Origin of the sequence: Brevibacillus halotolerans (assembly GCF_026891775.1) — a bacterium.
GTDB classification, from domain to species: domain Bacteria; phylum Bacillota; class Bacilli; order Brevibacillales; family Brevibacillaceae; genus Brevibacillus_B; species Brevibacillus_B halotolerans.
The window spans coordinates 1-57,671 of the sequence record NZ_JAPTNK010000011.1 but is presented as its reverse complement, the minus strand read 5'-3'; the positions used below and the strand labels follow the sequence as shown (position 1 = coordinate 57,671).

At 39.7% G+C, this 57,671-nt stretch carries 44 protein-coding genes and 3 other annotated features; of the genes, 14 read left to right on the top strand and 30 right to left on the bottom strand.

Annotated features, from left to right (window positions below):
• The first annotated feature begins 82 nt into the window (after nt 1-82).
• Nucleotides 83-841 (top strand): PIG-L deacetylase family protein, encoded by a 759-nt coding sequence (locus O0550_RS14755; RefSeq protein ID WP_258426717.1) that lies wholly within the window; start codon nt 83-85, stop codon nt 839-841.
• Between the two features lie 65 nt (nt 842-906).
• On the opposite strand, the gene O0550_RS14750 is transcribed toward O0550_RS14755, so the two are convergent.
• The 6 genes from O0550_RS14750 to O0550_RS14725 all read right to left on the bottom strand — a co-directional run bounded on the left by O0550_RS14750 (nt 907) and on the right by O0550_RS14725 (nt 7,218).
• Nucleotides 907-1,497: a genetic competence negative regulator gene (locus tag O0550_RS14750; RefSeq protein ID WP_003338497.1), complete on the bottom strand. Its 591-nt coding sequence runs from the start codon at nt 1,495-1,497 to the stop codon at nt 907-909.
• Nucleotides 1,498-2,076: 579 nt separating this feature from the next.
• Nucleotides 2,077-2,988, bottom strand: coding sequence for an NAD(P)/FAD-dependent oxidoreductase (locus tag O0550_RS14745; RefSeq protein WP_258426716.1), 912 nt, complete (start codon nt 2,986-2,988; stop codon nt 2,077-2,079).
• Between the two features lie 66 nt (nt 2,989-3,054).
• Nucleotides 3,055-3,891, bottom strand: coding sequence for a LysM peptidoglycan-binding domain-containing protein (locus O0550_RS14740; RefSeq protein ID WP_258426715.1), 837 nt, complete (start codon nt 3,889-3,891; stop codon nt 3,055-3,057).
• 20 nt (nt 3,892-3,911) lie between these two features.
• Nucleotides 3,912-4,502 (bottom strand): CPBP family intramembrane glutamic endopeptidase, encoded by a 591-nt coding sequence (locus O0550_RS14735; protein WP_258426714.1) that lies wholly within the window; start codon nt 4,500-4,502, stop codon nt 3,912-3,914.
• Nucleotides 4,499-6,121: a RecQ family ATP-dependent DNA helicase gene (locus O0550_RS14730; RefSeq protein ID WP_258426713.1), complete on the bottom strand. Its 1,623-nt coding sequence runs from the start codon at nt 6,119-6,121 to the stop codon at nt 4,499-4,501. Before O0550_RS14730 ends, O0550_RS14735 begins: the two co-directional genes overlap by 4 nt.
• Nucleotides 6,106-7,218 (bottom strand): YpbB family protein, encoded by a 1,113-nt coding sequence (locus tag O0550_RS14725; protein WP_258426712.1) that lies wholly within the window; start codon nt 7,216-7,218, stop codon nt 6,106-6,108. The genes O0550_RS14730 and O0550_RS14725 overlap by 16 nt, the downstream gene beginning before the upstream one ends.
• A 104-nt stretch (nt 7,219-7,322) precedes the next feature.
• Here O0550_RS14725 and O0550_RS14720 point away from each other — a divergent pair, with 104 nt between their 5' ends.
• From O0550_RS14720 to O0550_RS14695, 6 genes are all read left to right on the top strand, one after another.
• Nucleotides 7,323-8,249 carry a hypothetical protein gene (locus O0550_RS14720; protein ID WP_003341858.1) on the top strand — a complete coding sequence of 309 codons (927 nt, stop codon included), beginning with the start codon at nt 7,323-7,325 and terminating at the stop codon, nt 8,247-8,249.
• Nucleotides 8,250-8,363: 114 nt separating this feature from the next.
• Nucleotides 8,364-8,573 carry a ferredoxin gene (locus tag O0550_RS14715; protein ID WP_003338489.1) on the top strand — a complete coding sequence of 70 codons (210 nt, stop codon included), beginning with the start codon at nt 8,364-8,366 and terminating at the stop codon, nt 8,571-8,573.
• A gap of 432 nt (nt 8,574-9,005) precedes the next feature.
• Nucleotides 9,006-9,245: a binding site (T-box leader), on the top strand.
• A gap of 109 nt (nt 9,246-9,354) precedes the next feature.
• On the top strand, nt 9,355-10,509 hold the full coding sequence (locus tag O0550_RS14710; protein ID WP_258426711.1) for a pyridoxal-phosphate-dependent aminotransferase family protein: 1,155 nt from the start codon (nt 9,355-9,357) through the stop codon (nt 10,507-10,509).
• Complete coding sequence (serA, locus tag O0550_RS14705; RefSeq protein WP_003341864.1) at nt 10,502-12,091, top strand: phosphoglycerate dehydrogenase; 1,590 nt, start codon at nt 10,502-10,504, stop codon at nt 12,089-12,091. The genes O0550_RS14710 and serA overlap by 8 nt, the downstream gene beginning before the upstream one ends.
• A 129-nt stretch (nt 12,092-12,220) precedes the next feature.
• Nucleotides 12,221-13,501, top strand: coding sequence for an ArsB/NhaD family transporter (locus O0550_RS14700; RefSeq protein ID WP_003338485.1), 1,281 nt, complete (start codon nt 12,221-12,223; stop codon nt 13,499-13,501).
• A gap of 15 nt (nt 13,502-13,516) precedes the next feature.
• On the top strand, nt 13,517-13,795 hold the full coding sequence (locus O0550_RS14695; RefSeq protein ID WP_258426710.1) for a hypothetical protein: 279 nt from the start codon (nt 13,517-13,519) through the stop codon (nt 13,793-13,795).
• A gap of 145 nt (nt 13,796-13,940) precedes the next feature.
• Here O0550_RS14695 and O0550_RS14690 read toward each other — a convergent pair whose 3' ends face one another.
• The 15 genes from O0550_RS14690 to O0550_RS14620 all read right to left on the bottom strand — a co-directional run bounded on the left by O0550_RS14690 (nt 13,941) and on the right by O0550_RS14620 (nt 29,024).
• Nucleotides 13,941-15,206, bottom strand: coding sequence for an MFS transporter (locus tag O0550_RS14690; protein ID WP_258426709.1), 1,266 nt, complete (start codon nt 15,204-15,206; stop codon nt 13,941-13,943).
• A 209-nt stretch (nt 15,207-15,415) separates the two neighbouring features.
• A complete protein-coding gene (locus O0550_RS14685; protein WP_163244369.1) occupies nt 15,416-16,552 on the bottom strand; it encodes an HAD family hydrolase in 1,137 nt (378 codons plus the stop codon).
• Between the two features lie 42 nt (nt 16,553-16,594).
• Nucleotides 16,595-18,373: an ATP-binding protein gene (locus O0550_RS14680; protein WP_258426708.1), complete on the bottom strand. Its 1,779-nt coding sequence runs from the start codon at nt 18,371-18,373 to the stop codon at nt 16,595-16,597.
• Nucleotides 18,374-19,087 (bottom strand): response regulator transcription factor, encoded by a 714-nt coding sequence (locus tag O0550_RS14675; protein ID WP_003338479.1) that lies wholly within the window; start codon nt 19,085-19,087, stop codon nt 18,374-18,376.
• A gap of 143 nt (nt 19,088-19,230) precedes the next feature.
• Nucleotides 19,231-20,457, bottom strand: coding sequence for a c-type cytochrome biogenesis protein CcsB (gene ccsB, locus O0550_RS14670; RefSeq protein ID WP_258426707.1), 1,227 nt, complete (start codon nt 20,455-20,457; stop codon nt 19,231-19,233).
• A gap of 18 nt (nt 20,458-20,475) precedes the next feature.
• The gene (resB, locus tag O0550_RS14665) at nt 20,476-22,137 is read right to left on the bottom strand and encodes a cytochrome c biogenesis protein ResB (RefSeq protein WP_258426706.1); all 1,662 of its coding nucleotides are present in this window, start codon (nt 22,135-22,137) and stop codon (nt 20,476-20,478) included.
• 21 nt (nt 22,138-22,158) lie between these two features.
• Nucleotides 22,159-22,692, bottom strand: coding sequence for a thiol-disulfide oxidoreductase ResA (gene resA / locus O0550_RS14660; protein WP_258426705.1), 534 nt, complete (start codon nt 22,690-22,692; stop codon nt 22,159-22,161).
• Nucleotides 22,693-22,814: 122 nt separating this feature from the next.
• A complete protein-coding gene (locus O0550_RS14655) occupies nt 22,815-23,567 on the bottom strand; it encodes a pseudouridine synthase (protein WP_022583912.1) in 753 nt (250 codons plus the stop codon).
• 302 nt (nt 23,568-23,869) lie between these two features.
• Nucleotides 23,870-24,403 (bottom strand): spore maturation protein, encoded by a 534-nt coding sequence (locus tag O0550_RS14650; RefSeq protein ID WP_003338473.1) that lies wholly within the window; start codon nt 24,401-24,403, stop codon nt 23,870-23,872.
• Nucleotides 24,404-24,417: 14 nt separating this feature from the next.
• Nucleotides 24,418-25,008 (bottom strand): nucleoside recognition domain-containing protein, encoded by a 591-nt coding sequence (locus tag O0550_RS14645; protein ID WP_022583913.1) that lies wholly within the window; start codon nt 25,006-25,008, stop codon nt 24,418-24,420.
• Nucleotides 25,001-26,173 carry a D-alanyl-D-alanine carboxypeptidase family protein gene (locus O0550_RS14640; protein WP_003341885.1) on the bottom strand — a complete coding sequence of 391 codons (1,173 nt, stop codon included), beginning with the start codon at nt 26,171-26,173 and terminating at the stop codon, nt 25,001-25,003. The genes O0550_RS14645 and O0550_RS14640 overlap by 8 nt, the downstream gene beginning before the upstream one ends.
• Nucleotides 26,174-26,260: 87 nt before the next feature.
• Nucleotides 26,261-26,845 carry an SMC-Scp complex subunit ScpB gene (gene scpB, locus O0550_RS14635; RefSeq protein ID WP_258426704.1) on the bottom strand — a complete coding sequence of 195 codons (585 nt, stop codon included), beginning with the start codon at nt 26,843-26,845 and terminating at the stop codon, nt 26,261-26,263.
• Nucleotides 26,835-27,596 (bottom strand): segregation and condensation protein A, encoded by a 762-nt coding sequence (locus O0550_RS14630; protein ID WP_003338467.1) that lies wholly within the window; start codon nt 27,594-27,596, stop codon nt 26,835-26,837. Before O0550_RS14630 ends, scpB begins: the two co-directional genes overlap by 11 nt.
• 32 nt (nt 27,597-27,628) lie before the next feature.
• Entirely contained in the window at nt 27,629-28,306 is a 678-nt protein-coding gene (locus tag O0550_RS14625; protein ID WP_003338466.1) for a site-2 protease family protein, read from the bottom strand.
• Between the two features lie 139 nt (nt 28,307-28,445).
• Complete coding sequence (locus tag O0550_RS14620; protein WP_096887373.1) at nt 28,446-29,024, bottom strand: HD domain-containing protein; 579 nt, start codon at nt 29,022-29,024, stop codon at nt 28,446-28,448.
• A gap of 605 nt (nt 29,025-29,629) precedes the next feature.
• Here O0550_RS14620 and O0550_RS14615 point away from each other — a divergent pair.
• Nucleotides 29,630-30,280 (top strand): YHYH domain-containing protein, encoded by a 651-nt coding sequence (locus O0550_RS14615; RefSeq protein WP_258426703.1) that lies wholly within the window; start codon nt 29,630-29,632, stop codon nt 30,278-30,280.
• 163 nt (nt 30,281-30,443) lie between these two features.
• On the opposite strand, the gene O0550_RS14610 is transcribed toward O0550_RS14615, so the two are convergent.
• From O0550_RS14610 to brnQ, 5 genes are all read right to left on the bottom strand, one after another.
• The gene (locus tag O0550_RS14610; RefSeq protein ID WP_258426702.1) at nt 30,444-33,536 is read right to left on the bottom strand and encodes a cyclic peptide export ABC transporter; all 3,093 of its coding nucleotides are present in this window, start codon (nt 33,534-33,536) and stop codon (nt 30,444-30,446) included.
• Nucleotides 33,537-33,553: 17 nt separating this feature from the next.
• Complete coding sequence (locus O0550_RS14605; protein ID WP_003341896.1) at nt 33,554-38,056, bottom strand: non-ribosomal peptide synthetase; 4,503 nt, start codon at nt 38,054-38,056, stop codon at nt 33,554-33,556.
• A 135-nt stretch (nt 38,057-38,191) separates the two neighbouring features.
• Nucleotides 38,192-44,665, bottom strand: coding sequence for an amino acid adenylation domain-containing protein (locus O0550_RS14600; RefSeq protein WP_258426701.1), 6,474 nt, complete (start codon nt 44,663-44,665; stop codon nt 38,192-38,194).
• A gap of 32 nt (nt 44,666-44,697) precedes the next feature.
• Nucleotides 44,698-45,204: a GNAT family N-acetyltransferase gene (locus O0550_RS14595; RefSeq protein WP_101668007.1), complete on the bottom strand. Its 507-nt coding sequence runs from the start codon at nt 45,202-45,204 to the stop codon at nt 44,698-44,700.
• 379 nt (nt 45,205-45,583) lie between these two features.
• On the bottom strand, nt 45,584-46,924 hold the full coding sequence (brnQ, locus tag O0550_RS14590) for a branched-chain amino acid transport system II carrier protein (protein ID WP_003341903.1): 1,341 nt from the start codon (nt 46,922-46,924) through the stop codon (nt 45,584-45,586).
• 318 nt (nt 46,925-47,242) lie between these two features.
• Nucleotides 47,243-47,497 (bottom strand) — a binding site (T-box leader).
• A gap of 54 nt (nt 47,498-47,551) precedes the next feature.
• Nucleotides 47,552-47,811: a binding site (T-box leader), on the bottom strand.
• Between the two features lie 173 nt (nt 47,812-47,984).
• On the opposite strand from brnQ, the gene O0550_RS14585 reads away from it, so the two are divergent.
• A complete protein-coding gene (locus tag O0550_RS14585) occupies nt 47,985-49,100 on the top strand; it encodes a YrpD family protein (RefSeq protein ID WP_258426700.1) in 1,116 nt (371 codons plus the stop codon).
• Between the two features lie 381 nt (nt 49,101-49,481).
• Here O0550_RS14585 and O0550_RS14580 read toward each other — a convergent pair whose 3' ends face one another.
• The gene (locus O0550_RS14580) at nt 49,482-49,721 is read right to left on the bottom strand and encodes a hypothetical protein (protein ID WP_138976950.1); all 240 of its coding nucleotides are present in this window, start codon (nt 49,719-49,721) and stop codon (nt 49,482-49,484) included.
• Between the two features lie 449 nt (nt 49,722-50,170).
• Between O0550_RS14580 and O0550_RS14575 the strand changes: the two genes are divergently transcribed.
• Together O0550_RS14575 and O0550_RS14570 are read left to right on the top strand one after the other, a co-directional pair.
• Nucleotides 50,171-50,608: a MarR family winged helix-turn-helix transcriptional regulator gene (locus tag O0550_RS14575; RefSeq protein ID WP_022583927.1), complete on the top strand. Its 438-nt coding sequence runs from the start codon at nt 50,171-50,173 to the stop codon at nt 50,606-50,608.
• Nucleotides 50,609-50,659: 51 nt separating this feature from the next.
• Nucleotides 50,660-51,889: a serine hydrolase domain-containing protein gene (locus O0550_RS14570; protein WP_258426699.1), complete on the top strand. Its 1,230-nt coding sequence runs from the start codon at nt 50,660-50,662 to the stop codon at nt 51,887-51,889.
• A 199-nt stretch (nt 51,890-52,088) separates the two neighbouring features.
• Here the strand turns inward: O0550_RS14570 and O0550_RS14565 are convergent, their stop codons facing one another.
• The 3 genes from O0550_RS14565 to O0550_RS14555 all read right to left on the bottom strand — a co-directional run bounded on the left by O0550_RS14565 (nt 52,089) and on the right by O0550_RS14555 (nt 54,744).
• Entirely contained in the window at nt 52,089-52,508 is a 420-nt protein-coding gene (locus O0550_RS14565) for a DUF3021 domain-containing protein (protein ID WP_258426698.1), read from the bottom strand.
• Nucleotides 52,508-52,957 carry a LytTR family DNA-binding domain-containing protein gene (locus O0550_RS14560; protein WP_022583930.1) on the bottom strand — a complete coding sequence of 150 codons (450 nt, stop codon included), beginning with the start codon at nt 52,955-52,957 and terminating at the stop codon, nt 52,508-52,510. The genes O0550_RS14565 and O0550_RS14560 overlap by 1 nt, the downstream gene beginning before the upstream one ends.
• 1,268 nt (nt 52,958-54,225) lie before the next feature.
• A complete protein-coding gene (locus O0550_RS14555; RefSeq protein ID WP_003341922.1) occupies nt 54,226-54,744 on the bottom strand; it encodes a hypothetical protein in 519 nt (172 codons plus the stop codon).
• Between the two features lie 381 nt (nt 54,745-55,125).
• Between O0550_RS14555 and O0550_RS14550 the strand changes: the two genes are divergently transcribed.
• From O0550_RS14550 to O0550_RS14540, 3 genes are read left to right on the top strand one after another with little or no spacing between them, the layout of a single operon-like run.
• Nucleotides 55,126-55,836, top strand: coding sequence for an ABC transporter ATP-binding protein (locus O0550_RS14550; protein ID WP_258426697.1), 711 nt, complete (start codon nt 55,126-55,128; stop codon nt 55,834-55,836).
• Nucleotides 55,837-55,838: 2 nt separating this feature from the next.
• Entirely contained in the window at nt 55,839-56,573 is a 735-nt protein-coding gene (locus O0550_RS14545) for an ABC transporter permease (protein ID WP_003341926.1), read from the top strand.
• A 9-nt stretch (nt 56,574-56,582) separates the two neighbouring features.
• Complete coding sequence (locus tag O0550_RS14540) at nt 56,583-57,314, top strand: MerR family transcriptional regulator (RefSeq protein ID WP_258426696.1); 732 nt, start codon at nt 56,583-56,585, stop codon at nt 57,312-57,314.
• The last annotated feature ends 357 nt before the right edge of the window (nt 57,315-57,671 follow it).

The window sequence follows — 57,671 nt, the reverse complement described above, 5'->3', positions numbered from 1 at the left end:
TCTGAAATGTGCTTTCTTTTGTATTCGATTGGGAGAACCTATGTCATAATAACAATTAGAAAAGGCTATTAGGAGTGTGAATTTGTTGACAACACAAAAAGGAATTCTACTAATATATGCACATCCAGACGACGAGACATTTGCCTCCGGTGCCACGATTGCATTCTATAAGGACCAAGCGAATGTACGTCAAACTCTTCTGTGTGCTACGAGAGGTCAGGCAGGTAAAGCAGGGACACCACCACTATGCACACCAGAGGAGCTACCCGCCTATAGAGAAGCCGAATTACGCCATGCCTGTGACATCTTAGGTGTAGATCGGGTTGCGGTATTAGATTATCAGGATAAACTGGTAGACAATTCTCCCATACAAGAGCTTGCTGCCCATATAAAAGCAATGATTGATGAGGAGCAACCACAAATTTTAATTACGTTTGCTCCGCATGGGATATCAGGTCATCCTGATCATATCGCGATGTCGAAGGCTACTCAGTATGTTGTGGATCACCTGCTGGACGATTCTTCAAGCGTTCGTAAGCTATATCATGCAACCATCCCGTTAACAGCTCCCTTTACGAGTAAAAACGGGACACCTACCAATGGCGATTCACTGGAGGCTATTACAACTATCATCGATCAAAAGCCCTATAGAGAGCAGATAGCGAAAGCCTTACTAGCACATAAAACCCAGCATTTATCTGTCGAGCGAGTCTTTCCAGGTATAACCTCTCATGATTATAAAAACGTACCAACCACTAATTATTATCTATTGGCATGGCATAACTTGCCCAACTATCAGCCTACAGAAAAAGAAACCGACTTATTTGCCGGTATCCAATAAAAAATGACAGCATAAAAAAGAAGGACACCTTATACCTTACGCACATAGGTGTCCTTCTCTTCTTATTAACGAAAATATCGAGCGATTTCTTTAACAGCGTCATCAGGCATGATCGACTTTCCGTATTCTTCTAACACATATACAGTAATCGGATTTGCCTCACCATATTCCGATAAAATCGCAATGAGATGCTGGTAACGCTCTTGTTCAAGCTCTACATCCTCTAAAACAAGGTAGTATTTATCCTGATAAGAATATAAGCTACCTCCATATGTTAAAAAGGCATTAATTCTGTGAGCTACCTCTACGACATGTTCAAAATCGCGGAAAGCATATATGATTAAGTCACTCTCTTCTAAAGTAACTTCCATTTCGTATACATCATCTTCTTCATCTTTTTCAGCAGTGATTCCTGTTTTGCCACGAGTGACAATGACTACCATTCCTTGGGCAGGTAAAGCAAAGACTTCTACAGCAACTGGACCAGATATTTCAAATCCAAGCTCATCATAAGCCTGCTCCATCATATCATTAAACAGCTCATGAACTTTAGGAATGTCACGCCACATGTCTTCCTTTTCAATACCTCGCTCCGTAAGATCGTCAAAGGTTAAAAAAATTCTTATCTTGTCTTGGCCAAGGCGTTCAACTCGCATGACTGTCCCTCCTCACCATCCAGTCCTATTACAACGTATGTTAAGAAGCCTGTAATAGTTCCGTACATACATCTATAAATAGAATAACCTGGCGTACAAAAATATCTATTTCATTCTTACTAGACAAACTCTCTTTAAGCTATAATCCTGCTGTAAATATAATTCATCCATTCTTGTATAATACCACATTGTGAGACAAGAACATAGATATTGAAGTTTTTCCTACTACTCTCTTTCCGACATAAATCGTCAATCTAGTGGAAAACCAAGGTATTATTGTCAGAAATTTTACTTTCCAAGAAAGAATAACAACTAGGCCAGGCTCAATTATATACCTTATACGTAATATTCTAGCAGTTCGTTTCATGTAAAAAGAATATACCCAACTGATATGTATTTATACAACTCATTGATCCTGTTCAATATGATCTCATAATCCACAATATGCATGGGACAAAAAAAATGACGTTACTGCTTCCAGAAAACTTATGAGCTTTTTCCCGACGCCTGTTCATCATCGTTTCTCATCAAGTGCGGAAGATTATAACGTCATATCATAAGCCCATCTTATGGCGATGTTTATTCTTGTGCCAGCTCCAATAATCGCTTGTGTATCCAAATAGCAGCCTGAGAGCCGTCTCCCATTGAGATCGTAACCTGTTGAGAGTGGGCATTGACGTCTCCAGCTGCCCAGATATTGCGATGATTCGTTTCCTTGGTTCGTGGATCTACCTGAACATGTCCTTGGGGTAAAAGTTGAATTTGAAAAGCTTGTAGTAGGTCTGAATTAACATGTGCTCCGGCAAAAGCTAAAAAACCTCGTTCTACTGAAATTACTTCACCAGAGCGTAAATTTATTGATGACAAATGACCGTTCTGCTGTTCTATAGAGACGATCTCACCCTCTCTATAATAGTTCCCCCATTCATTAGCCCTGATTTGATCCTCCTTATCCAGCGATGTTAGCGAATGATTAATAACCATGATATCTTGTGTGTAGTATTTTAATTCCTGTGCCATTTGCAAGGCTTGCTTGCCGGAACCAATTACGACTGTACGCTTTTGCTGGACTTCATAGCCATCACAATCGGGGCAAATGTAAATGGATTCCCCTAGGCATTCAACCAACCCTGGAATCTCTGGCAATGGGTCAGTAATTCCCGTGGCAATTAGTAAAGTCTTTGCCATAAAGGTTTCCTTATGTTCTCTTGTGGTCACGCAGAAAATATGCTCCTGATTCTGCTCACAAAATGTTGCTTCATCTTGAATAAATGCGGCTCCAAAACGCTTGGCCATTATTTCTCCCTGCGTTCTCAGTTCCATTCCACTGACACCCTCTGGATAACCCAAAATGTTTCGGTATTTGCGGGCTAAGGTCGATCTCCCCGATTTTTTATCAATAACTAAAACCTTATGTAAGCTTCGCGAGAGCTGAATTGCTGCTTGTAAACCAGCAATTCCGCCTCCAATCACGATGGTGTCGTAAATCATGAGTCCCTCCTAACCGTTTCTCTCTCTAGAGTAACCATTTTAGGCGATTAACATGATTATCTTTCACTAATCTACAGGAATGTAAAGTGTTTTTCCCTCTATTAATGGGGCTTCTGTATTAAGACCATTAAAAGTTGCGATTCGTTTTACTCCATTATTATTTCCATAGTAAGCACGGGAAATCTTATGTAAATTATCTCCTCTTTTAACTTTATACAATTTACTTTTTATTTTTTTTGCAGGTTTTTCCTCACTTACCGTTGCTTCAGGCTTGTTTGAAGCTGGAACTGAAGTTGGGCTAGTTTTCTGCTCAGCGGTAGTTTTATTAGTAGTTGGGGTCGAGGTACTAGTAGGTTTAACGGTAGATTTAGCCGTAGAGGCAACAGTAGCCTCTGTACCTAAACCACCTTTATCCCCTTCCTGCCCAAGGACTGCATTATTCGCTGGTTTCTTATCCTCTAAATGTGGCTGCGGGTTCATTTCAGGCTTTGCAGCATTTGCCGGATCTGTACCCTCCCTATTTAGAGGTTCAGATCCTGTAACGGAAACTCCTGTTCCTGAAGCAATCGCATCTGTCCGCGTCTGGTGCCCACTAAAAATGAACGCCGGTTGTGTCGAATTCATCTCCTTCCAGATGAATAAAACACCTGCCACGACTACTGCTCCTGCTAACGGAACAATGATTTTCCATCCACCTCCACTAGCGAGTGTATACGAGGCCTTTACTTGCTCCTTAGATTCTTCGTTCTCACTCTTTGCTGCTTGTTTTTCTTCGCTTATGCGACTTGTTGCTTGCTTTTTTTGTGCTTGTTTTTTATTTTTGATCCTCGTTTTTCTAGGAGGTAAGCCAAGCAGGGTATCCTGCTGCTCTGCTATTTGCTTGTCTCCATCTCTACCTTCCATCTTATTTCCTCCCCTTCGTGTTACATATCTTCCTGTGAATGTATCGAGCTTGCCTTATATTTTAAAAATAAAGCAAGGACGAAATTGATAGTAGCATGAACAAACATAACTGTGATCAGACTATTGGTCCAGGTAAAAAGTATGCCTAGTAAATAGCTTGTTAGAAACACCATTCCAATGAGAATAGGTTTTTGTAGATATCGAAAATGAATCGCTGTGAAGAGTATACTTGTCCACACATTACCTACCAACTCATGAATTACACCGCGAAAAAGCCATTCCTCACTAATCCCTACAGCTACACAGAGTAAAAACGTAGTTGGAATCGAAAGAGAACGAAAAATCCGTTCATTCATTCCACCATCATCTACCCAGCTTGGCGGAACTGTTTTTTCTATAATAATATTACTAGCCACAACAAGGACGATCAAAAGAACTGCATAGCCAAGATAAGAAGGGTGCATCGTTAATAGAAGCTGCCAAAATTCTGTTTTCGTATAAAGAAACCATGACCCTAGTAGGGCAATCAAAAAAACGATACCTTGTGTGAGCCACAGATTGAGTAACAGCGTACGGTCATCTAACTGATCTAGCTTATTGTTTCTATTCACAACGAAGCGGAACCTCCTTCGTTTGGCGATTTACGGGGCAACAATCGTTCCAGGGCTTCCGTAAGATTCCAGACTGCTTCACGAGTAATCCGTTCCTGCTTTGCAGACTCATGATAAAGCTCTCTGTTGATTCCGCAGGTTCTACAGCATGACTCTGGTTTGTCTATCATCCTCTCCCCAAAATAAGCTAGCAACGCTTCGCGCAAACAACCAGAGGTCTGAATCCACTCCTGCATAGTCCCTAATTTCGCAAATTTAGAACACTTTACTAGCTGTATTCGTTGCTTCATCGTACCATGGACGAGCTTGGGGTCATGTGGTTGAATCCAGTAGGTATACCCGTTTTTTCCTAGTTGAACACTATGAACCGCTCCTGCTTCCTGTGCATAGTAAAATAAGAGCCTTGTTACATTTTCGCCAATGCCAATAGCTGCAAAAAGTTCCTCATGTGTGATTTTTTGCTCATACCCCTCTCTGGTGAGAACGTGGGAATCAGCTCGGTGAACTGGGGTACGTAGCAGTCCTAGAAAGGCAACTAATTCTTCGTCTGTTGGATATTCGTTTTGGAAAAGACGGTGATGAATATGCACATCCTCTTCCTGTACATACAAACAAGCATATCCAGGTTGTTGGTCACGTCCAATCCGTCCAACCTCTTGTGTATAAGCCTCTATGCTTGCAGGAAGATGATAGTGAATAACAAAGCGGATATCTGGCTTATCAATTCCCATTCCAAAAGCGTTCGTAGCAATAATCACGTCTAATTGATTTGCAATAAATTGCTCTTGAATCAAAATCCGCTCCATCGGGTTCATTCCACCATGAAAGCCGCTTACCCGCTGAATCCCGCCTTGCTGGCACTGCACTACGAGTTGTTCTACTGCTTGCCTTGTACTGCAGTATACGATGCCCGGCTTTTGGCACTCACGTAATTGAGCAAGCAATCGTGTGTTTTTGTCTGCCTCATCGCTGGCCGGATATAGATCATAGGCAATGTTAGAACGATTCACACTTAAGCGGATTTGATTATCTACAGCAATGTCAAACAGATCAGCAATTTCTTGCGCCACGTTATGTGTAGCAGTAGCCGTCACAGCTAGCACAGGAGGTTCTCCCAGTGCTTTAATCAAAGACGGCAATTTCAAATAATCTGTACGAAAGTCATGGCCCCACTGTGATATGCAATGAGCCTCGTCAATCGCTACCAAAGACACACCTCTTTTTTGGAGGAGCCGGATAATCGAAGGTTGTTGCAATTTTTCTGGGGAAATATAGACAAGTTTGTATTTCCCCGCTTCCAGCTCATCTATGACCAAGCGTATTTCATCACGGTCCAAGGAACTATTTATGTAGGTCGCTAGCCGATGTCCGTTTTTTAACAATTGCTGAACCTGATCGACCATTAAGGAAATTAGCGGGGATACTACAAGTGTGATACCAGGTAGTACATATGCCGGCACCTGATACGTAAGTGATTTCCCACCACCTGTAGACATGATACCAAGCACATTTTCCCCTTTTAAGATTCGACTAATAATCTCCTCTTGTCCAGTGCGAAACGCGGCATGACCAAAGTACCGTTGTAAGATAAGACGAATGTTTTTCATATTTGTTTCCATGCTGACGCTCCTCTAAGGGCCAAAGCCAATCGGATTTGCAAATAACTATAATCATGGCCCAATTCATCCTTTAACAGTCGCAGTCGCTTTGTCTGTAGGCGATCGCTTGCTTCATGTACGAATTGAATCTGCTGATCGCTCACAAAACGACCATACTTACAAGGCAGCCCCTTTAAAGCAGCTTCAATCAGATGATCCTCTACGGTATTTAATTTAATCGTACGCCTAGAAGCAATCTCCTCAAGCGTCATATCTTTTTGAAGCATGTTATATGTTTCCCAAGCACTTATACTGATTGGCGGCTTTTGTGCTGGTTGAAGCAGGCATAGTTTTTGTAATAAGGGGAATCGGCCTGATTTGTTCTCCTTTACCTTAGAATAAAAGCTACTCCAAATCGACAATAGCTTTACCTCCGTAAGTAGAAATGATTCACGAAATTGGTAGGCAATTTGCCGAGCTGTGAGGCCTACCTGTGAAGCTCCCGTCCACTGCAAAAAAAACTGCTGCTGTAGCGTAGGCTCAAGCATATCCATAAACAGATAGAGCTCGTCTACCAATCCATTAAGCCATGCCGCTCGCTCATCCGGCTCTGCCAGCAGTTGCTTGATTCTACGTTGAATCTCTTTGTTTTGCACAATCGGTGAAAAGTGAGAGTTGTCATGTAATAGCTGTGAAATAGTTTGAACCATGAGCAAAGCTTGTAAGCGAAATAACATTGCTTGCTCTGTTATCGACATCCCATTAATTCCAGATAACCACCGCTCCAATTGATAGGTTTTATTTTGTTCACAAAGTTGTTGATTCCCCAAATGAGTTAGCTCAAAGCTTGATATACCATCCTTTTGTGCTGTATTAGTATTTGAGACCCACTTTTTTTCCATGAGGTTTTGGATGATTTGCTCCCACAGCCCTCTTGAAATCCAAGGGAAGAGCCGATAATAGGAGTGGAGGTTAAAATTATTCACATCCTGCCATACTTGATTAGCTTTACGTCCTTTTACCATGTAGTAGAGAGATTGAGGAGTACGTTCCCCTTGCAACACAGCTAGACCTTTCAATACGAGAGCTTCAAAAAATCGGAAATCTTGTTCCTCCATGGATCAAAGTTTCTCCTTCACGTTTGATTAATTTATTTATTTTATCATGAAAGCAGTGACAAAAATTGATTGTACTGTTTTTGCTTTAGACGGAGGGATTACCTATGACAAAGCGTTTGTCCAAGCACGAGTATATTGTTACATACATGATTATTTTATCATTAACATGTTTGGTTGTCGGATTTTTTTGGGGAGCAAACGTAGTTCAATCTAAAATGGATGAGCAACTAACTCAGCTCCAGCAATTAACGCACCAAACACATAATCAGGAAAAACTCATTCGTGAAAAGAAACTATACCCCGAGCAAGATTTCACCCATTATTACTACAGCTTTTATGAACCACTCAGCACTTTTCAAACCGACTATTTTTATTATGTAGCCAACTTACAGGGAAAAACATTGGAAGAACAAAAAGGAGTTCATAGCCAACTCAAACAAGTCGTACAGACTAAAATCGAACAGCTAGAAAAAGTATATATCAGTGAACGTTCTCCTTTGTTGGTTGCGTCTAGAAATCAATTTCTTGGAAGCCTACATACCTTACATAATAGTTTAACGAAAGCCATGGCAGATACGAAAGGCAGTCACTACTCCTCCGAAGACATCGCAGCCCTGCGTCATGCCGAAGACTTTCAATCAGAATATTTACAAGCTCAAACAAAATTTTATCATGCAATTGCTATGTGGGAACAAATCTATGTACTACAACACCCTATCGGTGATGTCGATATTACCTCGCTGACATTTGCAGCATGGGATACACTGCCTTTTCATTATCGCAATTACATATCTGCACGATATATGGAGAATATTAGAAGCATACCTCAATTCTTCCCTCAGGATTTGACGGCTTCTATCGATGCGCGTATAAAAAATAAAGAGACAGTGAAATTAGGCTGGCAAAACATCCCGTTTGGTGTTAATGTATTGATTGCAAGCAATGGGGTACATGCTGGAGATTTTGTACAATTAAACAAAAAGATCTACCCTGCTCTCTCCTTGCCTGAAGTGCCGATTTATCATAAATAAATCGTGTTCTAGGTACATATTTGGACGCGATTCATTCTTGTAATCGGCATAAAGTAATTATACAATAATTGTGTAAGCTGGACGTACTATCAAGGGGCAGGAGGTGAAACCATAATGACTACATGGGTAGATAAAGATACCTGTATTGCGTGTGGGGCCTGTGGCGCCACAGCTCCTGATGTATTTGATTACGACGATGAAGGTTTGGCGTTCAACACGATTGACGACAATACAAACACTGCTGAGATCCCTGAGATCCTGCATGATGATGTTCGTGATGCAGCAGACGGTTGCCCAACTGACTCTATTAAAATCGACGGATAATCGATTGCAATCAAATAAGGAAGACCAAAACCACTTATCTCTGCTTTAGCAGTGTGAGTGGTTTTTCTTCTGTCCAAACCTTGTTTTATCTCAATAAAAATTTACTTTTTTTAAGCAAACCTTGCTTGCTAAAATCCGAATATTTATCTATAACATTCTCATTTTTAACTCTATCATCCTCGGTTGAACAATCTCTCATTTTTTATTATTTTCTACCATTTGTCTCTCGTTTTCTACTCATTACTCGTTTTTTCTTCATATCACAAAAACCGTACATTCACCTGTTTTTACAACACAATTATGTATCTACTTCACTTATTTACGAACAACAGCGACAATACATAAAATCAATGTTCTTTCTTTTTCAATTTTTCTTCTTGACGCTACTGTTGTACGGTGATAAAGTAAGTTCTAACTTTAACAGCTACATACAAAACAACTTTGACGAAGAGATGCTTTTACAGGAAATCCTCAGAGAGCCGGTGGGTGCTGCGAACCGGTGATTCCTTTAAGAGATGAGCACTTCCGAGTTGGCAAACCAAGCCCGCTTGCGGTCGTAGGTTTGAACGGATGATCCGTTATCTCTCAGGTCTTGTTACCTGGTAAGGTTCTTTTTTGCGAAAAGAAGAACAAATGAGGGTGGTACCGCGAATATAACTTCTCGCCCCTCACTACATCATGGATTTGTAGTGGGGAGGCTGAGAAGTTTTTTTATATGCTCAAAAGACAAAATGTTTACAAGTAAGGAAGCCATAGAGATATATTTAGGAGGATGAGAATCATGTTTAAAGAGAAAATCACATTACGTATACCTGGCCCTACCCCAATCCCACCTCGTGTGCAGCAAGCAATGAACCGTCCCATGATCGGTCATCGCAGTGGTCAATTTTCTCAAATGCTTTCTGACGTAGTTGAGAAAATAAAACCGGCTTTCGGTACCGCTCAGCAAGTGTATGTCATTGCCGGAAGCGGTACAAGCGCTTTGGAAATGAGCGTAGTTAATACTTTGCAAGCCGGGGATGAAGCAATCGTTACGATTAGCGGAGCTTTTGGCGAACGATTCGCAAAAATCTGCGAACGGTATCAAATCAAAGTTCACCGTTTAGAGGTTGCTTGGGGAGAAGCAATTACGCCTGAACTCTTGCAAGATTTTCTCGTACAGCATCCGATGGCAAAAGCTGTATTTGCTACCTATTGTGAAACATCCTCTGGTGTGTTAAATCCAATACCTGAATTATCGAGGGTCGTCAAAAAGCATAGCAACGCTTTATTTATTGTTGATGCGGTTAGTTGCTTAGGAGCTGTGCCTTGCGAAATGGATGAATGGGGTCTGGATATCGTTGTAACAGGTTCACAAAAAGCCTTTATGCTGCCTACTGGACTTGCTTTTATTGCCGTTAGCCAACAGGCATGGAAACGTATTGAACAAATCACTCCTCAAGCCTTCTATCTTGATCTTAAGGCATATCGAAAAAGTATGGCAGATCAGACAACGCCTTATACCCCTGCCGTATCCCTTGTGTTTGGATTAGAGGAAGTAGTAGCAATGCTCGATGAAGAAGGTCTTCCTCAGGTATTCGCTCGCCATGAGCTTATGAAAAATATGACACGGGCTGCCATGAGAGCATTAGGATTACCGTTAATGACAGAGGATGAATACGCCTCTCCTACTGTTACATCCGTAGATCCTGGCGATTTATTTGATGCTGAGGAGCTACGTAAAATATTGCGCACCAAATATAATGTGGTCATTGCTGGTGGACAGCAGCATTTAAAAGGAAGGATTTTCCGGATTGGTCATATGGGCTATTGTGATCCGCAGGACGTATTGACTGTCATTTCACTCATTGAAGTCTCTTTGCAACAGATTGGTTACGAAATAACATTAGGTGCCGGTGTACGTGCGGCTCAGGAGGTATTGATTCAGCATGGATAAATTTCGCGTATTAATAAGTGATCCCTTAAGTGAACAAGGTATTCAGCAACTGCTAGACGCTCAGGATGTGATCGTTGAACAAAAAACAGCTCTATCTCCTGATGAGTTACTTGAAATCATTGAACAATATGATGCTTTATTGGTTCGGAGTCAAACACAGGTGACTGCTGAAGTAATACATGCAGCGAAGAAACTAAAGGTAATTGGTCGTGCCGGTGTTGGTGTCGACAATATTGATATTAATGCAGCCACGGCAGCAGGTATTGTAGTTATCAATGCTCCAGATGGTAATACCATTTCCACGGCTGAGCACTCCTTTGCAATGCTTATGGCTGTCGCTCGCAACATTCCTCAGGCACATAAAAAATTGGTTGATGGAGCATGGGACCGTAAAAGCTTTCAGGGTGTAGAGCTTCACAATAAAACCTTAGGAATTATTGGAATGGGCCGAATTGGTTCTGAAGTAGCGAAGCGAGCAAAAGCCTTTCAGATGAACGTAATTGGTTACGATCCTTATTTGACAGACGAACGCGCTCAAAAGCTTGGTGTAACAAACGGCACTGTAGATGATATTGTTACACAGGCGGACTTTATCACCGTGCATACTCCATTAATGAAAGAAACCAAGCATCTATTAAACGCCAAGCAGTTCGCTAAAATGAAACCAACCACACGGGTAATAAACTGCGCGCGTGGCGGAATCATTGATGAAAAGGCTTTGTTACATGCATTAGATAACGGATTAATTGCTGCAGCCGCACTTGATGTATATGAAGAAGAGCCACCGGTTAATAATCCATTGATAGGTCATCCACGAGTTGTTACAACTCCTCACCTAGGGGCATCTACTGTGGAAGCCCAAGAAAATGTTGCGATTGATGTATCTGAAGAGTTACTCAAGGCATTACGTAATCAAACTTTCAAAAATGCAGTAAATTTACCTACTGTAGATGCTCATCTAATGGAACGAGTACAGCCTTTCTTCTCCCTATCTGAAAAATTGGGACAATTCTTAGCACAACTGACAATCGGTGCATTACAAGAAGTGAAAATTACGTATAGCGGCGAATTATCTGAGATGAGCACCTCTCCATTAACTCGCACGATTTTAAAAGGCTTATTAGCATATCGACTAGGTGCCGAAGTTAACTACATTAATGCACCCTACCTAGCAAAAATGCGGGATATCTCTGTAACGGAAGAAAAGTCAACAATATCCCGTGGTTTTACCAATTTAATTACTGTGACACTTCGCTCCAATCTAGAGACAAGAACGATTGCTGGTACGCGCTTAAATGGCTTTGGTGATCGAATTGTCAAAATTGATCAATCCACCATTGATGTACAGCCTCAAGGCTACCTCCTATACGTTCAGCACCATGACCGCCCAGGTGTTATTGGATATGTTGGCAGCGTGCTTGGACAAAATGGTGTCAATATTGCCACCATGCAGGTCGGTCGCAAGGATGTAGGCGGAGATGCCATTATGATGCTAACCGTTGATAAACCGCTTAGCACTGAGCTCTTGGATGAACTAGGTCAATCCCTTGAAATCTCTAGCGTAACGCAAATTGAGTTATAACAATATATGAATCTAGGTAAAGTATAGATGAACCTGTAAACAGCCAAACTGGTAGAGATTCTGCCTTTTTGGCTGTTTTCTCCCAAAATATATTTCAGGTATATACAATAAAGCTAGGAGGAAATCAGAATGGGCAGCCAGGCCTATCTTGCGCTTACGTTCTTTCTTTTCACGTACGCATGTATCATCAGTGAGAAAATTCATCGAACCATTATTGCAATGGTTGGTGCTGTCCTGCTGGTTATAACAGGCATCGTCAGCCAGGAGCATGCGCTTCATTACATTGACTTTAATACGCTTGGGCTGTTGATTGGCATGATGATCTTAGTGGCAATCACTTCTCAAACTGGCCTTTTTAAGTATATGGCCATTAAAGCTGCTAAATTAGCAAAGGGCAGACCCGCCGCAATTCTTATCTATCTTAGCTTGATTACAGCGGTGGCTTCTGCTTTTTTAGACAACGTAACCACTGTCTTGCTGATTGTGCCCATTACTTTTAGTATCGCTCATTCCCTTAGAGTAAACCCCATTCCCTATCTGATAAGTGAAATATTAGCCGCTAATATTGGAGGCACCGCAACATTAATTGGTGACCCGCCCAATATTATGATAGGTAGTGCTGTTCCCAAGCTAGACTTTATGGCTTTTCTAACAAATCTGGCTCCGATCGTCATCCTCATTATGCTCGTAACACTTACTTTATTGTATTTCATTTTTCGTAAGCAATTAGTGACAACACCAGACCTACAAGACAAAATTATGGAACTAAATGAAAAAGAAGAACTGACCGATATCCGTTTACTAGTAAAATCCCTTATTGTGCTAGGTCTGACCATTACAGGCTTTGTTATTCATAATCTACTAGGATTGGAAACGGCTACTATCGCTTTAACAGGTGCATTTTTCTTATTATTGATAACGGGAGAAAATTATTTAGAGGATGCCTTGTTACAGATAGAATGGACAACCCTGTTTTTCTTTGTAGGCCTCTTTATTTTGGTTGGTGGATTAGTAGAAACAGGAGTAATTGATTTACTGGCGAAGAAAGTCATGTCACTAACAGGTGGAGAGGCTATGAGCTCGGCTTTTCTTATTCTTTGGCTAAGTGCGATAGCATCAGCCTTCGTCGATAATATTCCATTTGTAGCGACGATGATACCCTTGATTAAGGGCTTGGGCCATTTGGGTATAGAAAATATAGAACCTCTTTGGTGGAGTTTATCACTTGGAGCCTGTCTAGGTGGAAATGGAACAGTAATCGGCGCTAGTGCTAACGTTATTGTGATTGGATTGGCCATGAAGGATGGTTATCGCATTAGCTTTCTAGGCTTCATGAAGATCGCTTTCCCACTCATGCTTCTTTCCATCTTGATGTCTAATCTTTATCTGTATTTGGTTTATTTCATGTAAAAAGGAGGAAGAATCATGGTTACGTATACGTTTAATGAAACAGCCATCCACATTGAAGAAACACCTAACGAGAAGGATGTTACCTTCCGTGTAGAAATAAAATCAGAGGCAATGCGGGATCGTATCAAAGAATTGCGTAACTATCTAAACAACGATAAAGACTATACAGACGCATTATTTTATACCGATCAGCAAGGAGTCTTTGAAATTATCGTTCGAAATGATTACTATTTGAAATTTTTAACGGAAGCCTTTCGTTTTCATTGTCTAGAATCGCTACGTTGGAACAAATAATAGAAGTGAAAAAATCGTATTCTGTAGTAAAAAAGCCAAGAGCTTAGGAAGATACACCTATTGCCTTGGCTTTTTTGCAATTTATCAACCAAACCAATATGAACACTTGGTTTTTTAAGCTACGTAGCTATTATTTCTCTGCTCGTTACGTTTTTGCTTTACGCCTTCTGGCTATCATACTTGACTTAGAACTACTATCTTCTTTCTTTGTGGTCCCTATTTTTGCTGGTTTAATAGCAAACAAGGAAAGAATTACGGCCACTAAACAGATTCCCGCTACCATCAGAAATAATACACGATGCGAAAATGTAATCAAATAGGCAAATAAAGGCGGCCCTATGGCAACTCCAACAAACCGTGCACTATTGTACAATGCTGTAATGGTTCCTCTCTCTGTTTTTTCAAAGCGTTCCGTCAACAGAGCATCTAAACTTGGAAGTGTCGCTCCTATCCCTGCCCCACCGGCACATAAAAGAATCAGGAACAGATATATGCTCGGCTGGCTAAGGCTAATCCAAACCATACTGACTAGTAGGACCAACATTCCCGAAGTGGACAACCATTTCATTAACAGCTTATTTTCACCAATTACCTTCCCTGTCACATAGGATACGAAACACAGGGAAGCTAATGGTATGGCTAGCACAAGCCCTTTTTTTATGCCTTCCCACTTATACTGATCCTCTAGCACCGACGATAAATGAAAAAGCACGCCAAATAATACAAGCATGGAGATACATCCGATCGCAAATACCGCATACAGCCAACGCCCCTCTGCATGAAAAATAGCCCGAATGGACTTTTTATATTCTCCGAAGCTTTTTGGTTTTTGTTTCTCTCTTGGCGCTTTCACAAAAAAGGCTACTAATAAAAGAGAAAGTAGGCAAAAGACAGGGGTTGCAAAAAAAGGTAAAAACCAGATCAACGAAGCCAACCAAGCACCTAATACGGGAGATAACACTTTACCAAAGGTATTGGATGTTTCAATGATACCTAGACCAGCGCTAACCTCCTTGTCATTTCGGTACATGTCCCCAATTAGTGGCATAACAATAGGAAACGCTCCAGCTGCTCCTACACCCTGTAAGGTACGACCGACTAGAATCATCATATAAGGATTAGCCATCTTCCACGCAACCCAGCCTGAAAGAAGTCCTCCTAAGCCAGCAATCAACAAACTCGGTATGATTATTGTTTTTCTCCCCATACGATCTGATAAAAAACCGGCTAGCGGTATAAGTAGAATGGCTACCACAGAATAAGTAGTAATAAGCATACTTGACTGCAAAGAGGAAATCCCAAGTTTCTTTTCCATTATGGTCAAAACGGGAATAAGCATAGAATTACCCAGTGTCATAACTAGAGGAATTGATGCTACAGACATAAGGTCCCAAGTTTTTTTATCTTCCATATTGATTAGCCAATGACCTTTCCAAAAGTAAAAATGGAGTTGATGGGCATGTGGGTTTCCTCCCTTAGCACATACTTTTTTTTACTATTCCTCTTATTTGTTTCGTTATTAGAGGGAAATGTCTCCAATTTTATTGTTTATGATAAAAAGAAAAAAGCATATGAATACAACCGTGGTTGCTCACATGCTCTTTCTCAATCCAATTTCGATTAAAACTCGATTGTTGCAATCTCGCTTACATCACGCAAAATAAATTCTGCATTTGCTTTTTCAAATTTCTCCCGTGCTTCCTCTCCTGTTAGCCCTGTTAAAGTAGCTGCAAACTGACAACCAATTGATCTAGCTGCCATTAAGTCAGCAACAGAATCTCCAACAACTAGCAAATTCTTACGTTCTTCCTCTGTTAGCTGGCAGGAAAGCGCGGCGGAAACACCTTTTCCTCTAGTCAAGTAACCTTGAAAGTAACAGTATGGATGAGGCTTAGAGAGCGGGGCGGTTTCTGGGAATTGCTGTTCAGCTTCCAATACATGCGAGGCTGTTACAATACAATCCGGGTCAAAAAACTCTAAAATACCAAGCTCTTTTAGTGGAACATACGTTTCGATTGAAGGACGTCCTGTGCCTACTCCTAAACGATACCCACGATCACGTAAGCCTTGTAGCACTTCTCTCATAACGGCTGGTTCAATGATCGGAATTTCGTCTGACAAAAATCCTCTTTTCCCTTCCTGATAAGCTGCTCTGTCTATGGAATCAGCAATCAGTCCGTCGCCCAAATACCATTCTTGGAATGTCTCCTGACATAGCTCCCACAGCGTGCTAGTACGCGCAAAAATGTTCGTGGTTATTCCACATTTTTCATAAGCAATTTGGTTGAGATAGAGTAGCATTTCGCTCTTCTCTACATTTCCTTTTGCAAAATCCGAAACAAAAGCCGCATAGTCAGGTGCAAAGGAAAGTTTTGCTTCTTTCAGCAAAGCTTGAATTTTTTTAATCTCTGCTCGCCCAATCTGATTCGTTAACAGCTCACGAACTTCTTCTTGCTTCGTTTCTTGTAATTTTGCAACAAGGCAAATAAGATGATACGCAACAACTAAGTACACCATATCCCAGTTAGAGTTAATACCTTGAGCTTTCAGAAAGGTCAGCACTTGGTCATTTGCAAAAATCTCGGTTCGGACACGTCTAATCACCTTTTCCTCAGGTGTCGGTGTGAAATCCTGTCCTTCTATTCCGATATATTTTTCGCTAAATAGCATTTCCCAAATGGTCAGAGAAGAGGCGTCAAAATATCTCTCTTCGCTTAAAAATACACCATCCACATCAAATAAAATCGTTTTGTTCATCCCCAAAAAACACTCCATTCTCTCATCCATCTTACTCTCTATCTATGTGATGACTGGTATTGTAATGGTAAAGGTTGTTCCTTCCTTCATCTTACTTTGGACAGAAATTTTTCCGTTATGGGCTGCTACGATATTTTTTGCAATTGCTAAACCTAATCCAGTTCCAGCTCGACCACGCGTTCGAGCTTTATCTGCTTTGTAAAAACGCTCAAAAACAAATGGCAAATCCTCTTGCGGAATTCCACTGCCTGTGTCGATTACCTCAATGGTAATTTTTCCTGCATCCTCATTCTTTATACGAACAGTAATAAGTCCACCGTCAGGAATATGACGAATAGCATTGTCAATTAAATTAGTCAGTACCTGCTCCATTTTGTCCGGATCAATGGAAATCGCGTCATAATCCGTTTGCCTATCAAGCTGGATTTCGATATTACGTTCTGCCGCTCTGTTGGCAAATTTGCGTAACACACGTTCGAAGTAAGGAAGAAGCTCTGTTACTTCTTCATGGAGCTCCACATGCCCTGCTTCCATACGAGCCAAGCTTAGTAATTCATTTACTAGCTTCGTCATCCTAACTGATTCATCATAAATGATTTTAGCTAGTTCCTTATGTTCCTCTGGAGTGGAAGCAATGCCATCTACAATGGCTTCACTGTAGCCCTGTAGCATAGACAGAGGTGTTCTTAATTCATGCGAAATATTTGCAACAAAGTCTTGGCGTAATTTGTCAAGTTTCCGCTCTTTAGTCATGTCCCGCAGTACAGCGACAGCCCCTCGAACTTGATTGTGATCGTATAGCGGTACCATCACAACAGACCAGAAACGCCCTTGTGCTTCAAAATCTTCCATTACTTCTTGTTCTGATAGCAACATTTTTTGATACAATTCCTGAATCGGTAAAGGACGCCCTTGATTTTCATACGCCCAGTCCCGAGTAAAATCTTCTGCCTGAGGATTTGTTAATACGACACGCCCTTTTTGATCCAGCATGATAACGCCATCAATCATACTACGTAAAACAGTTGCCATTTGCTCCTTCTCATGCGACAGAGCATTTACTACATTACGCAGTTTCAGTGTCATAACATTAAAGGCAGCAGCTAGCTCACCGATTTCATCCGTAGATCGAAGCGGTATTTCCGTATTAAATTCTCCTTCAGCGATGCGTTGAGCAGATTGCTTAATCTGACGCAATGGTGAGGTAATACGCGAAGATAGAAAGAACGCGAATACCGTTGTTAAAATAAATCCAATGACACCTACAACAAAAATAAGTTGTCTAATCTCGAGATAAGTACCATTCACTTCTTGGATGGCTTGATATAAAATAAGTGCCGATTTTTGTTTCCCATCAAAGGAAAAAGGAATAGCCATAGCCAGAAACTGCGTGTGTTCAAGACTGTCTGAAGCTTTATCTCCAAAAATCAAACGATTAGGGCCAACCTGCTTTCCTGCAAAAGCATCGTCTATAGGAAATCCCCCGCTGTTTAACAGCTTATCCAGTGTAAGGGACGGTTGCTTTTCATCCGTCGCTTCATGAGCAAGAACGCGTTTTTGCTCATCCACTACCAGTAGACCTGTATGGTATACGCTCATGATTTTGGAAGCCATCTTCAGCATTTCTTTTTGATCACGCACAGTTTCCAGATCGGAAGCAACTTTTGTTCCAAGAAGAGCTAAATCAGCCGACTGCTTTTTCAGATAATAACTGCCAAAGGACTGAACTAGCAGGAGGCTGAAAATCGTAAGTACCACCGCGAATAACGCTATGATTGTCATCCAAAGCTTTCCGACAACACTTCGCAGTATATTATCCACTTATTTTGGCACCTCGAGTTTATACCCTACGCCCCAAACGGTTGAAATCATTTGAGCAGCGTCAGGAGATACTTTGTTTAGCTTTTCTCTCAGGCGTTTGATATGCGTATCCACGGTCCGCAAATCCCCGAAAAAATCATAGTGCCAAACATCTTTTAGTAATTCTTCCCGCGTAAATACTTTATCTGGAGATAATGCTAAATAATGCAATAACTCATACTCTTTTGGAGTTAGATTTACCTCAACACCATTTGCGGTGACCTTATGAGCATCATGATCAATTGTTAACTCTGGAAAAACCAGAATGGAATGACTGGATACCGTATCTGTTTTTAAATAAGCAGTAGCAGAAGAACGACGCAAAATCGCTTTCACACGGAAAACAACCTCACGCGGACTAAACGGCTTTACTACATAATCATCTGCGCCAGCCTCGAAACCATTCACACGATTCGTTTCTTCTCCTTTAGCCGTCAACATGATGATTGGCGTCGCTTTTTGCTCACGAATTCTTGTACAAACTTCGATTCCATCCATACCAGGCAGCATCAGATCGAGCAAGATAATATCGTAATCTTGATTTAAAGCCTTATCCAAGGCTTCTTCTCCATGCTCTGCCTCATCAATATAGTAATTCTCTCTCTCCAAATACATCTTTAGAAGGCGACGGATTCTTTCTTCGTCGTCTACGATGAGGATTCTTTCTTTCTCCACCCAGATCACCTCTGCTACAACATTGAAATTAATTGTTAAAATGAGTACAACCTACTTATCTAAAATAGCCTATACATCTTGATAGTACAAGTAAAAAGCTGGCGTACAACCAGCTTTTTTAACTTGTTAGCAAATTTTTAGAGTTAAGCACCTGCATAAGAGTGCAAGCCTACGATCACCAAATTTACTACAACCAGTGTTACTAATATAATAACAAACCCTAGTACTGCCATCCAAGCAGATTTTTCTCCAATCCATCCCTTCGATAGACGAAGGTGCAAATAGACACTGTAAAACAGCCATACAATCAATGCCCATGTCTCTTTCGGGTCCCAGCCCCAGAAGCGACCCCATGCTTCATTTGCCCAGATCATGGCGAAAACAAGCGCTCCTAAAGTGAAAATGGGATATCCAATAGCAATGGCACGGTAGCTGATCTCATCAATGAGCTCTGGATCAATGTCTTCTAAAGCTGGTTGGATCGCTGCTGCAATCCGTTTACGTAAAATCAATCGAAGCAATCCATAAAACACAACTCCTGACAGCACAGACCAGATCATCGTATTAAATTTACGAGCCGCATCCTTCCCATGCATAAAGGTGGGCGCTTCAAATAATGGCTTGATTGGACCTTCTTTGATGATTTTATACTCTTGTGGTGCCACAATTGCCGGCAATTTATACTCAACCTGCTGCATATTTTTAACAATAGCCGGGTTATTTTCGTCATAAACCGGAAATTCAAAGGATGTTCTTAGGCTTGGTGAGGAAAAGGATGCCGAGACAACAATAAATCCAACCATCATTAAAACAACACTAATGGAAAACTCTAGCCAAAAGGTACTTGCTGACTTTTTGATTTGTGGAATGGTGCGAATTAAGTACATGAGCCCCGCAGCAAAGCCAACCGCCAAAATTCCTTCCCCAAGTGCTGCTGTCGTTACATGAATCTTTAACCAGTAGCTTTGTAACGCTGGAATAAGTGGCGTGATCTCCTTAGGGAATACACTTGCATAAGCGAGCATAATAGCTGCTAACGGCATTGCGAAGGCACCAAGTACGCCTAATTTGTAGATGTAATAAAGCAATAAGAATGCGGCTACAATACATATTGACAAAAAGGAGATAAATTCAAACATATTACTGGTAGGAATACGTCCAGACACGATCCATCTTATGATAAACTGTCCCAAATGGCCTAAAAACCCGATTACAGTGATTCCCACGCCAATCTTTGCATATCGTGCCTGGTGCGCCTTTGCATCCCTGTTAGACCAACGTTTTCCCGTGATTGCTACTGCAAATACGATCGTAGCGATCAAATACAACACAAAGGCCATCAATAATAGATTGCTACTTATCTGTATCAATCGTGAGAACCCCTTTCTTTACGCTTTCTTCTTCGATTTTTGTTTATCTTGTTCAAGAATGAGTTCCAATGGTAACTCTAATTGTTTCACCAGGTTCTTAGCTTCTTGTTGTAAACCAAACCAGTTTTTATTGGTGTGACCGGCTAGATACAGCTCATTATTTGTAACATGCACCCAAATACGGCGATGTTGCCAATAGAAGCCCATGACTAATCCAATCATCGTAATAAAAGCCCCACTGTAGATTAACGGAATCATCGTATCTTTACGCACCAATAGGCCGCTTGAATCAATGATATCAGGCTTATGTACCTCTAAAATGAAGCGAGGCGATTTTGTATTTTCAATAAAACCACCAGCTACGTATGCTAATCGTTCACTTTCATTTGTTTTGGAATCAATAATTTCCAGTGCAACCATCGGATTATTTGGTAAAGTCGTTTTGGTCGTTGGTAATCCATCTTTGCCCAACTCAAAATCTGGGAAATAATCCATGACACGAACAACGTAATGATTGCCTACCTTTTGTTCCTTTTTCGGCTCATACAAATCAATTTTGAACGAACCTATTCTTTTTTCTTTTTCTTTGGCATCATATAAATCAAAATTAAGAGCACCCAGCATTTGTTCTCGACGATCCAATTGATATAAAAGGATACCCTCGTAAGTCAATGGATGATTAACAGTAATCGATCCTCTCTTGACCTCCACCAATTTGGGCTTGGCTCCTGCTAGCCCATCATTTTCATTTTTGTATAAAACGGCATCAGTCTGGTAATTCTTCGCGATTACTTGCCCTTCTTGCAAAGGAAGATCTTCAGCAAATTCATCCTTTGTATAATATTCAGTCTTATAATCTAAATTCTCAATATAGAACTCTGTTCCCGGCACTTTTACGGTTTGCCCTTCACGCACCCAAATCGTATCCTCTAAAAAGAATTGTGGGACGCCACGCAGCAAAACACCTAACAAGAAAATAATCAGTCCAATATGATTCACATAAGGACCCCATCTGCTAAACCTTGCTTTTTCTCCCAGTAGGGAATTACCTTCCCGATAAACGCGATAGCCTTTTTTCTTATACCAGCTCTGGACTTGTTCAAGCTTCTCTTCAACGGAAAGTCCCTCAGGCAATACCGTATCAGCATGTAATTTCTGCCCTTTATAAAACGATAGGTGCTGATTCAAACGTGGTTTATTCAAAGCTTTGTACAGTGGAATTACCCGGTCTAAGCTACAAATAACCAATGATATTCCGATCATTACCAGTAAGCTAACAAACCACCAGGACCCATACATCTCATGAAAACCTAAGGCGTAATATAACTTGCCAAAAAAACCGTATGTTTGTTCGTAAAACAAAGCTTTGCTTGGTTCATCCAGCAACGGGACTGGTACGTATTCCAACTGCGGTAGGATCGTCCCAATTCCTGCCATTACTAAGGTAATGATTATTATGATGATTGCGATTTTTACAGACGAAAAGAAGTTCCAGACTTTGTCCACCACCGTGGTGGAATAAGTCTGGGAACGACGCGCTGTTCCTTCATAACGCATATCAGGAAACGCTTTCTTTTCATCTAACTCTTTAACAGAATGCAAAAGAGGTATACCGCAGGATTCACACAAAAGCGTCCCCACCGGGTTGGTGTGTCCGCACTCACATTTTCTCTGATCCATGTTCGTGTCCTCGCTTACGGTTTAATTTGTCTTCACAGGTCTAATCTTTTCTAGCGCGGAATTTATTCTTTTTTCATCCATTTGTCCAATGATGATTTCTTGAACGATGCCAGCCTGATCAATATAAAACGTACTAGGCATTTTTCCGATGTTATATGCTTTTGTTACTTCTTTTTGCTTATCCATCAAAATGGGAAACGTGGTATTTACCTGACGGACAAATTGCTCAGCAGATACCTCCGACTCTCCCACGTTGACTCCTACGATTACAATGTTTTGATCCTTATTGGCAAGCCATGCTTTTTCTAAGTCGGGCATTTCATTTCTACAGGGTTCACACCAAGAGCCCCAGAAATTAAGGATGACTCCCTTCCCTTTTAGATCAGCCAATGTCATCGTTTCACCCTCTAAGCTTTGTAAACTGAAATTAGGCGCTCTATCCCCTTTTTTAATTTCATTTGGCTTAGCAAAGCTTGTGTACACAGCAAAAACGAGAGCAACTAACAAAACTCCCAAAATAGCAACTCGCATTGATGTTCTTTTTTGTTTATTCACATTTGTTCACCTGACTTTGTTCAGAATCATTCCAATTATTACTCATTCCTTCTTTATTATAGCTTGCCGCTATTTTAAACGAGTTGGATATTTTGAACAACTTTTGAACGATGTGCTATTCATCACAAACGTTTGTTCGGTTTCTTTTGAACTTTTTTTAACTCACTCCGCAATCGTTCTACTTCTTCCTTTTTTAATAACCGATATGTACCAAGGCCAAGATTGCCTAGCGTAAGAAAGCTAACCTGAATTCGTTGCAGGGTAATTACGGGATGTCCAATTGCTTGACACATTCTGCGCACTTGACGATTGCGGCCTTCATGAATGGTCAGCTCAATTAAGGTGCGATTTTTCTTGACATCTCGCTCCAAAATTCTAGCTTTTCCAGGAGAGGTCATTCCGTCCTCTAGTTTAATCCCCTTAGCTAGTCGAGAGACACTTTCCGATGTAGGCATCCCTTTGACCCAAGCCCGATATACCTTATCCATCTCAAATGACGGATGAGCCAAACGATTAGCCAATTCCCCGTCGTTTGTCATAATTAAGAGACCCGATGTATCAAAATCTAAACGGCCCACTGGATAGACCCTCTGTGGAATTTGTTTAACCAGATCACGAACGGTTTTACGTCCTTCAGGATCACTCATGCTTGTAATGACTCCTGTAGGTTTGTTAAGTAAGAGATATACATGTTCTTCTTGTGCAATGGACTTATTATCAACCAGAATTTGATCTACAGAGGCATTTACCTTGGTACCCAGCTCGGTTATCACTTGTCCGTTTACTTTTACTCTACCTTGCTTAATCAGTTCTTCACAGCTGCGACGCGAGGCGACACCCGCTTGTGCCAGCACCTTCTGCAAGCGTTCTTCCATATAGACCACCCCTCACACATTCTACCTATTTCCAGCAGGTTGGACAAGAGCACGGTTGACAAAGATTGCAAATTACTCATACACGAGCAGTTTTTTTAAGAAAAACACAATGAATCCCCCACTGCTATTGTGATTATTAGTCTTGTCATAAGGGGTTAAAAAATATGTTGTTGGTTGTCTATAAAGATTGCACAGAACAAAACAATGAAAAAAGCTTGTATCACAGTTTACCAGCAACCACTGACACAAGCTTTAAAACATTCAGATGCAGGAGTACGCTCATGCGAGAGGGAATAGCCATTTTAGGAAAAAATATAGGAAACAACCACTAGAGAAGCAACTACACCAATCAAATCTGACCATAGGCCTACCTTTAATGCGTACAAGCCATTTTTGATCCCCACTGCCCCGAAGTACACGGTCAGCACATAAAAGGTTGTATCAGTGCTTCCCTGCATCGTAGAAGCAAGTCTACCAATCATTGAATCTGGTCCAAATTGCGCAATTAAATCCGTTGTGATAGCGAGCGACCCTGTACCGGACAAAGGACGCAGCAAAGCCAATGGGACAATTTCCGAGGGAATATGAAGAATGTGGAGGACAGGCTTCATCGCTTGGAGCAAAATATCTAATGCACCTGATTCTCGAAACAAAGTAATGGACACCATCATCGCTACTAAATGAGGTAATATTTTGATGGTTGTCACAAGTCCTCCTTTAGCTCCTTCTACAAATGTTTCATAGACTTGCACTCTTTTATACCATCCGTAAGTTAAAACGAAAGAAATAAAGACTGGAATTGCCCAAAGCGAGAAGACATTGATCAGTGAGTACAAGCTAGCTCCCTCCTTTAACGGGACTTGCGCTTGTAGCGCAGACGATACACACGATCAAGCAGCAGGGCAAAAGCTGTTGCAATAAAGGAGGCGAGCAACGTTGTACCCACGATTTCAAACGCATTCGTTGAACCATATTGCAAGCGAATGGCAATCATCGTAGTAGGAATCAGTGTGATGCTGGCCGTATTGATGGCAAGTAAGGTGCACATAGCAGGGGTTGCGATATCTTTGTGGGGGTTTAATTTTTGTAGCTCCTCCATTGCTTTAATTCCCATAGGAGTAGCAGCATTTCCAAGCCCGAGGATGTTAGCGCTCATGTTAGAGAGAATGTAGCCAATGGCCGGATGTCCTTTCGGTATGTCGGGGAAAAGCTTTTGTACAATGGGTGATAACCAGATTGAGATTAGCTGCAAAAGTCCAGATTTTTCGGCAATTTTCATGATCCCCATCCAGAAGATGAGGACGCTGAGAAGACCAAAACAGACAGTAACGCCTGTTTTGGCACCTTCAAATATTGATTGACTTATCATTTCCATACGTCCGTTTACAGCTGCTACGATCACACTGACTATAATTAATAATAACCATATGATGTTAAGCATCAGGTAATCCTCCCTTCAGCAATTGGGAGACATGCTTCCAGATACCACTTGGTGTTTTGTTTTGAAAGGTATCCGTTACTTTCATTTTTCGTAGGGTAAGTGGTATTTTACCAATGGAATGTTGGCCTAAGTATATCTCAACAAACCCAACATGCTCATTTACATCATGTTGACCTACCTGTTTTTGAAACAGTTGAACCTTTTTACTCACATGCTGCTCTTCTTCAGCTTTAAGCGGGTATGTAAAGTCAGCTAATGAAACCAACTCAACCTTTCCTTTGTCCTCCAATTTAATAGATTGAGGAGCATCACATTTTTCGCCCTTGTGAAGTAAAGAGCTTTCTTTGAACTGTTGAAAGCCATAATCGAGAAGATTAGCATGGTCATTCCAATCATCAGGTGCATTAAGCGTAATAACAGCAACTTGCCGTCCATCTCGGGTCGCTGATGATGCTAAGCAACGTTTGGCAAGCTTTGTATATCCCGTTTTAACACCATCTGCTCCGTCATAGAGATGGAGCATTTTATTTTTGTTTTGCAGCCTACGCTCCCATTTCTCCCCTTCCCAGGAAATACTTTTTACTTTCGTGGAGACAATCTGCTGAAACTGTGGATTTTGTAAAGCATAAGCAGATAATTTAGCCATGTCTACGGCAGTGGAATAGTGCTCCTTGCTACTGTCTAATCCGTGCGGGTTCATAAAATTACTTTGAGCCATGCCAATATACATAGCTTTTTCATTCATCATGGCGGCAAACCCTTCAATGGAGCCCCCTACCTGCAAAGCAATCGTAGCAGCGGCGTCGTTACCAGAACGAAGCATCAAGCCGTATAGCAATTCTTCTAGGGTCAGCTTTTCCCCTCTTTTTAAATAAATGGAGGAGCCTTCCACTCCTACGGCCTTGTCTGGTACCGTAACCACCTTTTTTATATCGGTTGCTTCTATTGCCACAATGGCTGTTAATGTCTTCGTCAAGCTGGCAATTCTCATTTTCTTGTTTCCATTTTTCTGGTACAGAATACGTCCTGATTTAACATCAATCACAGCTGCTGCTTCCGCCGAAACCTTAGGTGCTAGCGATGCCCATGCACGAGGTTGTGGGCCTAAATAGCTAACGCACAAAAGAAAAACGACGAGTACGCCGATTATTCGTTGGTATCTCATAGTGTCCTCCTCATGCTTGGTTTACAATGGGTTTGTACCAAGTATATGGAGACAAGACCTATGATATACCCCAATCTTAATCGGGTCCTAGTCGTTTCCAGCAGATTCCTTTCCGCGAAACAATTGAGCCATATCCTCATCCTGCTGATCAAATGAAAAATCAACTGGCGGTTCTGGTAAATCTGCAATTCCTTTCAAGCCAAAATACTCTAGAAATTCTTTGGTTGTGCCATATAAAATCGGTCGTCCGATCCCCTCTGCACGTCCCATTTCTTTAATTAAAAGCTTTGATGTCAGGGTATGTAACGCTTTTTCGCATTTAACTCCACGAATCTCCTCTACCTCAGAGCGAGTGATCGGCTGGCGATAGGCGATGATAGCTAAGGTTTCCAATGCCGCTTGCGATAAAGACGAGTGGGTAGGGGAAGTAGCCAGCTTTTCAAAATACATCATGTGTTCAGGCAAGGTAGTCAATTGATAAGCTTTCGCCACTTCCACAAGCTGAATGCCTCTTTTCGATCGGTAAAAGTCCCCCTTCATATCTTCGAGTAGGTCAACGACAACCTCCTCAGAAACCTCAATGATTTCCGCAATCTGCTTTGCATCTATCCCCTCATCACCGGAGATAAATAAAAGTCCCTCTATCACCGATTTTAATTTATCATAATCCATGTTCCGTTTCTCCCTTTCCCTCACTGATCAAGATGTCCGTAAATAATTGATTTTGAACACACGTGATAGCCTTTCCCTTCATCAATTCCAGTAAGGCAAGGAACGTTGTTACAATCTCAGTGCGAGTAACATTTGTGATAAACAATTGAGAGAAGCGAACATGCCCTCCTCCAACCTTAATGAGCTGACGAATCTCTTTCATCCGATCCTTTATGGATATTTCATCCCGTGAAACCTTGGCTACAGGCTCTTTTGTTTGCAATCTAGCAAACAATTTTTCTAACGCGTGAAGCATGTCAAATAGGGTTACGTTGGCAACTCCGGGCTCTTCCTCACGCACATATGGTGTTAAGTCTTCAGCCGGTCGAGTAAATACCTGACTACGCCCCGTCTCCATTTCGCGCAGTTGTTCGGCTACACGCTTGAATTTTTTATATTCCAATAAGCGTTGTACCAGTTCATCGCGAGGATCTTCCTCTTCACCATAATCATCGTGCAATGGCTCAAAATGTAACTCCTCTTTTTTCGGAAGCAGCGTTTTGCTTTTGATGGCCAATAGAGTAGCAGCCATGACTACGAACTCACTAGCTACATCCAATTGAAGCTCACGCATCGTATGAATGGTATCCAAATACTGTTCGGTAATCACAGCTATGGGTATATCATAGATATCTACCTCTGCCTTGTCGATCAAATGCAAAAGCAAATCGAGCGGCCCTTCAAACGAATCCAATTTAATACTATATGACAACGCTAATCCCGCCTTACTTCATTGCAATCATGTTATAAAAAAAGCTGAATAACCACATACCGAGTCGTGCTTTCAATCCAAGACCATACGATGTTGAGTGGTACGCTAAGCAATCCTCGCAACGGTGGCAAGAATACGATTAACAATAGCAGCCATGGTCCATATAGATCTAATTTATCAAAGAATCCACTGCATTTTTGAGGCAAAATATAACGCAGGATTTTAGAACCATCTAATGGAGCTATAGGAAGCATGTTAAACACTAACATAGCGCAGTTAATCACAATACAGTACTGCAAGGTTAAGGAAACTGCTTCTATCCCTTTGGCAGGCCACGAAGCCATCAAATCTACCCAGAATGGGGTCTGAATATAAAACCATAAAAACGAAAAGAAAAATGCTAATACTAGATTTATGAATGGTCCTGCTGCTGCAACATACACAATTCCTAAGCGTTTATTCCCTCTAAAATTATATGGATTAAACGGAACAGGTCTAGCCCATCCAAATGGTCCAAACAAAATCATCAGGAGTCCGAATGGATCTAGATGCGGAATTGGATTAAGTGTTAAACGCCCCTCATTTTTCGCTGTGTTATCACCCAATCGATAGGCAATAAACGCATGTGCCCATTCATGCATGGAAAAGGCAATCACGAACGCAATAACCCGGAATGGGAGCGTGTTTAGGTCAAAGTGAAATAAGCCCATGGAGCCCTCCTTCATTCTCTCTCTCTTGCACATTCCTTTATCGCAGGTCGCTTGTGCAAAAATACACTATTTCATTAGAATAACAGCCTTCAGAGAATGACACAAGTCCAAGCAGTTTCAATCAAAATTATTGAGAATTTCATTCCGCTTTATCTTGTTGGTCATTAGCCATCGCTTCTGTTTGAGAATCGTCTTCCTTTGCAGATTCACAAGAAGTGCTTTCTTCGTTTTTTTCTGCTAGCTCCGCTTGTGCTGGTGCACTGGCCTCCTGCCTTTTTACCTTTTGATTATTCTCATCATCAGCCTCTAATTCTTTAAGTGCACGCTTGTATTTTTCTATGCGAGCCAAATCATCCTCCGTAGGCTCAGCTATTCGAGTTAAATCCAAATTATCCTTGATATCGGCAATCTTTACAGCTCGCGCCAGTTGATTGTGTTTCACCCTTGTAATATAGCTGTCATATTCCTCTTTTGGATTTTTCGTAAGAATCATAACAGCCTCCACAACTTCCTTTGGAAACCCTGCTACTCGCAAATCATCCACAGTGACATCAGTATCCTCTAATACATCATGTAAAACAGCAACGGCTCTCGCTTCGTCCGAAGGCATGTACATCATAACGCGCAAGGGATGTAGTATATAAGGCTGTCCCCCTTTATCTTGTTGATTGGCATGTGCTTTTGTTGCTAATAGAACAGCTTCTACAGCCATATTCATGTGTAACTCCTCCTAAATACCTTCTTTATTAGATGAAATCCATGATTACAAAAATCATGCCTATTTCTTGTATTTCTACCCAAAACAGCCGTATTTGGCTGTATTCGGCATTATATTGTCGCAATTGTAGGGATAGGTTAAGTCAGCTTCGCTCAGACCATGAGAAGCTATATTATCAAGAGAGGTCGCCATTTCCCATGTTTTACCAAAGAATGAAATAACGATATACTAATTACCAATCTAACAATAAAGGAGTTGGGAAGACCCCATGGCACTAACGAGTACAGACCGTAGGAAATTAATGCTAGAGAACGACCTACACTCCCTCATCATGTTGGAGAATTCGCAAGGTCTAAACACTTATGAAAGCATCCTTCTAAAAAAACTAATTAAAGAATACCACGAGATGAATTACGAGTGCACCAAATAAGAGATGAATACCGATGATTGCGATACATCTGACCAAAAAAGAGGGGTACTGTCCCTCTCTTTTTTGCTGTATGCATTTCTATTTTTACTAGCAATATTTGAGCATAAATTCATAACTTTCCATTTTTTGGATTTATGTTATGATAGAATCGAGATTATTATAGGAGGAATGTTCTATGAAAAAAGCACTACTATTCTTTCTGTTCGTAACGATGCTAGCTGTTCCTTTCCAACAAACCTCTGCACATCCAGGTCGTACAGACAAAAACGGAGGGCATACCTGCCGCACCAACTGTGAAAAGTGGGGCCTTTCCTATGGAGAATATCATTACCATAATGGTGGTAGCTCCAGTTCAACCAAAGGTACATCTCCTACCAAAGCTAAAGCACCTAGTAAAAGCACTGCTCCCACCGCGAAACCTGCTGGAAAAGCCCCGGTCGTAGAGAGAAAAACCATCGTCGCAGTCGATCAAGCACCTGTCTATAGTGCTCCAGCAACCTCTGCTACTGTATCTACAACCCTCTGGTATGGCTATGAGGTAAAGGATAAAGGCGGTTCAGCTCAGTTTGCCTCCCTAGAGCAAGGCTATCTCTCTAAAACACTGCTAACCCAATACACTGTGATTAGCCCTAAAAAAGTAAGCATCCAAGCTGATAAAGGTTATTTCTATGCAACACCATCAACTAAAAGTAAAGCCCGTGGTTCTGCCCCGCTGCATGCTGAGGTGTCCGTTGTCGGAGAAAATCAGACTTGGTACTATGGTTCTAGTAAGGACTCAAATGGCAACGTGGTTGTCGGTTTTATCTCCAAAAATGTAGCTTACTAATGTCTGCTATAAATTTAACCCAAGTATGCCTTGATGCCTAATGATGAACCCTGTTGTCTACTACATACGTTTTCTGATTTGGTAAAGTAAGAGACTCACTTTCTGCTTAAGGCAGTAAAAAGTGAGTCTCTTTGCTGGCTTACCAAACTACCGCATCATCTGCTCAAACACTTACTGGGCTCTTCATTTGCCCCGCATCCATCTTAATCACCTTATCTGCCATGTGGAAGTATTGATCATCATGTGTAATGGCAATAATACATTTTCCTTTTTGCTTCATGTCTGGCAATAATACTTGGTAGAAAAAGCGCCGATATTCAGGATCTTGGTCAGCAGCCCACTCATCAAAAAGGCAAATGGGCCGATCTTCAAGATAGGTAATCAAAAGAGCAAGACGTTTCTTTTGTCCTGTTGAAAGCTTGGTTGTACTGAAAACCCCATTTTCCACTTTCACCTTATCCTGTAGCTCTAACACCTCTAAATAACGCTCAATCTCTTTTTCATTTTGCATAAAATCAATCCCATAAAGGCGATCAAACAAGTGGAAATCGCCAAAAATGGCAGAGTAATATTGATTCAATTGAGCATGTGTCACCTTGCTGCCATTGATAGAAATTTCCCCTTTTACCGGGGCGTACAGACCGGTTAGTAGCTTCGCCAGCGTCGACTTCCCACTGCCATTTCCGCCTGTAATAAAAATAATTTCTCCAGACGCAAATTCAAAATTAATCGGTCCAACGCTAAAGCCTCGCTCCTCTTGAGCTTCATAATCGTATGAAACATCCGTTACCACCATCCGAATGGGTTGCTTGATGCTCTCTGACAATATCACCTTATCTTGCTCTTTGTCCTTGGCTAAAGCTAGTTCTTGAATCATGTTAGTGATACGTTTCCAGCTAATACGAATCATCACAATTTGCGGGAGTCCATTTAATAAACCATTGACGGGGCCGGTCATATACAAGAAAACAAAAACATAGTTCCGCAGCATATTAACATCCATTTGTTTAAATATCTCAGGAAAGATGAATACGACACAACCGATGACGATAATAAACAGTAATTCTCCAATAATGAATACGTTGGCAAATTTAAGATCGCCCTCAGCACGCTTGTCCCGATATTCCGCGCAGCTTTCCTGAACGGCAAGATGAAATTCTTCACGTTTCCTTCTATGCAAGGTCAGTTCTTTACTTCCACTAGTCATATCGCTGATGAATTTGAAGAAAACATTCTGAATATCACGTGTTTTCTCCCACAGTTTATTTGCCTTCTCCCCAATCAGATAGTAGATCGCTGCAACAAGCCCGATGATCAGAGCGGAAAGTACAAATGCATAAAAATTCATGACTCCTAGATAAATAAAGCAACACACTAACGTGATTAGATTCGTCACACAAGTGATAATAATATTGATTGCTCGACTAATAACCTCTGTATCATTGTTTAGTGTTGCCTGAATACGGCCTTGCTCTATTTGTTCTAAGCTGCTAAAGCTAGTTTGAAGTAATTTATCAACCAATTCCATCCGTTTTTCATAAACTAATTGATTGGTTAATGTCACAAGACGTGAACGAAGTACCTTTTGACTTACAACATACATAAAAATCCCGATGATAAAATAAAACAATAAACCGTTAACTAGATTATTCGTTCTTACAAAGGCTTCATTTACAATGAAGATAATAAAGGCGTTACCAAAACCACTAACAATGCTTAGAACCATCAAGGAAAAATAGATGTTTTCCTGTTTTTTTTTAGAAAATAAGAGAAGTAATGAATAACATATATAGAGAACAAATGCTAATGTAACTCCATATATAGCCAGCATAATTGTCTCTGGAATCCACACTTTAATAAATTGCCACGTTAATTCCATAAACAGTAGGTTCGGCAAATAAAAAATGGTTAACGAAAATATGCATAACAACACCAAATGGAACAGTAGACCCACAATTACCTTCTTTTTTGTCACTTGAAGCTTTCGTTGCTTTTTCCCTATTTCAAGAAAAATACGGCCTAGTAAAAAAAGAATGGCGAAACAAACTGGAGCAACTACACAAATAATGGAAAACGCTAACTGGTCCAGTTTTTTATTCAGGTCGGAATGAATGGGGGGCACCTCTTTATCAAGAAGCATATTCATGATTCCCTGCCCGATATTAACTGTATAGGTACTGTTCATATTGGCTAATACAGCCACTCCGATTTGTTCAGTTGGACGAATGACAATAAACGAGCTAAACGTTGGATTACTTCCGGAGTGGGAAATCTCACCATCTCCACTTTGATAAACCTCCCAGCCCGCCGCATATGATGACCCACTGCTGCTAGGTTTTACCTTACGATCTGGCTCATGAGATGCTTTTATTAGATCAGGCTTAAAACTACCTGTGCTAGCTGCTCCGATTTGGATTTTCATCCACCGAGCTATATCTACTCCATTGCTTATGAGATAGCCTGCTGGCGTATTTCCCCGGAAACTAGGCGGATTGTATTGTTGAGGCTCTGTGAACCCTATCTTGTAGCCTGTGGCCTTTTGAGTCTGATCAACGTTTTGCTCACCAACATATGTATGTGAAAGCTCAAGAGCATGTAAGATATTTTGCTTGATATAGGTTTCAAAAGATTGTTTCGTAACCTTTTCTATTACCAATCCTAACACATCGTAATTGATAGTCGCATATTCATACCTTGTACCTGGTTCACGATTCAATTCCTGTGAAAGCAATGTTCGCACCGTTTTTTCAAGTGCATCCTCTTCATTACCTTCAGGGAGAAAACCTATCGATTTGAACGGAACTCCACTCGTATGATAAAGGAATTGTCTGATTGTAATAGGTTGAATCTTCCCTTTATAGGAAAGATTCAACCAAGGAAGATACTTTGTTACCGGGTCATTCAAATCAAGCAGCCCTTTATCAGCTAATTCTAAGACGGCAAGACCAGTGAAAGCCTTGCTATTTGATCCCAGTTCAAACAACGTTTCATTTGTAACAGGCGTATTGCTCAATATATCTGCGTAGCCAAAGCCCTTCTGATATATGGTTTTGTCTTTTTCCACGATGATGACCTGTAGACCAGGAATTTCAGCCGTATTCATTTGCTTTGTAATGAACGATTCAATCTGCTCTAAGCTTTGGGGTGATAGAGAAAGAGTAGCTGCACTGATTTGAGTAACTGGATACACGAAGAGAATAAAGGCAAGCACCCATGTCAAAAAAATGGGGAAGCTTAACAATTTTTTCATGTTCATCTGTTTCGTTTCCTTTCTTATGCGAATAAATCATCAAGATCATCTTGTGTGAGAGTAACAGTAGTAAAATCAGAAGGGGTAAAATCTCGTATCTCTTCTGACTGGCAGCAATGCTTGAGAATATCGTTTGTGCTAGTGATGATATTATCCAGAAATTCTTTCATGGCTACTCGCTGATAGTTGCTTTGACTGTAGGTAAGAGCAACATGCAATTTTTTCTCTTTGATCATGGCATTAATTTCTATGAGGTATGTCATTGGATTTTGTAAGGAGATATCCGTTCCCGTATCCTCATGTGCTAACGTAAGGTACTGGTTGTCCATTTGATTGTCCACTTCGCCTAAAAAGTTAAAACGAATTCGCTTATCTGAGGGCTGGGTAAGTGTACCTGTCAAATAAGAGAGAACTCCAAAGTCGATCCCTTTATTAGGGACAGTTCTGATCTGTTCCTTGAGATCTTTCATTACCTGAGCAATATCCCCCTGAGGAAGTTGCAATCTGACGGGATACATAGACGTAAACCATCCAATGGTACGCGATACATCGATTTCAGAAAATAACTGTTCTCGTCCATGCCCCTCCATCTCAAGCACTATGTCAGTTTCATTCATCGCAGATTTGATTGCTAAGCATACTCCCATGATGATGAGCTCATGAGCATGGGTTTGATATGCTCTGTTGGCGTTGCGTAGCAATTGCTCCGTTGACTCTATGCTAAACTCAGCATGAAGTGTTTCAGTATTTTGCAAAGATTCCTTGGTTTCGTTTTTTGTTTCATTTTGTAATACCGGGGCCCCGATTGCTTCCTTCCAGTATTGCTCATAGCGTAATGCTCCTGTTTTACTATAAGCATCCAGCTCCTCTGCCCATTTTTGAAACGAATGAGTTTTTGCTGGTAAATGTAAATCACGTCCTTCTTCTATACAGCCGAAAAGCAGCCCCATATCTTCTAATAAAATCCGCCACGAAACCCCATCTACTACTAAATGATGTGCCGTGAGTAACAACCTTGTCTGCCCTTCATCTAACAGGAACAATACTGCCTTAAGTAATAATCCCCCTTCTAGATCTAGACTGCTTTTCACCTGCTCACCCGTTTGTTTCATTTTTTTGAGCTGTTTATCAATAGGCATTCCCATTAAATTAACTGTTTGAACATCCACTGGGTGAGCTAAATGCTGCTCATTATAGTAGAGGACTTCTGCCTTCCCATCATAGTTCAGTCGTAACGTATCGTGATGATGGACAATTTTTGTGAGTACGTTACTTATTTGTTCCGTTGAAAATGTCTTTTTTAGTTGAAGCAGAACAGATTGATTCCAATGCTCGGGTTTACTTAGATTCTGTGAGAAAAACCATGCGGTGATTGGTGTTGGCTTAATTGTACCGCTCATCACAGTTTGTGGAGCCACAGGCTGTTGGTTCAATTCAATTGCTGCTGCAAGCTCATGTATCACTGGGAAAGTCATAATATCTTTCACGGTTGCACCCAGATTCATCTGGTTTAACTTACTAACAACCTGTATCGCTTTTATTGAATCTCCACCAAGAAAATAAAAATTAGAATCTACGGTAATTTCATGTGTCTGTAGCACTTCTTTCATGATTTTCATTACTATTTCTTCTGTATCGTTTGCCGGTTTATCGCCCACTTGATTAGCACGACTTGTAGCAAGCGGATCAGGAAGCTGATTGCGATCAATTTTTCCGTTTGAGGTTAATGGAAATGTATCAACCGTAACGAAATAGCTTGGAATCATATAAGAAGGGAGCTTGCTTGCTAGCTTTACACGCATCTCAACAATGGAAATATTCTCATCTGCAATCATATAGGCACACAGGTATTTGTGCCCGTTCTCCTCTAATCGATCAATGACCACAGCTTCCTTAACAGATGCGAAACTAGTTAAGCAGTTCTCAATTTCCCCTAATTCAATCCGGTATCCTTTAAGCTTTACCTGATGATCAATTCTCCCTGCATACTCTATATCTTGTGAAGGTAGCATTCTGGCAAGGTCACCCGTCTTGTACAGACGATATCCCTGCTTAAACGGATTGTCTAAGAAACGATCCTTCGTTAAATCCTCTCTAGCCAAATATCCTCTAGCGACTCCATCACCAGAAATATACAACTCTCCTGTAACACCATCAGGTACAGGCTGTAAATCATCATTGAGCAGGTAGATTTGTACGTTATGAATTGGACGACCAATTGGCACAGAACCCATCCGATCTATCTGCGGATTATATTCATAGATCATGCAGCCCACTACCGTTTCTGTCGGACCATACTCATTGTAAATGCAGATATCTCCGCTGAAGCTTTCATAGGTTTTAGCGGCAAGTGTTGCCTTCAGGTCTTCTCCACCAACGATAAGCCGCTTGATTACGGAATTGTGATTATCCCTGCTGCTAATTAAAGCAAGATGTGCTGGTGTGAGTTTAAGAATATTGACACGATTCTCGCGAAGAATTGTATCTAGCACAAATTCAGAGTCATTCTCCACATATACAATCACCTGATTTCCATTTAAAAGCGGAGCAAAAATAGAAGTAACGGTTAAATCAAATGCTAAGGAAGAATAGAGTGCAAAGGTTTCATCCTGAGTTTGTATGTACTTTTGTTTTGCCCAATGGATGTAGTTGACCAATCCTCTATGTTCAATTAATGTCCCCTTTGGTTTTCCTGTAGAGCCAGAAGTATAAATCGCATACACCAAGTCACTTGCTTGATTAAGGGTTGTAAGGTTTTGCGATTCTGAAGAATAGCTTGCTGGATCATCCAGACGAATAATCTCTCCCTTGAATCCTTCAAGATGTACATCTTCATTTGATAGTAAAAGCTTGGCCTGACTATCCTGCAAAATATATGAAACACGATCAAGCGGAAAATCAGGATCGATCGGCACGTATGCCCCTCCTGCTTTTAATACCGCCCAGATGCCCACAATCATCTCATACGAATGCCTCATATAAATGCCAACCAATTGATCTGGCCCTGCACCTTTTGCACGAAGGGTGCGTGCTAATCTGTTGGCTTGTTCATTTAGCTGAAAATAGGTGTAGGTGTTTTGTTGAAAACATACAGCTACACGATCAGGCGTTAACGCTACCTGTTCCTCAAAAAGCTGATGGATCAGCTTATCTTTTGGATAAAACGCATCTGTTTGATTTCGACCATACAAATGCTCATGTTTTTCTTGAGGACTTAAAAGAGAAACCTCCTTGATCGACTTCTCTGGTTGTTCTAAGAACTGTTCAAGCATGTACATCAGCCGATTGTGAATTTCTTCTATTTTTTCATTTGTATAATCACTGGTTTTGTAATCGTAGAATAAGGTAATTTCGCTCTCACTTGACCATTCTTTTATTACTAGCTGCAATGAATAAGCCTGATACCCACTATAAAACTCCAGATTATCTAAGCGAATCCCTTCCAGCTCATTAACTAGTCTTGTTCCATAATAATTCACACAAACTTGGAAGAGGCTATCATAGCCTTTTTTCTTCAGCTCCAAGTCACTAATCAACAGATCATACGGATATTTTTGATGAAAAAAATTACTTAGTATTTCATTATGAATCCGTTTAGATAAGCCTACTAATGTTTCCGTATCCTCTAGCACCATGCGAAATGGCATGGTGCTTGTAAACATTCCAAAGATATTTTTTTCTTTATTTCCCGAACGGTTAAGTACGGGGATACCGAGTATTTGATCATGATTTTGTTGCGTTTTGTACTGATAGAGTAAGACGAGCATGATAAACAGGGAATTTAGCGATAGCTTGTGACTAGTAGCAAACGTATTTATACGAGCTGACACTTCTTTATCAAGCTCAATACTCCTTCTCTTTCCTTCTACCTGATCTGAGCTTTTATTCAAAAAGCTGTCAGGGAGTGAATCGAATTTCTCATTCCAATATTTCTTATTCTTTTCAAAACGTGAGGAAGTTAAATATTTGTCCTCTTGTTGCAAAAAATCTAAGTATGAGGATTCAACCTCTTCTGCTAAATCGTGACCATTTTTTACTTTTTGATAAATACTGCTGATTTGATTTGTCATAATATTGATAGACCAGCCATCAGCAATAATATGATGTAACTTAACAAAATATCCAGTATATTTCTCGTGAGCTCGAAAAGTAGCAAAAGAAAACAACGGACGATCAACTAGCACAAAGGGCTTTTTAAACTCTGTCTCAGCCCATTTCAGTGCCTCTTCTTCGGCATGCTCCGAATGACTAAAATCGTAGAAAGGCACTTCAACATCATCCAGTTCTACCATGTATTGACTTACATTACCCTCATTTTCATGCATGTGAAGCCTTAACCCATCATGCTTCTTTATAAAAATCTTGATAGCCTGAGTAAGGCAAGCAATATCAACAGAGCCATTCATTTGAACGATTCCCCCGATATTGTACATGGAGGTGTGAGGATATGTTTTTTCTATGTACCAGATTCGTTTTTGCGGATGCGAAAGCGGAAAGTATTCATACGTAACGGTCAAAATAATCACCCTCACTTTCAGTATTTATAAATCTCTACTACTAAATCGCTACTGCTTTCCAAATCCATTTTCCACAGGGTAAGTAGAATCCCATCAGCGATAAAAAAGTTGTCAGTCAATCTCAAATGGTGAGACTCTTCTATCTCAGATCATCAGCTCGTTAAGGGTTTTAGCCATCTGCTGAACATGCGGCATTTCAAGCATCGTGTAATGATTCCCTGAAAAATATGCTGACTTTATCTGTCCCGTAGTAAATGGCTTCCAACGTGTCACCTCTTTACTCGTGGTAACCTGATGCCGTATCGATTCATCTGAAGCAAGAAATAGGTGCAGATCAGTGTCAATCTTCCCAGAAAGCCGATATTTGTGAATAGCCAATCCGTTCGTTGCATGAATGCGTAGTTTAGACAGTAACTCTGGTCGATACTCCTTGTCAGGAAACAGTTTTTGTTTGCATGCCTCTTCCCAGCAAAATCTCATTTTTTCTTCTTCCGCTACTGCTGCCAAATCCTCCTGATTTATCCCATTTAGAAGCGCATATAAAATGACAGCGTCCAATTCTTTATAACTCTGGTCTATCGAAATGCGCTCCGTATCCAGCAGCGGTAGACAGTCAATCATAGCCAGTAATTCGACCTGTTCTCCCTGCTGCTCTAATTGTTTAGTCATTTCATAAGCAACCAGGCCTCCAAAGGACCAACCAACTAGCTGAATAGGCATTGTTGGCGCGACTCGTCGAATAGAAGCGATATAGTGAGCAGCCATTTCTTCAACTGTTGACAGAGCATCCGCTTCCCCCTCATAACCAACAGCTTGAATACCATAAACGCTACAGTCACACTCTAATTCACGCGCTAAATGAGAGAATGTAATAACTCCTCCTCCTTGGCCGTGAATCAAGAATAGTGGAGGGACCTTACTACTTCCTTTTTTAAGCAAAATAACATTCTTGTCTAGGACAGACTCTCGCTTCTGTAAATGATCACATAAGCCTGCTATAGTCGGGGCCTTAAATAAATCGGACAAAGGCAGGCTGAGCCCAAAGCGTTGCGTAATCTGGTTAGCCAGCACAAACGCTTTAAGTGAATGACCTCCTAGCATAAAGAAATTGTCCATAATCCCAATCGGTGTAACTTCTAAAACTTCCTCCCACAACCGTACCATTTGTTCTTCAAAGCTGTTTCGCGGCGCCAAGTAGCTCTGTTCATTTCTAGGCATGTTCGCATTTGGTTCAGGCAAGCTTTTGCGATCGATTTTGCCATTGGGGGTTAGTTTGAATTCATCTACTGCAATAAAAAAGCTAGGGATCATATAATCAGGTAAAAAAGCAGCAAGCCATTGGTGTAGAATCTGTGTAGCATCTGGAGCTGAAGTCCAATCATTATTTTGAAAGACAACATAAGCACACAAATATGGAATGTCATAAGAATCTGTTCTAGTCATAACCAGTGCCGCTTTAACCTCTGGATGACGCAGCAGAAGAGTTTCAATTTCACCCAGTTCAACCCGGTAACCTCGAATTTTCACCTGATGATCGATTCTACCCAAAAACTCCAAATTCCCCCCCTCTGTCCATTTTGCTTTGTCTCCTGTTCGGTACATCAAAGTATTAGAATCAAAGGGGTTCGCTATAAAACGTTCATCTGTCAGCTTTGGCTGATTCAGATATCCGAGGGATAGCCCCTCTCCTGTAATCCACAGTTCACCAGTCACACCTTTTGGAACCAGGTGAAACTCAGAATCTAGAATATAAACCTGCGTGTTGCCTATCGGTTTACCAATGGATACATATTTGCCTGTTATCTCGCTTTTTTCATATCGGAAAGCAGTACAGCAAATGGTAGCCTCACTTGGTCCATAGCCATTGACGATACGCATATTAGGATGAAGTGACAGGTATCGTGCCAATACCTCATCCTTAATTGGTTCTACACCAACAAGCATTTTATGTAAGGCATATTGATCAGGTGATGCAAGGATCGTCTCATACAATTGGTTAAGCAGAGCTGGTGGTATGTAAGCTAACGTTACCTTTTCTTCCCGAATTGTTGTTGCAAGAAGCGCAACATCAAATTTCTGTCCATTAAAAAGAACAAGTGTTGCACCATTTATCAATGCCTGAAAAATTTCAAAGCAGCTAACGTCAAACGAGATATCTGTAGAGATGAGTACACGATCTAAATAACTAATTTCATCTAAGAATTCTTTATTCATGGCAGTGACGAAATGATGTAAGGCTCTGTGCTGAATCATGACCCCTTTTGGTTTTCCCGTTGAACCAGACGTGTAAATGATATAAACAAGATCATCTGCTTTCGCAAGCTTTGTGATATCTTCAACATTTTCGTCTAATGCTACTTCCTCTACACGAATCCATTCACCCTCAAACCGTAACTCTGGCAGTGGATGCTGATTGGTTACTACCAAGCCAACTTTACTATCTACTAGCATGTATTCAATTCGTTCTGTGGGATAATTCGTAGATATAGGTACGTAAACACCGCCCGCCTTTAAAATAGCTAAAATGCTGATAATAAGTTCGGGACTACGATCCATCATGACACCAATTGGTTGATTGCGCTTCACCCCTTTTAAGAGCAGATGCTTAGCAAGTCGGTTAGCTGCTTGATTCAGCTCTTGATATGACAGTTCGTTCCTATCCGAAACAACCGCAACGTGATCAGGATGCAATTTCACCTGACACTCAATCAAATCCATAATAGTCAGTTCTTTGTCATAAGAAATCGCCATTTGGTGATTGATGGCTAGCAATTCGTTTTTTTCTTCTTCACATAGGACTTCTATTTCTCCGATAGTTATCTCAGGTCTTATTGAAACTTTTTCCATTACTGTTATAAAATGTTTCAACATCTGCTTCGCTGATTCCTTCTTCCAGAGATCAGTGGAAAATTCCCAGGAAATCTGTAATTGATCCTCATCTTCTACAGCGACAACCGTAATATCAAATTTAGCAACTTCATGATCTTTCATGATTGGTTTGATTGTAATTCCATCTAATTCAACGGTCTGTTTCTCATAGTTCTGAAGCGTCAGCATCGTATCAAATAATGGATTTCGTCCCATATCTCTAGGTAGCGCAAGATTTTCTACCAATTCATCTAAAGAGTAATCCTGATGGTTAAACGCCTGAATGGTTTGTTGCTTTACTTCTTCTAAGAAACCCGTAAATGTTTTACTTGTAACGGGTTTATTTCGAATTGCTAATGTATTAACGAACATGCCGATTACAGATTCCAGATCGCTGACATTTCGCCCAGCCACTGCCGTTCCAACCACGATATCTTCCTGATTGCTATATTTAGCGAGCACAATGTTGTATGCAGCCAGTAGAAACATATAAAGGGTCGCCCCGTTTTTTTGACAGAGCTGTTTCATCGCTTCAAATTGTTTTCCCGATAACGTAGCAGTTACGATATCTCCCTTAAAAGTCTGGATTTTTGGGCGTATAAAGTCTGTTGGCAGGTTTAGAACGGGAAGCTCATCAGAAAATTGTGTTAGCCAAAATTGTTTTTGTTGCTTATACTCTTCTGATTGTTCCCACTTTTGCTGCCACATCGCATAATCTTTGTATTGAATCCGTAATGGTGGCAAATTCTGGTCGCGATAAGCTTTTTCAAGCTCAGCCATTAGTATGCTTATGGAGATACCATCCGAAATAATGTGATGCATATCAACAATCAAAAGATACTCATCATTAGATAGCGATACTACCCCTGCACGAAATAAGGGAGCCACTTCTAAATTGAAAGGCTGAAAGAATGACTCAATCACCTGCTTTTCTTCTACTTTTGTTTTTGTTTGAAATGATAGAGAAAAGTTGATGTTAGAATGAACACGTTGCATCGGTACATGATCAATCACATGAAACGATGTACGCAATGCTTCATGACGGTCGATCAGCGTTTGAAATGCCTGCTCTAGCTTTCTTAGGTGTAAATTCCCGGAAAACCGCCAGATCGTAGGCATATTGTAAGCTGTCTCTACGCCCTCAAATTGATGTAATAAAAATAAACGTCGTTGCATAGAAGAAAGTGGATAAAAGTCGCTTCTCTGTGAAATCTCAATTTGTCTTTCAACTCTTTGTTCTGACTGCTCAATCATTACAATCTGATCGCGAACGGTTGAATACAGAAAAATATCATTCAATGTGACATGAATCCCATATTTTTTACCGATTTTATGGGCTAATTTAATAGCGGTTAGTGAATGTCCACCCAGTTGAAAGAAGTTATCCGTTACCCCTATAGGCTCTCTTTTTAAAATATCTTTCCATATGAATACCAATTGCTTTTCCATCTCACTGCTTGGAGCTATGTAGGAATGCTGATCAAGCTTACATTCATCTGGTTTAGGTAAAGCATGACGATTGATTTTACCATTTGATGTAAGAGGAACCTTTTCTATTCGGATAAAAAGCATAGGAATCATATAATCTGGCACTTTCTGTTGTAGAAATTGACGCAGCTCACTTTGTCCCACTTCTTCATCAGAAAGATAATAACTGTATAGCTCATTTTCGTTTTGATCATTAGGAAATGCTAGTACAATTGCTTCATGGATGGACGGATGAGTGATTATATGCTTTTCAATTTCTCCTACTTCAATCCGATAGCCTCGGATTTTTACCTGCTGATCCATTCGGCCTAAAAACTCAACCTTCCCTGTCTCATCCCACCGTGCCAAATCTCCCGTTTTATATAGTCGTTCACCTGAATGAAAGGGGTGATCAATAAATTTTTCTCTTGTTAAAGCAGGCTGACCGATATAACCGCGGGCAAGTCCTTTTCCTGCGATGCACAATTCACCAGGTACTCCTATAGGAACAAGCTGCAAATCCGAATTGACAATCAAAACCTCCGCTTGAGATATTGGTTTACCGATAGTCGGACGTTTTTCAAATCTCTGCCATTCATCAAAGTTAATCTGTCCAGCCAACGTACCAATTGTAGCTTCTGTTGGACCGTAGTGATTCATGACAGCTGCATGTGGAAAGTAACTATGAAATGTCTGAACATCAATAGGCTGAATCGGCTCTCCTCCTGTCACTACTAGACGTAAAGCGGGCAAATAAGACGTATGTACGTCGTCCACGGCTTGTACTAGCAATGAAAATAGAGATGGAGTAAGTTTGATAAAACTGATCTGTTCCTTATTTATATAATTCAACAAGCTGTCAGGATGCAGATATGTATCTTTCGGTACAATATGTAAGGTACATCCAGTAAGCAATGCTGGAAAAAGACTTGTATATCCTAAATCAAATGCATAAGAAGATAAGAGCATTGTACTGTCGTCTTGGGTAATGCTAGCCTGCTTACTAAACCAAGTTACATAATTAATTAAGTTCCGATGCTCTACCATTACACCCTTTGGATTGCCGGTCGTACCTGAAGTATAGATGACATATAACAGATGTGCCGGTGTCTGACTTGGTGCAAGATTATTGGTCTCACCTACATATAACTCATCCTCATCTAGGTTTATTCTTTCTCCGTCAAATGCTACATCGCTTCCTCCTGTCTTTTGTGTCAAAAAGAAGCGCGCTTGACTATCGGCAAGGATATAGCTTATACGCTCGGAAGGATTTTCAGGGTCGATTGGAAGATAGGCACCCCCTGCCTTGAGAATACCTAATATTCCGATGATCATCTCTAAGGAACGCTCTACCATCAGAGCAATTACCTCGTCCTTTTCTATCCCTTTATCTCGTAAGTGCCGTGCCAATTGATTTGCTTTTTCGTTTAGCTGTCGATAGGTTATCTTTTGTTCCTGATAGACTACAGCTACTTTATCTGGATAACGTTCAGCTTTTTTCTCAAATACTTGATGAACTAATTGATCTGCTGAATAAGATTCAAGTGTTTGAGAAAAAGAAGTAAGCTGAGCTTTTTCTGCCTCATTCATTAGCTCGATCTCGCTGATGGTAATATTCACGTCTGTGACGATTGCACGCAGTATATTTATGTAATGAGACAAAAATCGTTCTAATGTCCGTAACTCATATACTGCCTGATCATAATGAAGTGTTACCTGAAGCGAGTGATCAGATTTTGAAAAAAATAAGAGAAGGTCTATCTCCTGAGCCATTACAAAATCTCGGTCGTGTATCCTGTCAAGAGCTACAGCTAGCTTGATAAAGGGAGAGGCAGAGCCCTGTGGATTTATATCCAATTTTTCATAAATATGATGAAGCGGATAATCCTGATTTTTGTAAGACTCCGCAAGAGACTGCTTTACATCCCTAATAAATTGCTTAGAGATTAGATGTGGGGCCGGATTCGAGACGATCGGAACCAGCTTGTTTGATGGTGAAAGATTTGGTGCGCCTACGCAAATTTCTGTTTGCTGGGTATATTTATGTAGCCAGATTTTTGCTGTTGCTAACAAAAAGGTATACAAAAGCAAATCAGAGTTTTTACAAACCTGCACGAGCCTGTCCGTTATTTCTTGTTCAATAGTTACTTGAAATGAAGCCTTACATTTGGTTTGACCGACGTAAGGATAGTCCGCGGGGACCATAGAAGGGATGAACTCATCGCCAAGCTTAGACAGCCAAAATTGTTCCTGTTCCATCACCCTATTGTTAAAGACTACCATGATCGTTATGAGCCACCTTCCCAAATCGTAAATTAGATTGTGAATTTTTGTAGTAAGCACGGTTCATCTTGTAAAACATCTTGCCTCTCCTCAAAGATAATCCCTTCCTCCTCATACAATCGATGCCAGAATGAAATCGCTGGTTTGTTATTAATCATCTGCACGACCATATAGTTCCCAGGATTGTCTGTAAAACATTGCTTTAATGCCTTTCTAGCGAACCCTTTTCTCCGGTAATAAGTAAGAATAAACAGCTCATTCACATAAAAATCTGTACCCGTTGGGGCAAATGGTGGTCGATTGAGCAGCAGAAAGCCGACGATATCCTCCGCAGATTTAATGAGATATGGCTGCAGAGCCTCCCTTTCCCAGTAAAGGTCCAGATTCTCATATACAAATCTGCCTTGCCGATCGACTGTAAGATTATTGGTGTAGGCCGATAAATCATGTAAATATAGAGGCATGAGATTGAAAATAATATTTTTATCTCTTGATGAAACGGGACATAATGAAATAAACGAATTTTGATTTTCCTTCAAACTCTCCCAACACCTTTCTAAACAATCCTACTGACACATTCATCCATGAATGGCTTTCGCCAGATGAAAAACGTACCTTGAACAACCATAATTTTTCCCTTCTAAATAAAAACCAAATTTTAAAAATTCTAAACAAAATGCTTTTATTCTAAAAAATACCTTTTTTCGTACTAGTAATTTATTGTTTTACTATAATTTAACTTCAAATTGGATAATCCTGCAAGTATTATGTTAAATTATACTAAAAAAATAATTAGATAATTGTATATTTATTAAAACTTCCCTTTTTTCCCACGGTATATTTTTTATCCATTTATTCATTCAAAAACAAAAAAACAACCCCGTCCACTACGGGACTGGAATTGTTTTTTTGAAATGATCATTCTGTAGTCTGGGGAGCTAAGCTGGTGTTTTTCTTTTTTATAAACGAAATTACATATCCAATCAGCGCACCTACGATTCCTGGGACAACCCACCCAAGTCCTTTTTCATGCAGCGGCAAATAACTCAGCACACGGTCAACAGCTAGAGAATGAATTCCTACCTGACCCAATGCATCAGCAACACTAACAATTCCAACAAGCAGCATGCTGCATGTGTAAACAATGGAATCGCCTTTTAGTAGGTCATTCGTAAAGGACAATACAATTAAAGCAATAGCTAACGGATAGATGGCAGACAAGATCGGCACAGAAATTGATAAAATTCCACTTAAGCCCATGTTAGCAAAGAACATACTAGTTAGTGCAAGTATACTCACCCACATCTTGTATGAAACTCTCGGTACAAGCGATGTAAAGTATTGACTGCATGAAGTGATAAGTCCAACCGATGTAGTTAGGCATGCCAATGAAAATACAAGACCCAGTAGTATTACCCCAGGTTTACCAAATAAATATAACACCACATTCGTTAACGTTTGGGCTCCATTCTCGGTCACTCCAAACATAGAGGTGCTAGCCGCTCCAAGGTAACCAAGTAGAACATAGATCGAAACTAGAATCGCCCCAGCAATTAATCCTGCATAGACAGTAGTTGCAATCAACGATTTTTTCTCTTTAATTCCCTTTTGCTTCAGAGTTACTGAAATGACAATTCCAAAATTAAGTGCCGCAATTGTATCCATTGTTAAATACCCATCCAAAAACCCATTGAAATACGGTGTTTGTATATAACTTTCAATTGGACTAGTAAAAGACCCCAGCGGCTTGAATAAGCTATAAATGAAAATACCTGTAAGTAAAATCAATAACGATGGCGTTAGCACTTTACCAAATCGATCAGAGAGCTTAGCTGGATTTAAACAAAGCCAAAAAGCAATCGAAAAGTACACTAGTGTATAGAGAAAGAGCACCCAGCTAGTTTGTTGCCATTCTACTGGTAAAAAAGGAGCCACTCCCATTTCAAAGGCTAAGCTTCCATTACGCGGAATACCTAGGAAAGGACCAATTGATAAATAGATAAGAAGAGTGAAGATAAAAGCAAAAACAGGATGTACTCGTTTGGCCAAATTGTGCAAACCATCAGATTTTGCTACGGCAACAACTCCCAATATAGGTAGTCCAACAGCAGAGATGATAAAACCGCTCATCGCTTGCCAAAAGTTAGTTCCCGCTGACTGTCCTAAGAAAGGGGGGAAGATTAAATTTCCTGCTCCAAAAAATAAAGAAAACATCATAAAGCTTACTAACAGTAAATCTTTTCTTGATAGCCTCTGCATATTAATTCTCCTCACTATGATTCATTTTCTAGATGAACTGGATCGATTCTGACGGTAACTTGAATCTCAATTTCCATTGTGCACCCTCCTGTCTAAACATAAGTTTACAACCCCGAATACTAGGAATTAAAAGTGCTACGATCCAAAAAATGGCTTGTACTCTGCTTTCAAATACAACGGGCCCCTTAATGAAATGATGTATTTTGGTAATCAACTTTGAAATGAAAAGACTGTCCAGCTCAACTCCTTCTTTATATTTAAAATAAAAAACACCTCAGCAACCAAGCAAGTGTTTCATCTAAAACACCTTACTTTGGTTACTGAGGCGAAGATATACGCGGTACCACTCAGCTTTCTGTCTTCTCACGAAAAACAGACTCTGCAAGTCTATAAGGACTCTCATCAGATAACGGTGATTTTCCGTTGCTCCCTACTCTGACAATTGGCAGATGTCCTTTCAGGAACAAAGCTCTAAGGTGATATTCAAAAAAGGTGTAATGACCATCCTTTCAGCCATGGGACAGCTCTCTGCACATTAATCCTTTCCCTACTTCTCCTCATCAATGCTTTTAATTTATGAAATTAAAATGAAAAACTCTCGTCTCCACAATCAACTTACATTTTGATTGCAGAGACGAGAGTTTCGCGGTACCACTCAGCTTTCCGCCTTCCTCACGAAAAGCAGACACTTATCAAGTCTAAAATAACATAGACTTAGCTCCTTTTAACGGTGGACATTCCGTTGTTACCTACTCGATACATTCATCGTTCGTTAACAAAGCTCCGAGGTGATATTCAAAGGGAAACAACGACCATCCTTTCAGCACTATGGGACGGCTCTCTATCATTCTTTCTTATCTTCTACTTGTCCTCATCACAACTTTTACATTTGTTTGATTTGTTAGTATTATAGTAATCTTTAAAGGTTACTGTCAATCATTTTTTAATAAATTATTTTATATAATAAAAATTCATCAGATAGCAATAAAATATATTTTGTTTTTCGAATATTTGTAATATATTGTCTTTGTAAACAAATTTATGTTAGGAGTTGAAGTTTTTGAAAAAAACTAACCTAGCCACAACCATGATTTGTCTTCTTAGCCTCCCCCTTTCGTCATTTTCCGCATTTGCCGCAGCAGATGACTTCAGAGAATGGAAAGGCACAAATGGAAAAAGCGTTGGGGTTGTACATGAGGAAACAAGTACCATTTCTGATTCTAAAATCAATGAAATGATTGAAAGAGCTAAGGAATCCATTTCCCAGGAAAAAAAGAACAAAAAAAACAGCTTACGGGCTGAGGCATTAGATACTACATACAGCTATATTGCCTTTGAGGACGGAGTATCTTATGTATATGAAGAAGCCTCTTCTGCAAATCCTGAATTAATTATCCTTGATTCAGATAACCAAAAAGCAGAGGCCTTCTCCTCTAAACAAACTCAATTACAAGGGATAGCATCTGATTTTATAGCAGATGGCGTTGGGGGAAAGCAAGAAATCACGCAAAGTGGAACCTATTTAAGTACAAAGCTTACCCTCCCGCAAGATTCGATGGTTGATAAAAAAGTGGCAGCATACAATTATGGTGGTTTTTTCTATCTGGCAAATACAAGCGGAGCAATCGGTTCATGGGTAGCGGATATGGGCTTAAGCTACTATACCAATGTTGGTCAATCGCAAACAGAGACCGGCTGGAAACCTATTATCATCGTAAAGCAAAAAACGTCTGCCACTGCTTGGACAGCCTATAAAAGCGATATTTTCGATCCAAACTACAAAGAAGGACAGTATCGAAATGCATATAAGTCAGGTTCCGATGTAAACCTCTATTTGTGGTATAACTACAATGGAAAGGTTCGCTTGAAACTGGACGGTACCACAATTTGCAGCGAGCGGACATGCACTACACCTGGCGATACAAAAACCATCACCATCATTGAATCTGCAGACAAATTGAATATACCTCAAATCTCGAATTGGAAGCTACTTTCTACTGTGGTATCCAATGATAATACGGGAAAAAATCGAGCCATCTATTCAAATATTAAAGTCGATGGCACCCCTGTTCCTAACGATAAATTTTCAATCCCTCAGGAGGATCACGCAAAAGTAACCCGCGACAACAATAACACTGTTACCATTGATGTTGATTCTGATATTTATAAGTATTAGGGCGGGATTTTCATAGTGGAATGGAAGGTAATCCCCCTATGTCGTATGTAACAAACACAGCAGGCATACGTCAGCTTAGCCTTTTATACTGCTGGCTTATAGAAACCAATTGTAACACGTAGATAAACATCATTTTACTTAGATAGATAACGGGATCGAAACTACCTATTTTCCATATACATATGGAGACGGGTAGTTTCATTTTTCGAATAAGTTTTCTGGATTACTCATCAGCATCCTTTCTAGCCTATATACTATTCCTATAGATAAAGAATAGAATGAAGACAATGATATGAAGTGAAACACCACTAATATAAATGAATATATAGAGTCCTTCTTTTGGGATGAACATGGACTCTATATATTTGGCTCCTACATGTCTTAAATGAAGAAAAACGGTGATTCGAAAAATTCACCACGGAAGAAAGGGGATTCAATAAATTCACGTCGGAAGAAAGGAGATTCGCGGAAGCCTCTCCGACCGTCAAACCTTCTGCCTCTGAAGCCCCCTCTTGGTGGATCTGGATCGATATCCCAATCTCTGTAATCCATAGGATGATCATATTTCCTATGCGTAGGGGGACAGCAGCATTCACAATATTCTCGCTTACGACGCCTCATTTTACATACCTCCTTTATATCTTACCCTTTAAAGATATGCTGACCCTAATAATTGGGTTTGGATGTATACCTACTTTTGATAATAGAATAAGCCCTTTTTTTGGGTTTGTAAGCTATTGAATCTATAAAGTTTAGATATAGGCAGGTTGTTAGTAGAAACAGAGAATTTGTTTTATCAGGATTCCATTGTGTAACGATAATGTAATAAGGTACAGCTATATTTCTTATACAATGTAAGGAACCATGTTTGTAGACATAAATGGATACATCACCAGGTCATAGAAAGGTTGCTGGCTCTTTTTTACCGAATGTGACTTCTCCCAATTACTTGCCCTTATCCTTTCATTAAAAAGAGATTTCTTTTTTCTATTTTACAATTACAGAAAATTGACTTTTTTTAAATCATCCTCTAATATATTAGTTAACTAACATATTAAAGGATGATCTGTTTGGATTTGTACACGCAAGTAAAACAAATTAATGAAGCCGATTATGCAATCAATCGATTGATTTATAAATATTACAAAAAACATCTAGCTAGTTCTATCACAACACAACAAGCTGTGCTGTTAGATATTGTCTATTATGCTAAAAAAATATCTGTAGGTGAAATTGCTTTAGAAATGAACGTTAGCTCTAGTGCAGTAAGTCAGCTTATCTCCAAAATGGAGAAAAATCAGTTAATCCATCGTACTATTAATCCAGATAATCGTCGGGAAATATTTATTACATTAGATAAAAAAGGTTGGGAATATTTCCACAAGCAGGAGTATGTAGAACGAGCTGTGGCTGATCGTTTATTTTCTAAATTGACGATTTCAGAGCTTAATGAATTGGAACGAATTACAAAAAAATTACAGGAAATCGCCATGAAAGAGTTCTTGTGATTTCCTCACGCCAAATATGTTAGATAACTAATATAATAAGGAGACTAAAATATGTACAATACTATTTATCCTACGTTACAAAAATTACAATTTAACGGTTCTCTTTATATAGAGACAAGAAATAACGAAAGCCTTAGCCTTACATTAGGTTATAAAGATTTAGATAATTACATCTCTATTACGGAACATACACTGTTCGATATTGCTTCTTTAAGTAAAATGTATACCGCCGTAATGATATTGCAATTACTAGAAACAAAAGCTATTAATCTTGAAGATAAACTGACGAAATGGTTTAACACGATTACCTATAAAAATGTAACTATTGAACAATTATTAACACATACATCAGGCATCCCAGAATATATAGGTAACCCTTCAGTAACAGTCATTGAAGAAATCTTACATACTAAAGAGCCATACTTCCCTGCGGGCTGCGGATCGTTTTATTCCAATACAAACTATGTATTATTAGCAAAAATCATTGAGGATGTAAGCAAACGTTCATATGAAGATTGTCTACATAAGATGATTGTAGCCCCTCTTCATCTTACACATACAACTACGAAACCAAACGTTGAACAAATTGCTGTCGGAAGGCTTTTCGATTATACTAATCGAAAATATATTGCTGTAACAGACGATCCTATCTTGCATTACGTTGATAAACATGCGGGCTTCTATGGTGATGGTGGCATTTACTCTACAGCAAAGGAAATTGCTCAGTTTTTAAAGGGATTTATTCAAGGAAAACTGGTATCCCCCGAATTGGTAAAAAGTGCTTTAACTCCTTCCTCTTTATCTAACAATTATGGCTACGGATTCGTAATTCAAGACGACTCTTTTGGTCACTCTGGTGGGGAGATCGGATACTCCGCCCACTGCTTATATTCTTTACCAAATGAAAAAATAATCATTCTTTTAACAAATGAAGAGATAAGCCCTATGTATGAACAACAAATATTATCATTTTTAACCTTTCCTCAAAACAGAGAAAAACCTATAGCACCAAAACACCCTACTATCATGGGAATAAACACGACAGATAGCATAGAAGGTACGTATCAGCTCACTGATGACTATCAAACAAGCTTTACTGTCAGCCGTATTGTTGAGCATTTTATTATCACTTTTGATGATCAACCTGCCACCCATTTGTTTAAAATTGAACCTAATCTCTATTGGATTAGAAATACAATGAGTTTTATCAATTTCCACGATATGGTCTTTATTGACGAAGGTATAGAAGTACCACTTAACAAACACCTGACAACGTCTTAAGGAAAATTATTAGGAAGAGCTGTAACTTTACCTAAGAGACCCCTCTTCTCGAAAAGAAAAGTCAGCCCTTAGAAATTCAATGGCTGACTTTTCATCATTCATTTGATTTTTTAGCTGCGAATCTAAAATTACGGTTTTCAGTTAAAGAAATCGAATGATTTCTTTTGCCGCATTCTTTTCATTACGATATGATTTGGGATTATTTCCTCTTTAACTGATCGTTAATTTTTTTTATTTCTTTTGAATCCATCCAATATACCCCCACCCAGACAAGAATATAAATAATGAATTGAATCACAATAAACATAAGAAACCTGACTGGATTCTCAGTTGGATTTTCATACCACCTTCCAATTGCACCACAAATAAGTACAAGTAGTAAGACTACAACATAATGTATCGATAGATTTACCACAAATGGCCAACGATCAGAGTAAAAAATAAGCGTGATAAGACCACAACCCACTCCTAGAAATACAGCTAAAAGAAACTCCACCAAAAGCTCTTGCCCATTCATTACTCTAGTTGGATTTTGTAATAAAACTATTGTCATAATGATATAAGAAGTGCTTAACCCAATAAGGGCCCCTATTAATGAAGATTGGATTATTTTTTTCATTACGTATCCCTCCCAATTCCTAGCCGCTTCTTCAGTATCTTTAAATACATACGACTAACATGAGCTGTTGATCCATTGTCCATCACAAGCTGCATCATACCTAATTTCTCCATCTTCATAGAGAAAATCTTAGACACATTTACGAGCGTTGATTTATTGACACGGACAAAGTTCTTTTTTAACAAATCTTCCAGCTCATATAATTTGCGCTTTGATTCATATTCATCCTCATCTGTTGAAAAATAAACCTTTGTTCCTTCTGAATAAATAAAGTAAATATCTGTAATTTTCAACATATAGATTTGCTGTTGTAAATAACCATCAATTACTTCTGTGTTAGAAGACTCAAAATACCTCATAATTTGTTCAATTTCATTTGTATACGCATTTGTATGAATATGGATTTCTGTTTCCTTTACATTCTCATCGATGATTAATTTGATTTGCATATGCACCCTCCACTCCATAAATCAAATATAACATGGAAACTTTTCATATTTAATTTTCTTATATAAGTGGTTCCATATGACAAATGAGTAGCAAAAAAGAGATGATGAATGAATCGTTTGGAAGGCTCGCTGTCCCTTACTGATCATGTAATGTTCGTTTTTGATAGATCTAGATGTATCGAAGGATAATATTTATATTTGCATATATTTTCCCTGAAGATGTAAGGTTTTTCCTACAAGGAAGTTTATTCGACATGGTATAGAATTCTCTTGTAGTATTTAAGTCTACTCAGGAAATGTAAATGAAGGAAATCAGGGTTAGTGGATATTGGAATGCAAAAAATTCCAGCTAGGGTAAGGGTAAGAAGGATTATTGATATACAAGCGAGGATTACAGCGAGGAACCTACAATATGATGCAGATACTGGCTATATATTTATTATGTAAGAATTTTTCCTACCTAAATAAAGGCATCTTCTCCTCCTCAGTAGTGTTAGCCTGTGATCTTATGTGGTATGTATAGTTCTTGTTAACAATAATGAGAGTTTGTCCATCCAGATTATTTAATCCTATAAACTACTCGTATACATCAAGTATAGAATAAATCCTAAAATATTCAGTGTAAGACCACCAATAAAGGAGTTATTACATACCCCCTTAACAAATTCATAAAAAGTAAACATAAGAGAAATAAAGTAAACCATTATCAAAAAATTTAAAAGTAATCCCCACTGTAACCAGTAAACCTTTCCGAAACTAAAGGAAAAGTCTGCGATTATAAATAGTATAAATCCTATATTTGCTAGTAAAGATAATACAAATGAAGTATTACATTTTTTCATCACAATCGTTCTCCTTTTAACCCTCTAAGGAGGTTAGTGTTTTCATCTATTAATTGTAACCCTCGACTAGTAATACAAATATGGAAATTGATAATATTTATGCGGGATTTACAGCGAGAAATCTAAAAATATAATACAGCTGCTTGCCTAAAAAAATGACCTCCTTTAATCTTACAGACTACGGAGATCATTCTTATTTCTAACGTTTGAGTCGCCCTTTGGGAGACAATCTATTGTATCTAATAGACAAATTCCAAGGTGCATAATAGCTCATTGCCTTTCATTCTGATATTTATTTTTGTTTAATGAATAAGCAAGCAATTCCTATAACTAAAACAATCATTACAGGAGTATCGTGCCCTCTTGAATAGTAAATACCCTTTGCTCTTCAGCCTTTGATAATAGTTAAAATACCAATGTCATTGCTTATCTCCCGAAATTATTCGTGTTATAATATAAACCCTTCATCATTTCAGCTGTTTTCTTTTGAGAATAGCCATATCGCAAAAGAACATTCTTCTTAATTTTAATAATATCGATTAAATATTTGATATTATCTAAATACGCATCATCTGCAAATCTCTTTTCTACGTCATAAACCTCATTTTTTATTTTGCGGGTGTGTTCTTCTATCAAATATAATGCATCTACTATTTCCATTGCTGTTTTCAAACTAATATCCTTTATTTCTTGGAAGTTGTTAATGAAATAATAATGTTTCGTATATTTATAACCAGTTTCATTAAAAAAATCATCACCATGCTCAAACCAATCTTCTGAAACCAGATGTTCATCTATGCAATGTTTTAAATCAAGCTCTTCTTCTAAATAAAGATATTTAGCTACTTCCATGACACTATTAAAACCTATTTTGGGAAGAGGTTCTTTTTCAAGAATTTTCTTTTTATCGTTGGAATAAGTCACAACTTGTATTAGCTCTAACATAAAATTTCCCCTTTCTCTGGTCAAAACACCCTATTTTTATTGTTATTTCGTTCCACGTCTTTAAATACCCTTTCTTTTTTCACCAAAATCTTACTTAGATAAACAGATTTTATTTTTTATCTGTCTACCTAAGGGGGAACATATCAAGATTGATCAAAATAGATTCTTTTCTGGCATATTTAAGTTTCGGTTTTATAAAAAGTTTGATCATTTTCTACCTGTGTTGTTCCACAATCGCGCCCGATTGCTGAAGATCGTCCTGGAACAAATAATTATCATACTTTATTCAAAATCCACATTTATAAAAGCCTCCAATAAGACACCACCCCCACCACTCTTTGATATAGTAGCTTACTAAGTCTTATATAGGAGGGAACAAATATGATCTTAACCGTCAAAAACTTATCGGTCACATACGGTACTAAAGAAGCTGTCCACAACATTAGTTTTAGCATCAAGCCTGGGGAAGTAATTGGCTTACTTGGGGCAAACGGTGCAGGGAAATCCTCTACTATTGCAGCAGTGCTTGGTATTGAAAAGAGTAATTACGAAGAGCTCACAATGCTCGGAAAGTCACCAATTCTCCATCGCAAGGAAGTCTATCAAGAGGTGGGTGTACAGTTTCAAGAAACAAATTTCCAAGATGGATTAACGGTGCGTGAGGCATGCGAGCAGTGGGAGTCGCTTTATAAACAAACTGCTGATGTGCCTCTACTCTTACAAACATTTGGTCTAGTTGGGAAGGAAACTCAACTTGTGAAATCTCTTTCAGGAGGTGAACGTCAACGCTTAGCGGTGCTGCTGGCATTAATTTCAAATCCTAAGCTTGTTTTCCTAGATGAGCTCACAACAGGATTAGATACAAAGGCTCGACGTATGCTTTGGAAACAACTTTTAGCGATGAAAGAAAAAGGGCTGGCAATTGTCCTAACATCACACTACATGGACGAGGTTGAGGCGTTATGTGATAAAATTTTAATTTTAAAAGAAGGCAAAACGGTCTTATATGGCACGATCCAAGAAGCAATCCATGCAAGTGAGAAAGCCACACTAGAAGACGCGTACCTATATTTTGCAGGCGAGGAGGACTAGGTATGAGTACATTTCTAACCTTTTTAAAAATTGAGGGCAAGCTCGTTTGGAAGGGCATTGATATTCTCATTTTTGGGATCTGCTTCCCTATTATATTAGCTACCCTATTTGGTTATTTTCTGAGTAAGGACGGATTAGCTGGTGCTTCCAACTTTGAATTATCGTACGCATCTGTAATTACGATTGGTGTACTAGCAACAGGAGTTATGGGTGTACCACTGACCATTGCAGATTACCGTCACCGAGGGATTTTAAAGCGATTCCAAGTGACACCTGTGTCACCTCTCCAAATTCTATTTGCCCAAGGACTGATTCAGCTTTCTTCAGCACTTGTATCATTTATTGGTGTCACACTTGTTTATCATTTATTATTTGATTATGAACTAAAGGGCTCCTGGGGGATATTCCTTCTGACATACACTTTTGTCATTATAGCGATGTATAGTATCGGGATTTTCATTGGAAGCTTAGTACCTGACCAAAAGTCAGCAAATGTTTGGAGCTCTGTTGCTTACTTCACGATGTTACTGTTTTCGGGAGCAACGATTCCGTATGAAGCCATGCCTCGATTCTTCCAATGGGTGATGGATATTTTGCCACTTTCTCATGGTATTCACTTATTAAAGCAGGCAAGTACAGGGGAGCCACTAACAGATGGTCTATTCCATATCGTGATTTTAGCTCTATGCATTGTAATCGGATTATGTGGATCGATTAAATTCTTTAAATGGAAGTAGGTGTGTCGGGTGTACAAAACAAAAGAAATCGCAACACTTGTTGGGGTACACCCAAACACTGTGCGCATTTATGAGGAATGGCGCTTTATCTCCCCTGTACCAAGACAAGCAAATGGCTATCGTATTTATTCAGACATCCATTTATTTCAGTTAATGGTCGCACGGACGCTCTTTCGGTGTGAAATTGTACAAGGAGATATTCGGAAAAGAGCTCGTGCAATTGTATATACTTGCGGACAAGAAAATTTTGCGAAGGCTGAAGAACTAACAATAGACTATCTCACCAATTTAGAACGCGAATATGTTCATGCCTTGTCTGCTACAAAAGTTGTTGAGAAATGGTTGAGAGAAGATCCTACTGTTAGTACACGCACTTATTCTCGAACGGAAGTGGCACTGCTTCTAGATATTACATCTGAAGCTGTACGAAATTGGGAACGTAACGGACTCATTACCGTACCGAGACTGGACAATGGTTACCGAGCATATGGTGAAAGAGAACTTGAGCAGCTACGAGTTATTCGTAGTTTAAGAAGTGCCCATTACTCAATTAATGCCATTTTACGTTTACTCAAACAAATCCAACAACCAAGCCCTGATATTTTCGCGATTTTAAATACACCAACAGATGAAGAAGATATCGTGTCAGTAACGGATCAATTAGGTAAATCATTATTAGATGCCATAGCAGGTGCAAAAGATACATTAGCTTTGTTTCATGAAAAAACCACTTTCCAGTAACGGTAACGGAAAGTGGTTTTTAGCATATTTGTAGCTTTGAAATAATGTTCGATCTAAAAACATCCATAAATCCATATTTTACGATAAATAAAAAGAATCCATTTAAAAAAGATTAATTAAAATGAATTATTCTCTATCAGATTTAGGTTTGGCATTTATAAATAAAGAGTTTGATCATTTTTAACCCATGTTGTTCTACAATCTGGAGTTAGTATAGTTTCATGGACACTTCTTAGTTAAGTCCTTACAATGAAAACAAGAGGAGATGAGTCCGGATGGAACACAAAAAAACGAACTAGAGATACAATGAAGATTTTAAAAGAACAGTGGTAGATCTTTATCACTCTGGTTACTCTG

Coding starts and splice junctions, on each gene's coding strand:
- O0550_RS14750 (WP_003338497.1), bottom strand. CDS start 1,497: ATGCGAGTTGAACGCCTTGGCCAAGACAAGATAAGAATTTTTTTAACC.
- O0550_RS14745 (WP_258426716.1), bottom strand. CDS start 2,988: ATGATTTACGACACCATCGTGATTGGAGGCGGAATTGCTGGTTTACAA.
- O0550_RS14740 (WP_258426715.1), bottom strand. CDS start 3,891: ATGGAAGGTAGAGATGGAGACAAGCAAATAGCAGAGCAGCAGGATACC.
- O0550_RS14730 (WP_258426713.1), bottom strand. CDS start 6,121: ATGGAAACAAATATGAAAAACATTCGTCTTATCTTACAACGGTACTTT.
- O0550_RS14725 (WP_258426712.1), bottom strand. CDS start 7,218: ATGGAGGAACAAGATTTCCGATTTTTTGAAGCTCTCGTATTGAAAGGT.
- O0550_RS14720 (WP_003341858.1), top strand. CDS start 7,323: ATGACAAAGCGTTTGTCCAAGCACGAGTATATTGTTACATACATGATT.
- O0550_RS14715 (WP_003338489.1), top strand. CDS start 8,364: ATGACTACATGGGTAGATAAAGATACCTGTATTGCGTGTGGGGCCTGT.
- O0550_RS14710 (WP_258426711.1), top strand. CDS start 9,355: ATGTTTAAAGAGAAAATCACATTACGTATACCTGGCCCTACCCCAATC.
- serA (WP_003341864.1), top strand. CDS start 10,502: ATGGATAAATTTCGCGTATTAATAAGTGATCCCTTAAGTGAACAAGGT.
- O0550_RS14700 (WP_003338485.1), top strand. CDS start 12,221: ATGGGCAGCCAGGCCTATCTTGCGCTTACGTTCTTTCTTTTCACGTAC.
- O0550_RS14695 (WP_258426710.1), top strand. CDS start 13,517: ATGGTTACGTATACGTTTAATGAAACAGCCATCCACATTGAAGAAACA.
- O0550_RS14690 (WP_258426709.1), bottom strand. CDS start 15,206: ATGGAAGATAAAAAAACTTGGGACCTTATGTCTGTAGCATCAATTCCT.
- O0550_RS14685 (WP_163244369.1), bottom strand. CDS start 16,552: ATGAACAAAACGATTTTATTTGATGTGGATGGTGTATTTTTAAGCGAA.
- resB (WP_258426706.1), bottom strand. CDS start 22,137: ATGGATCAGAGAAAATGTGAGTGCGGACACACCAACCCGGTGGGGACG.
- O0550_RS14655 (WP_022583912.1), bottom strand. CDS start 23,567: ATGGAAGAACGCTTGCAGAAGGTGCTGGCACAAGCGGGTGTCGCCTCG.
- O0550_RS14645 (WP_022583913.1), bottom strand. CDS start 25,008: ATGCTTAACATCATATGGTTATTATTAATTATAGTCAGTGTGATCGTA.
- O0550_RS14640 (WP_003341885.1), bottom strand. CDS start 26,173: ATGAGATACCAACGAATAATCGGCGTACTCGTCGTTTTTCTTTTGTGC.
- scpB (WP_258426704.1), bottom strand. CDS start 26,845: ATGGATTATGATAAATTAAAATCGGTGATAGAGGGACTTTTATTTATC.
- O0550_RS14625 (WP_003338466.1), bottom strand. CDS start 28,306: ATGGGCTTATTTCACTTTGACCTAAACACGCTCCCATTCCGGGTTATT.
- O0550_RS14620 (WP_096887373.1), bottom strand. CDS start 29,024: ATGAATATGGCTGTAGAAGCTGTTCTATTAGCAACAAAAGCACATGCC.
- O0550_RS14615 (WP_258426703.1), top strand. CDS start 29,630: ATGAAAAAAGCACTACTATTCTTTCTGTTCGTAACGATGCTAGCTGTT.
- O0550_RS14610 (WP_258426702.1), bottom strand. CDS start 33,536: ATGAACATGAAAAAATTGTTAAGCTTCCCCATTTTTTTGACATGGGTG.
- O0550_RS14600 (WP_258426701.1), bottom strand. CDS start 44,665: ATGGTAGTCTTTAACAATAGGGTGATGGAACAGGAACAATTTTGGCTG.
- brnQ (WP_003341903.1), bottom strand. CDS start 46,924: ATGCAGAGGCTATCAAGAAAAGATTTACTGTTAGTAAGCTTTATGATG.
- O0550_RS14580 (WP_138976950.1), bottom strand. CDS start 49,721: ATGAGGCGTCGTAAGCGAGAATATTGTGAATGCTGCTGTCCCCCTACG.
- O0550_RS14570 (WP_258426699.1), top strand. CDS start 50,660: ATGTACAATACTATTTATCCTACGTTACAAAAATTACAATTTAACGGT.
- O0550_RS14565 (WP_258426698.1), bottom strand. CDS start 52,508: ATGAAAAAAATAATCCAATCTTCATTAATAGGGGCCCTTATTGGGTTA.
- O0550_RS14560 (WP_022583930.1), bottom strand. CDS start 52,957: ATGCAAATCAAATTAATCATCGATGAGAATGTAAAGGAAACAGAAATC.
- O0550_RS14555 (WP_003341922.1), bottom strand. CDS start 54,744: ATGTTAGAGCTAATACAAGTTGTGACTTATTCCAACGATAAAAAGAAA.
- O0550_RS14550 (WP_258426697.1), top strand. CDS start 55,126: ATGATCTTAACCGTCAAAAACTTATCGGTCACATACGGTACTAAAGAA.
- O0550_RS14545 (WP_003341926.1), top strand. CDS start 55,839: ATGAGTACATTTCTAACCTTTTTAAAAATTGAGGGCAAGCTCGTTTGG.